The 43,413-nt window shown below is 66.7% G+C and carries 41 protein-coding genes (1 of these 41 cut by a window edge); 27 read left to right on the forward strand and 14 right to left on the reverse strand.

Features of this window, described 5'->3' with window-relative positions; genetic code table 11:
- The 15 genes from IDF66_RS20295 to IDF66_RS24165 all read left to right on the forward strand — a co-directional run.
- Nucleotides 1–438 carry the 3' portion of a riboflavin synthase gene (locus IDF66_RS20295; protein ID WP_190268340.1) on the forward strand. Its footprint begins 252 nt before the window's first position, so only the last 438 of its 690 coding nucleotides appear in the window; the start codon falls outside the window, past its left edge; it ends in the stop codon at nt 436–438.
- Nucleotides 428–1,759 (forward strand): bifunctional 3,4-dihydroxy-2-butanone-4-phosphate synthase/GTP cyclohydrolase II, encoded by a 1,332-nt coding sequence (locus IDF66_RS20300; RefSeq protein WP_223309870.1) that lies wholly within the window; start codon nt 428–430, stop codon nt 1,757–1,759. The genes IDF66_RS20295 and IDF66_RS20300 overlap by 11 nt, the downstream gene beginning before the upstream one ends.
- A complete protein-coding gene (ribH, locus tag IDF66_RS20305; RefSeq protein ID WP_164307924.1) occupies nt 1,756–2,241 on the forward strand; it encodes a 6,7-dimethyl-8-ribityllumazine synthase in 486 nt (161 codons plus the stop codon). Before IDF66_RS20300 ends, ribH begins: the two co-directional genes overlap by 4 nt.
- Nucleotides 2,238–2,699: a PH domain-containing protein gene (locus IDF66_RS20310; protein ID WP_164307922.1), complete on the forward strand. Its 462-nt coding sequence runs from the start codon at nt 2,238–2,240 to the stop codon at nt 2,697–2,699. The genes ribH and IDF66_RS20310 overlap by 4 nt, the downstream gene beginning before the upstream one ends.
- 80 nt (nt 2,700–2,779) lie before the next feature.
- A complete protein-coding gene (gene uvrC / locus IDF66_RS20315; RefSeq protein WP_190268341.1) occupies nt 2,780–4,789 on the forward strand; it encodes an excinuclease ABC subunit UvrC in 2,010 nt (669 codons plus the stop codon).
- Nucleotides 4,782–5,714 (forward strand): RNase adapter RapZ, encoded by a 933-nt coding sequence (gene rapZ, locus IDF66_RS20320; RefSeq protein ID WP_317628788.1) that lies wholly within the window; start codon nt 4,782–4,784, stop codon nt 5,712–5,714. The genes uvrC and rapZ overlap by 8 nt, the downstream gene beginning before the upstream one ends.
- A gap of 29 nt (nt 5,715–5,743) precedes the next feature.
- Complete coding sequence (locus IDF66_RS20325; RefSeq protein WP_190268405.1) at nt 5,744–6,736, forward strand: gluconeogenesis factor YvcK family protein; 993 nt, start codon at nt 5,744–5,746, stop codon at nt 6,734–6,736.
- 27 nt (nt 6,737–6,763) lie between these two features.
- Nucleotides 6,764–6,940 (forward strand): hypothetical protein, encoded by a 177-nt coding sequence (locus tag IDF66_RS20330; protein ID WP_164307919.1) that lies wholly within the window; start codon nt 6,764–6,766, stop codon nt 6,938–6,940.
- A 23-nt stretch (nt 6,941–6,963) separates the two neighbouring features.
- Nucleotides 6,964–7,941, forward strand: coding sequence for a DNA-binding protein WhiA (gene whiA / locus IDF66_RS20335; protein WP_164308008.1), 978 nt, complete (start codon nt 6,964–6,966; stop codon nt 7,939–7,941).
- Between the two features lie 147 nt (nt 7,942–8,088).
- A complete protein-coding gene (gene gap / locus IDF66_RS20340; RefSeq protein WP_164307918.1) occupies nt 8,089–9,105 on the forward strand; it encodes a type I glyceraldehyde-3-phosphate dehydrogenase in 1,017 nt (338 codons plus the stop codon).
- A gap of 35 nt (nt 9,106–9,140) precedes the next feature.
- Entirely contained in the window at nt 9,141–10,352 is a 1,212-nt protein-coding gene (locus IDF66_RS20345; protein ID WP_190268342.1) for a phosphoglycerate kinase, read from the forward strand.
- Nucleotides 10,352–11,143 (forward strand): triose-phosphate isomerase, encoded by a 792-nt coding sequence (gene tpiA, locus IDF66_RS20350; protein ID WP_190268343.1) that lies wholly within the window; start codon nt 10,352–10,354, stop codon nt 11,141–11,143. Before IDF66_RS20345 ends, tpiA begins: the two co-directional genes overlap by 1 nt.
- Before the next feature lie 280 nt (nt 11,144–11,423).
- Entirely contained in the window at nt 11,424–11,657 is a 234-nt protein-coding gene (secG, locus tag IDF66_RS20355; protein ID WP_164307914.1) for a preprotein translocase subunit SecG, read from the forward strand.
- A gap of 165 nt (nt 11,658–11,822) precedes the next feature.
- A complete protein-coding gene (gene ppc, locus IDF66_RS20360; protein ID WP_223309871.1) occupies nt 11,823–14,675 on the forward strand; it encodes a phosphoenolpyruvate carboxylase in 2,853 nt (950 codons plus the stop codon).
- Between the two features lie 653 nt (nt 14,676–15,328).
- Nucleotides 15,329–16,354 (forward strand): pentapeptide repeat-containing protein, encoded by a 1,026-nt coding sequence (locus tag IDF66_RS24165; RefSeq protein WP_223309938.1) that lies wholly within the window; start codon nt 15,329–15,331, stop codon nt 16,352–16,354.
- Here the strand turns inward: IDF66_RS24165 and IDF66_RS20370 are convergent.
- Genes IDF66_RS20370 through tkt form a run of 6 tightly spaced genes read right to left on the reverse strand, consistent with a single transcriptional unit; the run spans nt 16,297 to nt 23,574 of the window.
- Entirely contained in the window at nt 16,297–17,046 is a 750-nt protein-coding gene (locus IDF66_RS20370; RefSeq protein WP_190268346.1) for an NAD(P)H-dependent oxidoreductase, read from the reverse strand. The two genes, IDF66_RS24165 and IDF66_RS20370, sit on opposite strands and share 58 nt — an antisense overlap.
- Nucleotides 17,047–17,105: 59 nt before the next feature.
- Nucleotides 17,106–17,840: a 6-phosphogluconolactonase gene (gene pgl / locus IDF66_RS20375; RefSeq protein ID WP_190268406.1), complete on the reverse strand. Its 735-nt coding sequence runs from the start codon at nt 17,838–17,840 to the stop codon at nt 17,106–17,108.
- Nucleotides 17,840–18,757: a glucose-6-phosphate dehydrogenase assembly protein OpcA gene (locus IDF66_RS20380; protein WP_190268347.1), complete on the reverse strand. Its 918-nt coding sequence runs from the start codon at nt 18,755–18,757 to the stop codon at nt 17,840–17,842. The genes pgl and IDF66_RS20380 overlap by 1 nt, the downstream gene beginning before the upstream one ends.
- A gap of 22 nt (nt 18,758–18,779) precedes the next feature.
- Nucleotides 18,780–20,318 carry a glucose-6-phosphate dehydrogenase gene (gene zwf / locus IDF66_RS20385; protein WP_164307907.1) on the reverse strand — a complete coding sequence of 513 codons (1,539 nt, stop codon included), beginning with the start codon at nt 20,316–20,318 and terminating at the stop codon, nt 18,780–18,782.
- 4 nt (nt 20,319–20,322) lie between these two features.
- Nucleotides 20,323–21,441 carry a transaldolase gene (gene tal, locus IDF66_RS20390; protein WP_164307905.1) on the reverse strand — a complete coding sequence of 373 codons (1,119 nt, stop codon included), beginning with the start codon at nt 21,439–21,441 and terminating at the stop codon, nt 20,323–20,325.
- A gap of 54 nt (nt 21,442–21,495) precedes the next feature.
- Nucleotides 21,496–23,574 carry a transketolase gene (tkt, locus tag IDF66_RS20395; protein WP_190268348.1) on the reverse strand — a complete coding sequence of 693 codons (2,079 nt, stop codon included), beginning with the start codon at nt 23,572–23,574 and terminating at the stop codon, nt 21,496–21,498.
- A gap of 310 nt (nt 23,575–23,884) precedes the next feature.
- On the opposite strand from tkt, the gene IDF66_RS20400 reads away from it, so the two are divergent.
- Complete coding sequence (locus IDF66_RS20400; protein WP_164307902.1) at nt 23,885–24,874, forward strand: heme o synthase; 990 nt, start codon at nt 23,885–23,887, stop codon at nt 24,872–24,874.
- Between the two features lie 78 nt (nt 24,875–24,952).
- On the opposite strand, the gene IDF66_RS20405 is transcribed toward IDF66_RS20400, so the two are convergent.
- Nucleotides 24,953–25,921, reverse strand: coding sequence for a quinone oxidoreductase family protein (locus IDF66_RS20405; RefSeq protein ID WP_164307901.1), 969 nt, complete (start codon nt 25,919–25,921; stop codon nt 24,953–24,955).
- 55 nt (nt 25,922–25,976) lie between these two features.
- On the opposite strand from IDF66_RS20405, the gene IDF66_RS20410 reads away from it, so the two are divergent.
- Nucleotides 25,977–26,354, forward strand: a complete 378-nt coding sequence (locus IDF66_RS20410) for a hypothetical protein (RefSeq protein WP_190268350.1) — start codon at nt 25,977–25,979, stop codon at nt 26,352–26,354.
- Between the two features lie 24 nt (nt 26,355–26,378).
- On the opposite strand, the gene IDF66_RS20415 is transcribed toward IDF66_RS20410, so the two are convergent.
- From IDF66_RS20415 to mptB, 4 genes are all read right to left on the reverse strand, one after another.
- Complete coding sequence (locus IDF66_RS20415; RefSeq protein ID WP_190268351.1) at nt 26,379–27,410, reverse strand: COX15/CtaA family protein; 1,032 nt, start codon at nt 27,408–27,410, stop codon at nt 26,379–26,381.
- On the reverse strand, nt 27,407–28,201 hold the full coding sequence (locus IDF66_RS20420; RefSeq protein ID WP_190268352.1) for an ABC transporter permease: 795 nt from the start codon (nt 28,199–28,201) through the stop codon (nt 27,407–27,409). The genes IDF66_RS20415 and IDF66_RS20420 overlap by 4 nt, the downstream gene beginning before the upstream one ends.
- Nucleotides 28,198–29,136: an ABC transporter ATP-binding protein gene (locus IDF66_RS20425; protein ID WP_190268353.1), complete on the reverse strand. Its 939-nt coding sequence runs from the start codon at nt 29,134–29,136 to the stop codon at nt 28,198–28,200. The genes IDF66_RS20420 and IDF66_RS20425 overlap by 4 nt, the downstream gene beginning before the upstream one ends.
- A gap of 144 nt (nt 29,137–29,280) precedes the next feature.
- A complete protein-coding gene (gene mptB, locus IDF66_RS20430; RefSeq protein WP_387999742.1) occupies nt 29,281–31,110 on the reverse strand; it encodes a polyprenol phosphomannose-dependent alpha 1,6 mannosyltransferase MptB in 1,830 nt (609 codons plus the stop codon).
- 166 nt (nt 31,111–31,276) lie between these two features.
- Between mptB and IDF66_RS20435 the strand changes: the two genes are divergently transcribed.
- The 9 genes from IDF66_RS20435 (at nt 31,277) to IDF66_RS20475 (ending at nt 38,471) form a co-directional block, all read left to right on the forward strand.
- On the forward strand, nt 31,277–32,080 hold the full coding sequence (locus IDF66_RS20435; protein ID WP_190268354.1) for a helix-turn-helix transcriptional regulator: 804 nt from the start codon (nt 31,277–31,279) through the stop codon (nt 32,078–32,080).
- Nucleotides 32,077–33,540: a Fe-S cluster assembly protein SufB gene (gene sufB / locus IDF66_RS20440; RefSeq protein ID WP_190268355.1), complete on the forward strand. Its 1,464-nt coding sequence runs from the start codon at nt 32,077–32,079 to the stop codon at nt 33,538–33,540. Before IDF66_RS20435 ends, sufB begins: the two co-directional genes overlap by 4 nt.
- Nucleotides 33,540–34,745 carry a Fe-S cluster assembly protein SufD gene (gene sufD / locus IDF66_RS20445; protein ID WP_190268356.1) on the forward strand — a complete coding sequence of 402 codons (1,206 nt, stop codon included), beginning with the start codon at nt 33,540–33,542 and terminating at the stop codon, nt 34,743–34,745. Before sufB ends, sufD begins: the two co-directional genes overlap by 1 nt.
- 51 nt (nt 34,746–34,796) lie before the next feature.
- Nucleotides 34,797–35,570, forward strand: coding sequence for a Fe-S cluster assembly ATPase SufC (sufC, locus tag IDF66_RS20450; RefSeq protein ID WP_164307892.1), 774 nt, complete (start codon nt 34,797–34,799; stop codon nt 35,568–35,570).
- Nucleotides 35,571–35,596: 26 nt separating this feature from the next.
- Nucleotides 35,597–36,901: a cysteine desulfurase gene (locus tag IDF66_RS20455; protein ID WP_190268357.1), complete on the forward strand. Its 1,305-nt coding sequence runs from the start codon at nt 35,597–35,599 to the stop codon at nt 36,899–36,901.
- A 2-nt stretch (nt 36,902–36,903) separates the two neighbouring features.
- On the forward strand, nt 36,904–37,374 hold the full coding sequence (gene sufU / locus IDF66_RS20460; protein ID WP_164307890.1) for a Fe-S cluster assembly sulfur transfer protein SufU: 471 nt from the start codon (nt 36,904–36,906) through the stop codon (nt 37,372–37,374).
- Entirely contained in the window at nt 37,371–37,730 is a 360-nt protein-coding gene (locus IDF66_RS20465; RefSeq protein WP_164307889.1) for a metal-sulfur cluster assembly factor, read from the forward strand. The genes sufU and IDF66_RS20465 overlap by 4 nt, the downstream gene beginning before the upstream one ends.
- A 19-nt stretch (nt 37,731–37,749) precedes the next feature.
- Complete coding sequence (locus IDF66_RS20470; RefSeq protein WP_164307888.1) at nt 37,750–38,208, forward strand: DnaJ family domain-containing protein; 459 nt, start codon at nt 37,750–37,752, stop codon at nt 38,206–38,208.
- 86 nt (nt 38,209–38,294) lie between these two features.
- Nucleotides 38,295–38,471, forward strand: a complete 177-nt coding sequence (locus IDF66_RS20475; RefSeq protein WP_164307887.1) for a hypothetical protein — start codon at nt 38,295–38,297, stop codon at nt 38,469–38,471.
- Here the strand turns inward: IDF66_RS20475 and IDF66_RS20480 are convergent.
- Together IDF66_RS20480 and IDF66_RS20485 are read right to left on the reverse strand one after the other, a co-directional pair.
- The gene (locus tag IDF66_RS20480) at nt 38,449–39,573 is read right to left on the reverse strand and encodes a lycopene cyclase family protein (protein WP_190268358.1); all 1,125 of its coding nucleotides are present in this window, start codon (nt 39,571–39,573) and stop codon (nt 38,449–38,451) included. The genes IDF66_RS20475 and IDF66_RS20480 overlap by 23 nt on opposite strands.
- A gap of 39 nt (nt 39,574–39,612) precedes the next feature.
- Nucleotides 39,613–40,380, reverse strand: a complete 768-nt coding sequence (locus IDF66_RS20485; protein ID WP_164308004.1) for an SDR family oxidoreductase — start codon at nt 40,378–40,380, stop codon at nt 39,613–39,615.
- Between the two features lie 110 nt (nt 40,381–40,490).
- Here IDF66_RS20485 and IDF66_RS20490 point away from each other — a divergent pair, with 110 nt between their 5' ends.
- Entirely contained in the window at nt 40,491–42,119 is a 1,629-nt protein-coding gene (locus IDF66_RS20490; RefSeq protein ID WP_164307885.1) for an ABC-F family ATP-binding cassette domain-containing protein, read from the forward strand.
- Nucleotides 42,120–42,133: 14 nt separating this feature from the next.
- Here IDF66_RS20490 and IDF66_RS20495 read toward each other — a convergent pair.
- A partial coding sequence (locus IDF66_RS20495) for an HNH endonuclease signature motif containing protein (protein WP_190268359.1) occupies nt 42,134–43,413 on the reverse strand: 1,280 nt, incomplete at its 5' end.

Below are 43,413 nucleotides of genomic sequence, written 5' to 3' on the forward strand. Positions count from 1 at the left end.
CGAGCGATGGCCGCAGGCGGACGATTCGGCGGTCACATCGTGCAAGGGCACGTCGACGGTGTGGGCGAGGTCATCTCCGTCACCCCGTCGGACCATTGGACGATCGTGCGGATCGCCGTCCCGGACGAGCTGAGCCGCTACATCGTGGAGAAGGGATCGATCACCGTCGACGGGGTCTCGCTGACCGTCGCGGCACTCGGCACGTCCCCCGGGTCGGGGTCGTGGTTCGAGATCTCCCTCATCCCCACCACGCTGAAAGAGACCAACCTCGGGGTCGCCACCACGGGCAACCCGTTGAACCTCGAGGTCGACGTAATCGCCAAGTACGTCGAGCGTCTGCATCCCGCTCTGCGGGACCAGGTCGACTCGCAGGTGCCGGGCGCAGGCGACGATGGCGTGCGTGACGCGTCAGGGAGTGGAGTCAACGATGACGAGTGAAGCAGCAGTGGGCAGCGGCGGCCTTGCCGATCCTCCGGGCCGGGTGGCGCAGGCCGATGTCCGGCTCGACTCGGTGGAGCGGGCGATCGCCGACATCGCGGCCGGAAAGGCCGTCGTGGTGGTCGATGACGAGGACCGCGAGAACGAGGGCGACCTGATCTTCGCCGCGGAGAAGGCGACGCCTGAGCTCGTCGCCTTCATGGTGCGCTATACCTCGGGCTATCTGTGTGTGCCCCTCGCCGGTGAGGACTGCGACCGTCTCGGTCTCCCGCCGATGTACTCGATGAACCAGGACAAGCACGGGACCGCGTATACCGTCACCGTCGACGCGCGCGAGGGCATCGGCACCGGGATCAGCGCGTCCGACCGGGCCACCACCATGCGGCTGCTCGCCGATCCGCAGAGCAGCGCGGTCGACTTCACCCGGCCCGGTCATGTGGTGCCGCTGCGAGCCAAGGAGGGCGGCGTGCTGCGCCGTCCCGGCCACACCGAGGCGGCGGTCGACCTGTCCCGGCTCGCCGGGTTGTCACCCGCCGGGGTGATCTGCGAGATCGTCAGCCAGAAGGACGAGGGCTCGATGGCGCAGACCGATGAGCTCCGGGTGTTCGCCGACGACCACGACCTGGCCCTCATCTCGATCGCCGATCTCATCGCATGGCGCCGTCGTCACGAGAAGCATGTCGTGCGGGTTGCCGAGGCGCGTATCCCCACCCGGCACGGCGATTTCCGCGCGGTCGGGTACTCGAGCATCTACGACGACGTCGAGCACGTCGCGCTGGTCAAGGGCGACATCTCGGGGGCGGATGGACAGGGCCACGACGTCCTGGTGCGAGTGCACTCGGAGTGTCTGACCGGTGATGTCTTCGGGTCGCTGCGCTGCGACTGCGGACCCCAACTCGATGCCGCCATGGAGATGGTGTCGGCGGAGGGACGTGGCGTCGTCCTGTACATGCGGGGTCACGAGGGGCGTGGCATCGGGCTGCTCCACAAACTACAGGCGTATCAGCTGCAGGATTCCGGATCGGACACCGTCGATGCGAATCTCCAGCTCGGTCTGCCCGCCGACTCCCGCGACTACGGGCTCGGTGCGCAGATCCTCGTGGACCTCGGCGTCAGCTCGATGCGCCTGCTCACGAACAATCCGGCCAAGCGGGTGGGCCTCGACGGGTACGGCCTGCAGATCGTCGATCGAGTGCCGATGCCGGTCAGGGCGAACTCGGAGAATCTGCGGTACCTGCGGACCAAACGTGACCGGATGGGCCACGACCTGGTGGGTCTTGAGGAGTGGGTGGACAGCGACGGAGAGGCCGGGCCGGCGTGAGTGGACATGGTGAGCCCACCCTGGACCTGGCAGATGCGAGCGCGGTTCGACTGGCGATCGTCTCCTCCCGATGGCATGCCACGATCTGCACCGCGCTGCTCGACGGTGCCGTGCGCGCGGCCGCCGACCACGGCGTGACAGATCCCACGATCGTGAACGTGGCCGGGGCCATCGAGCTGCCGGTGATCGTGCAGGCGCTGGCCCGCAACCACGATGCGGTGGTGGCACTCGGCGTGGTGATCAAGGGCGAGACACCACATTTCGACTATGTCTGCGACGCGGTGACCGCCGGTCTGACACGGGTGTCGCTGGACGAGTCGACACCGGTCGGGAACGGGGTGCTGACCACGCTGACCGAGGAGCAGGCACTGGCCCGGGCGGGTCTGCCCGACTCCAAGGAGGACAAGGGTGCCCAGGCGACGACGGCGGCCCTCGCCTCTGCGCTGACCCTGCGGGCGCTGGCCCTGGGTGAGCTCAGATGAGTGCCGGTACGACCGTGGAATGGGACCTCGACTATCGGCCGCGCCGGATGCCGCGTGTGGCGATCGTCGCGGCCGCGGTGGTCCTGGCCATCCACATCACCTTTGCCGCGCTGCTGACCATCTCGGACACCGGAGTGCACGTCGGTGGCGCCGACCAGTTCGGGCTCGCCCTGATCGGGCTGGTGGAAGCCGGTCTGATCCTGCTGTTCACACAGCCGAGGCTACGGGTCGGACCGGCAGGCGTGGCGATCCGCAACCTGCTCGGTGAGCGGGTGTTCGAATGGGACCGGGTGCGGGGGATGACCTACCCGGACAAGGGGTTCTCCGCACGCCTGCTGCTCCCCGCCGACGAGCACGTACCCGTCCTCGCGGTGCAGGCCTGGGATTCCGACCGTGCCGTCGACGCGATGACCAGGTTTCGCGAGCTCGAGGATCGCTACCGTCCGTCGTCGGGCTAGGCCGGGGATCCACCCCGCCGACACCCCCGCGACCGGTCGCACTGCGCATCCCGTCGCCGGCCTCGACTAGCCTGGGATCCGTGGCCGACCCGACAACGTACCGTCCCGCCGCGGGCACGATTCCCACCGAACCCGGGGTCTACAAGTTCCGCGACGCACACGGTCGGGTCATCTACGTCGGCAAGGCCAAGAACCTCCGCTCGCGACTCACCTCCTACTTCGCCGACCTCGTATCGCTGCATCCCCGGACCCGCCAGATGGTCACCACGGCGTCGTCGGTGGAGTGGACAGTGGTCGGCACCGAGGTCGAGGCGCTGCAACTCGAGTACAACTGGATCAAGGAATTCGATCCGAGGTTCAACGTCCGGTATCGGGACGACAAGAGTTACCCGGTGCTGGCCGTCACGCTCAACGAGGAGTATCCGCGGCTGTTCGTCTACCGCGGCCCGCGCCGTCGCGGGGTGCGCTACTTCGGCCCGTATTCGCATGCCTGGGCGATCCGCGAGACCGTGGATCTGCTGACGCGGGTATTCCCGGCGCGTACCTGTTCGACGGGGGTCTTCAAGCGCCACAGGCAGATCGACCGTCCCTGCCTGCTCGGCTACATCGACAAGTGTTCCGCGCCGTGCGTCGAACGGGTCACCGCCGAGGAACACCGAGCGATCGTAGACGACTTCTGCGAGTTCCTGGCCGGCCGCACGGATCAGATGATCCGCAAGCTCGAACGTGAAATGAGCTCGGCTGCAGAAGATCTCGATTTCGAGAAGGCTGCGAGGTTGCGCGACGACGTGGCGGCGATGCGACGTGCGATGGAGAAGCAGGCGGTGGTTCTGGGCGACGGGACCGACGCGGACGTCGTCGCGATGGTCGGCGACGATCTGGAGGTCTCCGTCCAGGTGTTCCATGTCCGCGACGGCCGGGTGCGTGGTCAGCGTGGCTGGGTGGTGGAACGGTCGGACGACGACTCGATGGGTGAGCAGGTCGCGCAGTTCGTCACCCAGTTCTACGGCACGCAAGCCGATCTCGACGCCTCGGTCCAGATCGACGACGACCGGCTGCGTGGCGAGTCGATCCCGCGGGAGGTCCTCGTCCCCGAATTGCCCGACGAGCACGAGGATCTGCAGCAATGGCTGTCGGATCTGCGCGGCAGCAGGGTGGCGCTGCGCGTACCGCAACGCGGCGACAAGAAGGCACTCTTCGAGACGGTCGGGCGGAATGCCTCGGAGGCGTTGGCACAGCACAAGTTACGACGCGCAGGCGATCTGACGACGCGTTCGGCGGCGCTCACCGAGCTGCAGGAGGGACTCGGTCTGGACCAGGCGCCCTTGCGCATCGAGTGCATCGACATCTCGCATGTGCAGGGCACCGACGTGGTGGCGTCGCTGGTGGTGTTCGAGGACGGCCTACCGCGCAAATCGGACTATCGTCACTACTCGATCCGGGCGGCCGCAGGCGACGGTCGCTCCGACGACGTCGCGTCGATCGCCGAGGTCACCCGGCGCCGCTTTCTCCGGCACCGTCAGGACCAGGAGACCCCGGCACAGCCCGCCGTGGACCCGGAATCGGGGCGTCCCCGAAAATTCGCCTACCCACCAAACCTTTTCGTGGTGGACGGGGGTGCGCCACAGGTACACGCGGCGGCGGCGGTGCTCGACGAGCTCGGGGTGAACGACGTGGCCGTCGTCGGGCTGGCCAAACGGCTGGAAGAGGTATGGGTGCCGGGTGATGATGAACCGGTGATCCTGCCACGGACCAGTGAGGCCCTGTTCCTGCTGCAGCGGGTCCGGGACGAGGCACACCGATTCGCGATCACCTTCCATCGCAGCAAGCGCAGCAAGCGGATGACCGAGTCGGTGCTCGACGGGGTGCCCGGCCTGGGGCGAACCCGACGCACCGCTCTGGTGACCCATTTCGGATCGGTCGCCCGCCTGCGCGAGGCGACCCTGGAGGACATCTCGGGGGTGCCCGGCATCGGCGTGGCCACCGCTCGTGCGGTCCGGGAGGCACTCGCAGCCGATGTACCCGCAGCCGATGCCCCTGTGGCCGATCCCGCGACAGCCGACCGAGTGGAGGAGAAGACGGGTGACTGACCCAACCGATGCGACCGGCGACGGCACGGCCGTGGACGTGCGGTCCGAGCTGACGGTGTTGTTCGTGGCCGGGATGTCCGGGGCCGGACGATCGACCGCCGCAAACGTACTCGAGGACGACGGCTGGTATGTCGCCGACAACGTCCCCCCGACCCTGATCTCCACGATGATCGGGATGGTCCGGGAAAGCGATCCGGCCATCTCCCGGCTGGCGATGGTGATCCGTGCCTCCGACGATGAGATCGGCGGCCAACTCGACCGACTGCGAAAAACGCTGGAGGCGTCCGGCGCACGCACGAAGGTGCTCTTCCTCGACGCGAGCGACCAGATCCTGGTGCGCCGCTTCGAGCAGGTCCGACGACGTCATCCCCTCCAGGGACGGGAGACGCTGATCGACGGTATCGCCCGCGAGCGGGTCATCCTCGCGCCCATCAAGAGTTCGGCCGACCTGGTGGTGGAGACATCGGCGCTGACCGCCGCGAAACTGCGCGAGGTCGTCGAAGGGGTGTATCCGGACGAGGCCGACAACCTGCTGAGCGTCGCGGTGCAGTCCTTCGGTTTCAAGTACGGGTTGCCGATCGACTCAGACCTCGTCGCAGATGCCCGATTCCTGCCGAATCCGTACTGGGTCCCGGAGCTGCGGGAGCAGAACGGACGTGACGACGCCGTACGCGATTACGTCCTCGGGCAGGACGGCGCCGGGCACTTCGTCGACCTCTACCTGGAGATCCTCGACATCGTGTCGGCCGGCTACCTGCGAGAAGGCAAGCGGTACATGACCATCAGCATCGGATGCACAGGCGGGAAACACCGCAGCGTCGCGATCTCCGAGGAGATCGGCGCCCGTCTCCGGGCGATGACGGATCGGACCGGTGCACCGAGCTATGACGTGCGCGTCATCCATCGCGATCTGGGCCGCGAGTGAGCAGCGGGGGCGGTGCCGAGCCGAGCCGGATGCGGATCGTCGCTCTGGGTGGCGGTCACGGTCTGTACGCGACCCTGACCGCGATGCGATACCTCAGTCCGGACGTGACCGCCGTGGTCACGGTCGCCGACGACGGCGGATCGTCGGGCCGGCTGCGGGCCGAGTTGGGCGTCATCCCGCCGGGTGATCTGCGGATGGCGCTGTCGGCCTTGATGTCTGCGCCTGCCGCCCTGGCCGACCGGGCGAGCCGACCGGGCCGGCTCGATCGGGCCGGGCACGAGTTGTGGACCAACACCTTCCAGCATCGGTTCGGCGGCTACGGAGCTCTCGCCGGTCACCCGATCGGCAATCTGCTGTTGGCCGGTCTGACCGAGGTGACCGGAAGTCCCGTGGCGGCGCTCGACGAGCTGATCGACGTGTTCGACATCGACGGCCGCGTGCTGCCGATGTCGACGGTCCCGCTCGAGATCGAGGCAGACGTCTCGGGTCTGGAGAGCGACCCGCGGATCAGCCGATGCATCCGTGGGCAGGTGGCGGTGGCGACCACACCGGGAAAGGTGCGGCGGGTGCGATTGCTCCCGGCCGAGCCGCCTGCGTGTGCAGAGGCGGTCGAGGCGATCCGAGGTGCCGACGTGGTGGTACTCGGTCCCGGGTCGTGGTTCTCCAGCGTGATCCCGCACGTCCTCGTACCCGACCAACTGAATGCGTTGCGGGAGACCGCTGCCCGCAAGATGTTGTTCGTCAACCTCGCGCCGGAACCAGGGGAGACGACCGGTTTCTCCGTCGAGCGCCATCTGCACGTGCTGCATGCGCACGCCGACGTGTTCCGGGTCGACGACGTGATCGTCGACGCCGCATCGGTTCCGGCCGGCCGTGAGCGGGATCACCTGGTCCGGGCCGCTGCGTCATTCGGCGCACAGCTCCACGTCGGCGACCTCGCCGTTCCCGGTCGGCACGTCCATGACCCCGAGAAAGTTGCCACCCTGGTGAACGAACTGTGCGAAGGTGAATTGGGTCGATAAGCTGTCCGGGCGCAAGAATCTCCAGTCGTGACCACCGATGACGGCGACATGTCGGTGAGACGTCAGGAGTACGAGGTCGATCACTGCGCGACCGGATCCGGGACGAGCGCCCGGCGACCGGCGATCCGCATGCAGTGGCGCGGACGCGACCGGAGCACGGCTCTCGGCGGGACCACGGCGCGACCCGGGACAGGAGGACCGTGACAGGAGGGCAGGGACCGGTGGCGATGACCGCGGCGGTGAAGGATGAGCTTTCGCGACTGACCGTGACCCAGACGAGTGCACGCAAGGCCGAGGTGTCGGCCTTGTTGCGATTCGCGGGAGGCCTGCACATCGTGGCGGGCCGGGTGGTGGTGGAGGCCGAGGTGGATCTCGGGAACGTCGCCCGTCGCCTTCGCCGGGAGATCTTCGACCTCTACGGCTACGGCTCCGACGTCCACGTGCTGCGCAGTGGCGGCATCCGCAAGGGTGCGCGCTACATCGTCCGTGTGACCAAGGACGGCGAAGGACTCGCGCGGCAGACCGGCCTGCTGGATCTGCGCGGACGCCCGGTTCGGGGACTCCCTGCCCAGGTCGTCGGCGGAAGCGTTGCGGATTCGGAAGCCGCCTGGCGCGGTGCGTTTCTCGCCCACGGTTCGCTCACCGAACCCGGACGATCGTCGGCGCTCGAGGTCAGCTGCCCAGGGCCGGAGGCCGCGCTGGCGCTCGTCGGGGCGGCCCGACGGCTCGGGGTGTCGGCCAAGGCACGCGAGGTGCGTGGGGCCGATCGCGTCGTCATCCGCGATGGTGAGGCCATCGGCGCACTGCTGACCAGGATGGGTGCCCACGACACGCGGCTGGTGTGGGAGGAGCGTCGGATGCGACGCGAGGTCCGTGCCACCGCGAACAGATTGGCCAACTTCGACGACGCCAACCTCCGGCGTTCGGCGCGTGCCGCCGTCGCGGCGGCGGCACGGGTGGAACGTGCACTGGACATCCTCGGCGACGAGGTCCCCGACCATCTGATCGCGGCCGGGCAATTGCGCATCACCCACCGTCAGGCCTCACTGGAAGAACTCGGTCAGCTCGCAGATCCGCCGATGACCAAAGACGCGGTGGCCGGACGGATCCGTCGTCTGCTGTCGATGGCGGACAAGAAGGCGCGCACCGACGGGATCCCCGACACCGAATCTGCGGTGACGTCCGACCTCCTCGACGAAGCGTGAGGCGGGCGGGCCAATCAACCCCTTGGGTCACCCATCGTGTGGTGTCCTACTAGGCTGAGGTGTGCCGTGGGTACGTTCACCTTCGCCAACACCGACCGCGACCCCGGCCGCAGGGCTCGATGATGAACACCGCTAAGGAGCACAACAGTGACTGTACGGGTAGGCGTCAACGGATTCGGCCGGATCGGCCGCAACTTCTTCCGCGCCATAGAAGCACAGAAGGCTTTGGGAACCACCGACATCGAGATCGTCGCGGTCAATGACCTGACCGACAACGCGACTCTCGCGCACCTGCTCAAGTTCGACTCGATCCTCGGGCGTTTCCCCGAGGAGGTCAGCGTCGACGGCGACTACATCGTGGTCGGAGACAAGCGCATCAAGGCGCTCGAGGTCAAAGAAGGACCCGCCGCCCTCCCGTGGGGTGACCTGGGCGTCGACGTCGTCGTCGAATCCACGGGTATCTTCACCGCCCGCGCGAAGGCGCAGGGCCACCTGGACGCGGGAGCCAAGAAGGTCATCATCTCGGCGCCGGCCAGCGACGAGGACATCACCATCGTCATGGGCGTCAACGACGACAAGTACGACGGCAGCCAGAACATCATCTCCAACGCCTCGTGCACCACGAACTGCCTCGGGCCGTTCGCGAAGGTGCTCAACGACGAGTTCGGCATCGTCTCCGGTCTGATGACCACCGTGCACGCCTACACCCAGGACCAGAACCTGCAGGACGGTCCGCACAAGGATCTGCGTCGTGCCCGTGCCGCCGCGATCAACGTGGTTCCCACGTCGACCGGCGCGGCCAAGGCGATCTCGTTGGTCATCCCGGAACTGAAGGGCAAGCTCGACGGCTACGCGCTGCGGGTGCCGATCCCCACCGGCTCGGTCACCGACCTCACCGCGGTCCTCGAGAAGTCTCCGAGTGCCGACGAGGTCAATGCGGCCATGAAGGCTGCCGCCGAGGGGCCGCTCAAGGGCATCCTCAAGTACTACGACGCACCGATCGTGTCGAGCGACATCGTCACCGACCCGCACTCGTCGCTGTTCGACGCCGGACTCACCAAGGTCATCGGCAACCAGGTCAAGGCCGTCTCCTGGTACGACAACGAGTGGGGCTACTCGAACCGTCTCGTCGACCTGACCGGCCTGGTCGGCAAGTCGCTCTAGTACCTGACCCTCGACAACTCTGGAGCAACGCTGCCATGGGCGTACCCACGCTGAAAGACCTTTTGGAAGAAGGCGTTTCGGGTCGGGGAGTGCTGGTCCGGTCGGATTTCAACGTCCCGCTCGACGGGACGACGATCACCGATCCGGGCCGCATCCTGGCCTCACTGCCGACCCTGTCGGCACTGGTCGACGCAGGCGCCAAGGTGATCATCACCGCGCACCTGGGCCGGCCGAAGGGCGAACCCGACCCGAAGTACTCGCTCGGGCCGGTGGCCGAGCGACTCGGAGCCGAACTCGGACGCAACGTCCAGCTCGCCGGTGATGTGGTCGGCACCGATGCGTTGGCCCGCGCCGAAGGGCTGACCGACGGTGACGTCCTGTTGCTGGAGAACGTCCGGTTCGACCCGCGCGAGACCTCCAAGGACGATGCGGAACGGGAATCGCTGGCGAAGGCCCTCGTGGAGCTGGTCGGCGACGACGGTGCGTTCGTCTCGGACGGCTTCGGGGTCGTGCACCGCGAGCAGGCCTCGGTGTACGACGTCGCCAAGCTGCTCCCGCACTATGCCGGGAAGCTCGTCGAGGCCGAGGTCGAGGTATTGTCGAAACTCACCCACGAGGTCGCCCGGCCGTACGCCGTCGTCCTCGGTGGATCGAAGGTCTCGGACAAGCTGGGCGTGATCGAGGCGCTGGCGCCCAAGGTCGACACCCTGGTGATCGGCGGCGGAATGGCATTCACTTTCCTTGCCGCGCAGGGGCATCCGGTGGGTACGTCGTTGCTCCAAGAGGATCAGATCGGTGTCTGCAAGGATCTGCTGGACCGGTTCGGTGACGTGATCCGGCTGCCGGTCGACGTGGTGGTGGCCGACAAGTTCGCCGCCGACGCCGAGTCGAAGACGGTGCCGGTCGAGGAGATCCCCGACGGGTGGATGGGTCTGGACATCGGTTCGGAGTCCGTCAAGCGGTTCGCCGCGGTGCTCTCCGGTGCCGAGACGGTGTTCTGGAACGGGCCGTCGGGCGTCTTCGAGTTCGAGGAGTTCGCGGCAGGTACGCGGGGCGTCGCGGAGGCCATCGCCGCCACCACCAAGGGCGGGGCATTCACCGTCGTCGGCGGTGGCGACTCGGCCGCCGCGGTGCGGACCCTCGGTCTGCCGGACAGCGACTTCTCGCACATCTCGACCGGCGGCGGAGCGTCGTTGGAATACCTGGAGGGCAAGGAACTGCCCGGCCTGAAGGTCTTGGAGAATTGATGGCGGCCAAACGCAAACCGTTGATCGCGGGCAACTGGAAGATGAACCTCAATCATCTCGAGGCGATCGCGCTGGTCCAGAAGATCGCCTTCGCCCTGCCGGCGAAGTACTTCGACAAGGTCGACGTGACGGTCATCCCGCCGTTCACTGACATCCGCAGCGTGCAGACCGTGGTGGACGGCGACAAACTGCTGATCACCTACGGGGCACAGGATCTGTCGGAACACGATTCGGGTGCCTACACCGGCGAGATCAGCGGAACCTTCCTGGCCAAGCTCGGCTGCACGTTCGTGGTCGTCGGGCATTCCGAGCGCCGCACCCTGCACGCCGAGACCGACGAGGTGGTGCTCGCGAAGACCAAGGCGGCGCTGCGACACGGCCTCACGCCGATCGTCTGCATCGGCGAGGGGCTCGAGGTCCGGGAGTCGGGTGAGCACGTCGCGTACAACGTGACCCAGCTGAAGGGCTCGCTCGCCGGTCTCGGCGCCGAGGAGATCGCCAAGGTCGTCATCGCCTACGAGCCGGTGTGGGCCATCGGAACGGGTCGCGTGGCCAGTGCCGCCGATGCGCAGGAGGTGTGCGGGGCGATCCGCGGTGCGCTCCGCGAGATCGCCGACGACGCCACCGCCGATTCGGTCCGCGTGCTCTACGGCGGATCGGTGAATGCGAAGAACGTCGGCGACATCGTCGGTCAGCAGGATGTCGACGGTGCGCTCGTGGGCGGCGCCTCGTTGAAGTCGGACGAGTTCGCGAGCCTGTCGGCCATCGCCGCAGGCGGACCGTTGCCCTGACCCAACCCACCGAACCGCACCTCCCCATCCACGACCCCACCCCACCCACCACCCCACCCCGCAGCCGCGACCCTTTCCGTCATCCGCGACGGCACATCGGGGTCGCGGATGACGGGAACCGTCGCGGCCGCGGTGCCGGGTGTGACGGGGGGTGCGGGGTAGGTGAGGCGTGACGCGTAGACTGTGGCAGGTTGTGCCCATCCATCGGGCGTGACCTGCCATAGTTGCCTTGAGTCGACCGCAAAGGTCGAAGTACCCGACCGAACAGGACTGACTACACGTGAAGCTCGCACTCGACATCGGATTGGTCATCACCAGCGTGCTGATGGTGGTGCTGGTGTTGCTGCACCGCGGCAAGGGCGGCGGTCTGTCATCGCTGTTCGGTGGCGGTGTGCAGTCCAGCCTGTCGGGGTCGAGCGTCGTCGAGCGCAACCTCGACCGCCTGACCGTGTTCGTCGGGCTCATCTGGTTCATCTTCATCATCGGCATCGGCGTCGACATCAAGCTCTCCTGAGCGATCCGCCGATCCCGCCTCGATCAGTCCGGCCCCACGGGCCGGACTGATCGTGTCTGAGGGGTTTCCGCAACTCGGCGAAAGTGCCTGCCGTGACGCCCGTCTCTTCGGAGCGGATCCCGGCCCGAGATGCCCCCGCCCTCGAATGACGGGATACTGGACGTCATGAGCGAAGCGATCTCGTCTGCCTCGAACACATCCCGCGGTGCGGCTGCCTGGCGGCCGTCGATCTCCATTGTCGACCACATCTCGGTCGACGACGAGGGTCGAGCGCTCACCGAGCCGTTACGTGAGGACATCCGCCTGCTCGGCGGGATCCTCGGCGACATGGTTCGCGAGCATTCCGGTACGGAAGTCTTCGATCTCGTCGAGAACGCGCGGGTCGCGGCCTTCCGGATTCGTCGCTCGGAGATCGACCGGGATGTGCTGGCCGACATGTTCACCGATCTGGACATCGGTGTGGCACTGCCGGTGATCCGAGCGTTCACCAACTTCGCGTTGCTGGCGAATCTCGCCGAGGACATCCACCGGGAGCGGCGTCGGACGATTCATGTGCGTGCCGGGGATCCTCCTCAGGACAGCAGCCTCGCCGCCACCTATGCCAAGCTCGCCGCCGCCGGATTGACCGACGAGCAGGTGGGTCGTGCGCTCGCCGATGCCACCGTGGTCCCCGTCATCACCGCCCACCCGACCGAGACGCGCCGCCGAACGATCTTCGAGGCCCAGAACCGCATCACCGAACTGATGCGGTTCCGCGGACGCACCGAGCTGACCGCGGACGAGGACGCGGAGGTCACCGAAGGCATTCGGCGGCAGATCCTCACCTTGTGGCAGACCGCGCTGATCCGCCTCGAACGCCTGACCATCCAGGACGAGATCCGTTCCGGCCTCCGCTACTACGATGCCTCGTTCTTCGACGTCGTGCCGAAGATCAACACCAAGGTGCGCGCGGCGTTGCGATCGGCCTACCCCGACGCGGGTCTCGCCGACGACCCGATGATCCGGATGGGTTCGTGGATCGGCGGTGACCGCGACGGCAATCCGTACGTCACCGACGAGATCGTGACGATGGCGACGACGCGCGCGGCGGAGACCGCGGTGGCACATCATCTGGCCGAACTCGAGCGGCTCGCGGAGGAACTGAGCATGTCCGCGCGGCTGATCAGCTCCACCGATGCGCTCCTCGAACTGGCCGACGTATCCGCCGACGACCCGGCTGCCGACGAGCCGTTTCGTGCTGCACTACGCCACATCCGGTCCCGCCTGGCGGCGACCGCGAACACCATGTTCGACACCGAGTTCCTGTCGTCGAGTGACCTGTTCCTGGTCGACGGCCGCAGTCCCTACGGCTGCGCCGACGACCTGCTGGGCGATCTCGACATCATCGACGTCGCACTGCGGGACAACCACGACGACACCATCGCCGACGACCGCCTGTCGCGGCTGCGGGAGAGCGTCCGGACCTTCGGTTTCAACCTCTCCGGCCTGGACATGCGGCAGAACTCGGACATGCACGAGGAGGTCATCGCCGAACTGCTGGCGTGGGCAGGCGTGCACGCCGACTACCTGTCGCTTGGCGAGGCCGACCGAGTCGAGATCCTGACGAAGGAACTGGCGGCACGACGCCCGTTGACGAGGCCCGACGCCGCGCTGAGTGATCTCGCCACCAAGGAATTGAACATCGTCCGTGCGGCGGCGGGGGCGGTCGAGAAATTCGGCCCGCAGGCCGTGCCGAACTACGTCATCAGCATGTGCACCTCGGTCAGCGACATGCTCGAACCGATGATCCTGCTCAAGGAGGCGGGACTGATCGACATCGACCCGGAGAGCGGGAAACTGATGTCGACGGTGCGGGTGGTCCCGTTGTTCGAGACCATCGAGGACCTCCAGCAGGGTGCGGAGACGCTGTTGGCGGCGTTGGACATCCCGCTCTATCGCGATCTCGTCGACGGACAGTCGGGCATGCAGGAGGTCATGCTCGGCTACTCCGACTCGAACAAGGACGGCGGCTACATGGCCGCGAACTGGGCACTGTACCGGGGCGAACTCGACCTGGTGGAGGCGGCCAAGAAGGCCGGCATCAGGTTGCGTCTGTTCCACGGTCGTGGCGGCACCGTCGGGCGTGGCGGTGGGCCGAGCTACGACGCCATCCTGGCGCAACCGCCCGGTGCGGTGCAGGGCTCGCTGCGGATCACCGAGCAGGGCGAGATCATCGCCGCAAAGTATGCGGAACCGGTTCTGGCCCAACGTAATCTGGAGACCTTGTTGGCCGCGACGATCGAGTCCTCACTGCTCGACGTCGAGGGACTCGGCGACGACTCCGAATGTGCCTACCGCGACATGGACGAGATCGCCGCGCTGGCGCGCTCTGCCTACAGTGGACTCGTCCACGAGACACCGGGCTTCGTCGAGTACTTCACGACCTCGACCCCCCTGTCGGAGATCGGCGCACTCAACATCGGCAGCCGTCCGGCGTCGCGTAAACAGACCGAGAAGATCTCGGACCTGCGCGCCATCCCGTGGGTGCTGTCATGGACCCAGTCGCGGGTGATGTTGCCCGGCTGGTATGGCACGGGTTCGGCCTTCCAGCAGTGGGTCGGCGAGGACGAGCAGCGACTGGAGACGCTGAGCCGTTACTACGCGGATTGGCCGTTCTTCCGGACCGTGATGTCCAACATGGCGCAGGTACTCGCGAAGTCGGACATGGGCCTGGCCCACCGCTACGCGCAGCTGGTTCCCGATGAGACCTTGCGGGACAAGGTGTTCGGCATGATCGTCGACGAACACGAACGCACCATCGAGATGTACGCGAAGATCACCGGCACCGACGACCTGCTCACCGACAACGCCGCCCTGAAGCGTTCGGTCTACAACCGGTTCCCGTACCTCGAGCCGCTCAACATGCTCCAGGTGGAACTCCTGCGTCGGTTCCGCGCCGGCGAGGACTCACCGGCGGTGCGCCGCGGCATCCAGCTCACCATGAACGGGCTCGCGACGGCGTTGCGCAACAGCGGCTGATTCTTCTTGGCGGATTGAGGTCAATGATGCTCCGACGTCACATACGTATACCGATCAAGAGGACCTGATTGTCGGGAGACACTGTCGTCCCAAACCGTGCGACATCGGCTTCGCGGGCGCCTCATTCACAACTCCGTCTGGCGAGTCAACGAGCTCGCATGTCATTCGACCAGACGATTGGTTGCTAAGGCTTAGCTAGCCTGTTCTTGCGGTGCAACAATCGATTCGTGACGGAGCCACCCGCGGGGTATTCGTTATCCCAGTTGAAAAGAGCGCGCAAGGTTCATGCTCGTTCGCGGTATCGGCAGACTCCGTTTGGTCCAGAATGGATAACGATGCCGCGCCAGTGGCGGGGGCGTTATCTCTTCTACGAGTCATCCCTCTCAAGACAGCCGAAGTGGTGGGTTGCTGAAATCTTTGTGGCACTCCTTGTAGCAATACTGGTGACGATGGCATCGATCGCCATTCAGTACAGGCTTGACAATCTACGCTCCGAGCGTGACGAAGCGCGGGCAGATGGCCAGAGAGTTCAGGCAGACAGACTAGAAGGCCAACGAGCGGAACAGGCTGAGCGGCTCGAGAACTTGCGTTTCGTTCGCGAACGTGCTGGTGGATTCGGAGCCAAACCATTCTCGTACATGGACCTGCAACAAATGAATCTATCTGGACTTCAATTGCCCGCTGCTGATCTGACGGGTGCAAATCTCTCCAATGCCCAGATGAATAATGCCAACATTACCGGCGGCGACTTGGTTAAGATCGTTGCTAAGAACGCAAGCATGGACTCTGTGATCTTGGCCGGCGCCAAACTTGATGGCGGTGCGCTCAATTCGGCGACACTCCGATGGGCGAACCTTTCCTGCCCGACATCTCTGCCTGGTGACGCGTTTGTCGAGATGAAATGCAACGGCACTGATGCACGCGGACCTACCTCGTTGGACGCAGCCGATCTAACCAGAGTAGTTGCGACTGACGCAGAATTCGAGGGTGTGCGCTTTTGGGGCGCGAAAATGTCGCAAATAGATTTACGAGGCGCATTATTGAAGTTTTCGAATCTAGCGAGTGCAGATCTCAGCGGCGCTCTTATAGGGTGCATTGATGACCCAACCGAAAAAAACCCAAGAGTGCGTACTGTTCCGCGCTGTGCGAATCTAACTGGGGCTCGGTTGACGGGAGTTGACTTGCGGGGGGCGGACCTGAGAAGAGCTGTGCTCACTGGGACGGTAATGGATGGGGACACAGATCTGCGGGAGGCGAACCTCCATCAAACAGTCTTGTCCAACATTTGCTACGAGTCGGCAACCAAGTGGCCCTCTCGTTTCGTGCCACCTCCGGCCCGCGTCCTCCGTTGTTACACGGACGCTTCGCTTGCGGCGGCCGTTGGCGTCGTCGCGGACGCCGTGAGGTCGGGGAATGCACCCGAGGAGTTTGTAGCACCCGACTGTTTGTCACTGCTCGGTGATCCGGTCCAAAGGGGGCAGATCGTGGCGGCGCTAAGAGAGCCCCCAACAGTGCATTTATTGAGTACCCGTACGAATGTAGGGACCGACAGTCGCGGTGTTCGTAGACTAGGTGGTCTCGTGCTACGACATGGCACCGTCTCTACCGCTCCATTAGACGATCACGAACGCTGGCTGTGGTCACAGACTGAGTATCGCTGGCTATACGACAATTGTTGATGGAGATGCGCGCCGTTCCCCGTGACGCCCGGCGCGACATCGGGCAACAGCCGGATCGAGTGGTCATAGAACCGTTCGTCGAGTGGCAGATAGGGGATCGGTGGTTCGTCACCGATCCCGATCAGCCGTGACCGCAGATCCGCCTCGACGCCGGCGATGGTCGACTCGTCGACATCACGTGCCCGCGTGACGAGATGCGGCGCCAGCGCCTCCATGCCGGTGTACCAGAAGGTGCCGTGCAGGGTGGTCCACAAGACGTCCTCGATACTGCCGCTGATGCCGCGCTGCTCGAGACTGCCCGGGCGGTCACCGGCGGTGACCACCGCAAGGGCGCGCCGCCCGACGAGGCCACCGTCGCCGTACTTGCGTGCGCGCCCGGTCTCCGGATCGATCACGTCGTAGGCGAACCCGCGCTCGAAGACCCGATCCACCCACCCCTTCATGATCGCGGGCATGCCGTACCACCAGAGCGGGAACTGCATCACCAGGAGGTCGGCCGCACAGAGCTTGTCCTGTTCGGCCTCGACGTCGGCACCACCCTCGTCCTGGAGAACCGGATCCCACTTCATCGCGTACAGATCGGATTCGCTGACCTCCCAACCGTTATCACGCAAGGTCTGCACGCCGACGTGTCGCAGCCGGCTGTTGAGCGAATCGGGGTCGGGATGAGCCAATGTCCACAGCGCCCTCATGCCACCCACAACGCCGTCGGTGGTGCGGGTGATTCCCGGGTCGTGACGGGAGGCGTGCGCTAGGAGATCCGCGACGCGGCGGGGCGGTCCAGAAACCAGACCGTCTCGTCGGTACCGTGGGCGCCGGCGCAGGGCCAGTCGGCGGCGCTCGCCCCGGTGTGGGCTGCCGCCACCGCATCGGCCTTGTCGGCGCCCGCAACCAGGAACCAGACTGCCTTGCTGCGGTTGACCACCGGCAGCGTGAGGGTGATCCGTCGCGGTGGAGGCTTCGGTGATTCCTCCACGGCGACGACGGTCTTCTCGGTCTCCGCCGTGGCCGCCGTGTGTGGGAAGAGGGAGTTGATGTGGCCTTCTCCGCCCATGCCCAGCAGGTGGAGGTCGAAATGCGGTACCTGGCCGGTGCCGACGTGCCCGAGCACTCTCGCATAGGCGGAGGCCGCCGCCGTGATGTCGTCGCCGAACTCACCGTCGGATGCGGCCATGGGATGGATCCGATCCGGGTCGACCGGAACGTGGTCGAGCAGGGCGTCGCGCGCCTGCCCGTAATTGCGTTCCGGATCGTCGGCGGGAACGAAACGGTCGTCGCCCCAGAACAATTCCACCCGTGACCAGTCGATGTCGCCACTGTCGGCCGCCAGCGCACGCAGGATCGCGATCCCGTTGCTGCCGCCGGTCAGTACCACGGACGCGACTCCGCGTTCGGTCTGCGCGCGAGTCACCAGGTCGACGAACCGGTTCGCAGCCGTCGCGACGAGGTCGTTCTTGTCGTCGAACACCAGGGTTTCCGGGATCATCACGCCACCACCTCGCTGAAATCGACAGCGGCCACGCCGCGCAATGCCTCCTCGTACACCTCGTCGACGTCGAGACGACGGAGTTCCTCGACGAGGAGTTGGGGGAGATCGCGCCTCGTCATCGCGACGCGCCCGTCCGGCTTACCCGGCTGGGACAGCACGGCGTTGCGGTTCTCGTCGATCGCGAGCACGGTCGGTCCGTCGTCGCGCACCAGCCGCACCTCGAAGCTGCCCGTCCGGCGCCGCGTCGGCACGTGCAAAGCCGACTGCAGCCAGCCCGCGAGCAGGTCGACACCGGGGGAGTCCGACGGGCCGGTGACCTCTGCGGAGGTGACCGGCGTGTGCGGCGGCCGGCCGAGTGCCGAGGCGAGCAGGCCACGCCAGTGGGTGATCTGCGTCCAGGCGAGGTCGGAGTCGCCCGGCGCGTAGGTGGCGAGGCGGCGGGCCAGAACCGATTCCGGGTGGTCGGACCTGGATGCGTCCAGAATGCGCCTGCGGCCCAGAGTTCCCATCGGGTCTGCCATGGGATCCTCCGGCGCAGTGCCCGGCCACCACGTGACGACCGGCGTGTCCGGGAGCAGGAAGGGAGTGACGACCGAACGCGGGTGGTTCGCCAGATCCCCTTCGAGGGTGAGGACGACGACTTCCGAGGCGCCCGCATCGCCACCGACGCGGATCTCGGCGTCGAGCCGGGACTCGGTGTCGCGGTCGCCACGCGAGACCACGATCACCCGGCTGGGATGCTCACGGCTGGCCCCGATGGCCGCCTCGATCGCACCCTCGGTCGGTTCGTTGTGCTCGGCACACACGACCAGCGTGAGGACGCGCCCGAGACTGATCGCCCCGCCGGATTCACGCAGGGCCACGATCTTCTTGGCCACCTCGTTGGTGGAGGTGTTCGGTAGCTCGACAATCATCGTGCGCCATCCAATCCGATGATCAGGGGCGTCGCCATGCTCGCCCGACCCTGGACATCATGTCGTCCGCCGACGCCGGACCCCAGGTGCCCGACTCGTAGGTGTCGGGCTTACCGCTCGACACCCAGGCCTCGATCACCGGATCGAGGATCTTCCATGACAGTTCGACCTCTTCGTTCACCGGGAAGAGTGACGGTTCGCCCAGCAGTACGTCGAGGATCAGACGCTCATAGGCCTCCGGCGACGCCTCGGTGAATGCGGTGCCGTAACTGAAGTCCATGTTGACGTCGCGGACCTCCATGCTGGAGCCGGGGACCTTGGACCCGAACCGCAAGGTGATGCCTTCGTCCGGCTGGACCCGGATGACCAGCACGTTCTGGCTGAGCTCCTCGGTCATCGTCTTGTCGAACGGGAGGTGTGGGGCACGCCGGAAGACCAGCGCGATCTCGGTCACCCTGCGGCCCAACCGCTTTCCGGTCCGCAGGTAGAACGGAACACCTGCCCATCGGCGGGAGTCGACCTCGAGTGCGATCGCCGCATAGGTCTCGGTGATCGAGTTCTTGGAGAATCCCTCCTCCTCGAGCAGCCCGGGCACCTTCTGGCTGCCCTGCCAACCCGGTCCGTACTGACCGCGCGCGGTGTTCTCCTCGTGCGGGAGGATGTTGCGTGTGGCGGCGAGCACCTTGATCTTCTCCGCCTGGAGTTGCTTGGGCTCGAAGGAGATCGGTTCCTCCATCGCGATGAGTGCCATCAGCTGCAGGAGATGATTCTGGATGACGTCTCGCGCGGCGCCGATCCCGTCGTAGTATCCGGCCCGCCCGCCGAGGCCGATGTCCTCGGCCATGGTGATCTGGACGTGATCGACGTAGTGGGAGCTCCACAGCGGATCGAACAGCTGGTTGGCAAAGCGCAGGGCCAGGATGTTCTGGACCGTCTCCTTGCCCAGATAGTGGTCGATGCGGAACACCGACGACTCCGGGAACACGCTGTTGACGATTCCGTTGAGTTCCTTGGCCGACTCCAGGTCATGGCCGAACGGCTTCTCGATGACGACTCGTCGCCAGCTGTCGCCCTCCTCGGTGGCGAGGCCGCTGCGCTGCAACTGCTCACACACGGTCGGGAACGCCTTGGGCGGGATCGACAGGTAGAACGCATAATTACCGTCGGTGCCACGTTCCTTGTCGAGCCTGTGCAGGGTGTCCTTGAGCCGGGCGAATGCGTCGTCGTCGTCGAAGGAGCCGGACACGAAGCGGAACCCCTCGGCGAGGCGTTCCCACACCTCCTCACGGAAGCCGGTCCGCGCATGGTCGCGGACCGCGTCGTGCACAACTTTCGCGAAATCCTCGTCGTCCCAGTCTCGTCGGGCGAAGCCGACCAGAGCGAACGACGGCGGCAGCAGGCCGCGATTGGCGAGGTCGTAGACCGCGGGCATCAACTTCTTGCGCGCGAGATCACCGGTGACACCGAAGATGATCAGGCTGCTGGGGCCCGCGATCCGGGGGAGTCGCTTGTCCCGGGGTTCACGGAGGGGATTGGTCCAGGCCGAGCCGCTCGCGGGCAACGGGTCAGCCCTTCGCCGCAGCCAGTTGTTCGGCGGTCGCGGTGAGGAGTTCGTTCCACGCGTCCTCGAACTTGCCGACACCCTCGTCTTCGAGCACCGCGAACACGTCGGCGACGTCCACGCCGAGAGCGGCGAGCTTGTCGAAGACCTCCTGCGACTCCTGTGCCAGACCGATGATCGATCCGGTGTTCACCCAGCCGTGGTCGGCGAAGGCGTCCATCGTCTTGCCCGGCATGGTGTTGACCGTGTTGGGGGCGACGAGCTCACTGACGTACAGGGTGTCGGGATAGTCGGGGTTCTTCACTCCGGTCGATGCCCACAGGGCACGCTGGGGTCGGGCGCCCTGGGCGAGAAGGTCAGGGAATCGGGACTCGACCTCGAAGACCTCTTGATACGCCTGATATGCCAGGCGGGCATTGGCCAGCGCGGCCTTGCCCTTCAGCTCGTCGGCCGCGGGGGTCCCGATCGCGTCGAGACGTTTGTCGATCTCGGTGTCGACCCGGGAGACGAAGAACGACGCGACCGAATGGATCGTCGACAGGTCGTGACCGGCCTGTGCGGCGGCGTCGAGCCCGTCGAGGTAGGCGTCCATGACGCCCTGGTAGCGCTCCACCGAGAAGATCAGGGTCACGTTGACGCTGATGCCCTCGGCCAGGGTCCGGGTGATGGCCGGCAGGCCGGCCTTGGTGGCCGGGATCTTGATCAGCAGGTTCGGTCGGTCGACGATCTTCCACAGCTCGATGGCCTGGGCGACGGTGGCGTCGGTGTCGTGGGCCAGTCGCGGATCGACCTCGATGGACACGCGCCCGTCCACTCCGTCCGACTGTTCGTAGACGGGGTGCAGCACGTCACAGGCATTGCGGACGTCGTCGGTGGTGACCGTGCGGATGGTCGCATCCACGTCGGCCCCGCGCGCCGCGAGCTCGGTCACCTGGGCGTCGTAGCTGGTGCCCTTGGACAGGGCGGCCTGGAAGATCGACGGGTTGGTGGTGACACCGACCACCGACTTGGTGGCGGTCAGGCCGGCGAGGTCGCCGGAGCTGATCAGGTCACGGGACAGGTCGTCGAGCCACACCGATACCCCGGCGGCGGACAGTTCGGCGAGCTTTTCGTTCTGGGTCACGATTCTCTCCTCTGACTCATGGCCGGGTCGCGGCCAATTGTGTTGTGCCCTCGGCTAGGTGGTGACGGCCCGCTGTGCGGCTGCGATGACCGCCTCGGTGGTGATGCCGAACTGCTCGTAGAGCACCTTGTAATCGGCGGATGCCCCGAAGTGGTCGAGCGACACGATCTCGCCGCCTGCGCCGACGATCCGGTACCACGGCATCGCGATGCCTGCCTCGACCGAGACGCGCGGGACCGTGGGCGGCAGCACCGCGTCGCGGTAGCCCTGCGGCTGCTCGTCGAACCATTCGACGCATGGCATGGAGACGACACGCGCCGCGATGCCCTTGTCTTTCAATGCCTTCTGGGCCTCGACCGCGAACTGGACCTCGGAGCCGGTCCCGATGATGACCACCTCTGGATCGCCCTCGGGGTCACTGAGTACATATCCGCCCTGCGCGACGCCCGCGGCACTGGTGCCCTCGAGGATCGGCACGTTCTGCCGGGTCAGGGCGAGCCCGACCGGATGGTTGCGCCTGCCCAACAGCGTCTGCCAGGCGTAGGCGGTCTCATTCGCGTCGGCGGGACGGACCACGTCGAGATGCGGGATCGCCCGCAGCGCGGCGAGGTGTTCGACCGGCTGGTGCGTCGGGCCGTCCTCGCCCAGGCCGATGGAGTCGTGGGTCCACACGTAGATCGGGTCGATCTCCATCAGCGACGCCAGGCGCACCGCAGGGCGCATGTAGTCGGCGAACTGGAGGAAGGTGCCGCCGTAGGCACGGGTGGGCCCGTGCAACGCGATGCCCGACAGGATCGAGCCCATCGCATGCTCGCGGATGCCGAAGTGCAGCGTGCGACCGTACGGGTTCGCCGACCACTTCTTGGTGCTGATCGACGTCGGCCCGAACGATGCCGCGCCGTCCATGGTGGTGTTGTTGCTGCCGGCGAGATCTGCCGAGCCGCCCCACAGTTCGGGGAGCACGGGGCCCAACGCGGAGAGCACCTTGCCCGATGCGGCACGGGTGGCGACGTCTTTGTCGCCGGGCGTCCAGGACGGCAGCGCGTCGGTCCAGCCCTCGGGCAGTTCGTGGGCCTGCAGACGGTCGAAGAGGGCCTTGGTCTCAGGGTTGGCCGTCGCCCAGGCGTCGAAGCCCTTCGACCACTCGGCCTTGGCCGCGGTGCCGCGCTCGAGAAGCGCGCGCGTGTGGTTGATCACCTCGTCGGAGACGTCGAAGTTCTTCTCCGGGTCGAAACCGAGGATCTTCTTGGTCTCGGCCACCTCGTCGTCGCCGAGCGCAGATCCGTGGGCGGCGCCGGTGTTCATCTTGGTCGGTGCCGGGTAGCCGATGATCGTGCGCAGACAGATGATCGACGGCTTGTCGGTCACCGCCTTGGCGGCCTCGATCGCAGCCTCGATGGCCACCACGTCCTCGCCGCCCTCGACGGTCTGCACGTGCCAGCCGTAGGCCTCGTAGCGCTTCGCCACATCCTCGGACAGCGCGATGTCGGTGTCGTCCTCGATCGAGATCTGGTTCTGGTCGTAGAACACGATGAGGTTGCCGAGCTGTTGGGTCCCGGCGAGTGACGATGCCTCGGAGGTGACGCCCTCCTCGATGTCGCCGTCGGAGGCGATCGCGTAGATGAAATGGTCGAACGGGCTGGCGCCGGGCGCGGCGTCCGGGTCGAACAGTCCGCGCTCGTAGCGCGATGCCATGCTCATGCCGACCGCGGACGCGAGGCCCTGGCCGAGCGGCCCGGTGGTGATCTCCACACCCTTGGTGTGGCGGAACTCGGGGTGACCCGGGGTCAGTGAGCCCCAGGTTCGCAGTGCCTCGATGTCGGGCAGTTCGAGACCGAACCCACCGAGGTACAGCTGGATGTAGAGGGTGAGGCTGGAATGCCCACAGGAGAGGACGAATCGGTCGCGTCCGACCCATCCGGTGTCCGCGGGATCGTGGCGCATCACGCGCTGGAACAGGGTGTAGGCGAGCGGGGCGAGGCTCATCGCCGTGCCCGGATGGCCGCTGCCGCATTTCTGTACCGCATCTGCGGCCAGCACGCGGGCGGTGTCGACCGCGCGGGTGTCCACCTCGGTCCAGTCGTCGGGGTGGGCCGGCTGGGTCAATGCGCGGATGTCGTCTGTGAGCGCCACGGTCGTGCTGTCTCCTGTGCAGGTCGGTGCGAATACGGTCGCAAGTCCTCGGTTGTACAAGTTCACGGTGTGTGCGTGCGGGCCGCCCGGGAGTTCGGCAGCTACCGCTCCAGACTAATCTGCTGAACCTTCGCGTGCTCCGGCGAGTGACGCGAAAGCCTCGACCGGGGCTTCCCGTCGAGGTCGTCCGGCCCCGCCGGACTCGATTCTTCGATCGTCGATACCACCGTCTACCATGCTCTGTAGTAGCCCTGGTCGTGGAGCAGCACCTCGGGGCAGACGAGGAGAGGCCGTGAGGATTGGGGAGCGCGTGAGCGGAGATCTGTCCACCGCATCCCACGGCAGCCATGGGGCCTCCACCGCGCAGAACCCGTCGTCGGAGAGCTCCGACGCATCGATTCTCTCCCGGGCCAAGGCGGCCGTTCTCGCGTACGTCGCGCTGACCAAACCGCGTGTGATCGAGCTGTTGCTGGTGGCCACGATCCCGGTGATGCTCCAGGCCGATCGCGGCCACGTCGACATCGCGTTGATCGCTTTCACCCTGCTCGGCGGCTGGCTCGGCGCCGGCAGCGCCAACACACTCAACATGGTCGCCGACGCCGACATCGATCAGAAGATGAAGCGCACGGCGCGCAGGCCGCTGGCTCGGCACGCCGTCTCCACGCGTAGCGCGCTGATCTTCGGCATCGCCCTGTGGATCGGCTCGTTTGCGGTCTTGTGGTGGGCCGCCAATCTTCTGAGCGCCCTGCTGGTGACCGCGACGATCGCGTTCTACGTGGGCGTGTACACCTTGATCCTGAAGCGCCGCACCTGGCAGAACGTGGTGTGGGGCGGTGCGGCCGGATGCATGCCGACCCTGGTCGGTTGGGCAGCGGTGACCGGAAGCATCAGCTGGCAGCCGATCGTGCTGTTCCTGGTGATCTTCTTCTGGACGCCGCCGCACACCTGGGCGCTGGCGATGCGATACAAGGAGGACTACCGGGCGGCCGGGGTGCCGATGCTGCCGGTGATCGCCACCGAGGAGCGGGTGACCCGCCAGATGCTCTGGTACACCTGGGCAACCGTGCTCTCGTCGCTGGTGCTCATCCTCGGGACCAGCTGGATCTACGCGGGCGTCGCCGTACTCGCCGGTGCCTGGTTCACCAGCCGCGTGCAGCGCCTGTACCGCGAGACCCGCGCAGGCGCCGAGGTGGCGCCGCTGAAGGTCTTCCTGCAGTCGAACGAATACCTGGCGATCCTGTTCTGTGGCCTGGCCATCGATGCCGTGGTCAACCTGCCGCTGATCACCAGCTACTTCTGACAGTCGCCCACGCGCCGACAGCAGCCGGTTCTCTGCCGAGAGCGGCCGGCTCCACAGCGACTCGGGGCCGACCCGAGATCAGGACGGGATGAGTACGGTCGCCCCGGTCGTCGCGCGGGATTCCAGATCGGTGTGCGCGGCGCCGGCGTCGGCGAGGCGGTAGCGCTGGCCCACCCGGACGTCGACGTCACCGTCGGCGACCGCGCCGAGGAACTCGCCCGCCCGCCAGCGCAGTTCTTCGGGGTCGGCGATGAAGTGCGCAAGGGTCGGCCGCGTCACCGAGAGGGAACCGGCCCCGTTGAGGCGCTGGAGGTCGAAGGGTGGCACCGGACCCGATGCCGCGCCGAACAGGACGACGATGCCGCGCAGGGCTGTGGACGCCAGGGACTGTTCGAAGGTGTCGGCGCCGACGCCGTCGTAGACCACCCGCACGCCGTTTCCGTCCGTGAGCGAGCGCACCTGCTCCGCGAGGCCGTCGCTGTAGCGCAGGACGTGATCGGCGCCGGCGGCGGTCGACAGTGTGGCCTTCTCGTCATCGGACACCGTGGTGATCACCCGGAGTCCGCGGAGCTTGGCGAGTTGCGTGAGGATGAGTCCGACACCCCCGGCACCCGCATGGATCAGTACGGCGTCTCCCGATCGTGGGTGTGCGCTGCCGTCCAGGAGATAGTGGGCGGTGAGCCCCCGCAACATGGCCGAACCCGCGACGTCGTCGGGAACCCGGTCGGGCACGGGGATCGCGCGGACAGCGCGGACGGCGACGAGTTCGGCGTAGCTCGCGGGTGCATCGACCCAACAGACACGCTGTCCGACGGCAACGGAGTCCACGTCGGAACCGACAGCCACCACTTCGCCTGCGCCTTCGGTACCCGGGATGTACGGCGGTACCGACGGATAGAGACCGCGCCGCAGGTAGGTGTCGATGAAGTTGACCCCGGTCGCCGCGGTACGGACCAGGACCTCGTCGGGTGCTGGGGTCGGGTCGTCGACGGTGCCGAACTCGAGAACCTCCGGGCCACCATGGCGAATCACCTGAATTGCGCGCATGGCTCAGTTCTACCGCAGCGAGCGGGCTCATCGTCCCCCGGTATGCTCGGGAACCATGAGCGAGCAGCCTGAATCCGATACCGCTGATGTGACGACCACGCCCGTCGCGGCCCCGCAGAATGTGGTCGCCTCGATCAAGGGATTCATCGGCCGTGAAGGCGGTTCCGCGAAGGCCGTGCTGCAGCCCATAGGTGCTGCGGGCGTCCGGATCACCCTTGTGGGGGAGCAGGGCGGGATTCTCGGTGATCGGGTGGTGAATGATGTCGCGACCGCGGAGGCGGTCGTCGAGGCCCTCGACGGACTCGAGACCGCGGAGTGGGACCGCGACCTGACGTCTGCGGCCACCGTGTCGCCGTCGCACTATCGGAAGATGGCCGGCTGGGTGGCTCGTCAGAGTCGCTTCCCGAAGGCTCGCAACCGCGCGATTCTCTGAGCGCCCGGGCGGTCGCCGGCCTCGTTAGACGCCGGTTGTCGTCGACGTGGCGTTCTCGTCGGTCACCGTGCGCGTGCCGAATTGCAGGATCATCCAGGTCGCCACGATCAGCAGCATGGCGCTGACGGTCATGTGCGCGATCACCAGGGCGATCGGCAGCCCGGTGTTGTATTGGACCACCCCCAGAATGCCCTGTACGGCGATCAGACCGAGGAATGTGTAGGCGCTCCGCTGCTCGGGGAGTCTGAGCGCCCGGGTGAAGACCGCGACCGCGATGGCGAGCCCGATCAGCACGAAGACCGCGTCGGCGTGCAACTGGGTGGCGTGATCGGGGGCGAGGCCGTTGCGTCGCGCCTCGGTGTCGCCGGCATGCGGACCGGAGCCGGTGACGACGGTCCCCAGGTAGACGGTCGCCCAGGTCACCAGATACTGCAGCACGGAGAGGCTTCGACCCAACCGGGTTCCGGGTCCGACCGGCGGGGGCGGCGGAGCGTCAGGGCGCAGTCGGTACACGAGCACGGTTGCGCCCGACACCAGGACCATCGAGAGCACGAAGTGCAGGGAGACGACCCACGGGTTGAGTTTGGTCAGCACGGTGATGCCGCCGATCACGCCCTGGAACGGGATGCCGAGGGCGAGCAGGGTGACCAACCACTTGTCCCGCCGGGCGGAACGGGCGTAGCGCAACACCGCCACCCATGTCGCGATCGCGACGATCGTGAGGACCCAGGTCAGCATCCGGTTGCCGAACTCGATGACGCCGTGCACACCGAGGGCTTCATGCGGGACGAACGAGTCGTCGGTGCACCGAGGCCAGGTCGGGCACCCGAGTCCGGAGCCGGTCAGGCGGACCGCGCCACCGGTGGCGACGATGCCGACGTTGGCGATCAGGAGGGCGATGGCCCACCAGTAGACGAAACGGGCGGTCGGACGGCCGAATCCGGGCAGCCGTGCGAAACGATGTGCGTCGGTCCTCGGCGGCTGCTCATCGGCCGCGCCCGCTGACGTACCGGCTGCCCCGGTCGCCTCGGGATCTGATGTCTTGGGGACTGTCATTGGAACCGGAACCACCTCACCGCGAGCAGGGCGGCACCGACCGCCCATGCCAGCAACACACCTATACCGAAGAAATCCACCGAGCCCCGGGTTGCCTGGTCGAGTGCCTCGGTCAATGCTCCGGACGGAACACAACGGGCTATCCAGTGCGCGACGGCCGGCACCCGGTCGCCCATCACGACGAGACTGCCGATGCCGACCATCGCGAACCAGAGCAGGTTGGCCAGCGCGAGTACCACCTCGGCCTTCAACGTCCCGCCGAGGAGCAGGCCGAGTGCGGAGAACGTCGCAGTGCCGACTGTGATGACCACGGCGCCGAGCACCAGTCCCAGCAGGGATGGGCGCCAGCCGAAGGCCAGACCGATGCCGCCGATGGTCAGGGCCTGCAAGGCCACCACGATCACCACCGCGATCGACTTTCCGGCGATGATGCCCCACCGTGGGATCGGTGTCGCGCCAAGACGTTTCAGTGCGCCATAGCGGCGGTCGAACCCGAGGGCGATGGCCTGTCCGGTGAACGCCGTGGACATCACCGCGACGGTCATGATTGCCGGCACGAACGTGGCGGCACGTTCCGCGGGCGTCGAACCGAGACCGGTGTCGACCGGGAGGAGACACAGACCGATCAGCAGGGTGATCGGGATGAACATGGTGAGCAGGAGCTGTTCGCCGTTGCGCAGCAGCAGCGTCAGCTCCATCCGCGACTGCGCGGTGAGGATCGCGGGCAGCGACGCGGGACGCGGACGCGGGGCGAAGGTCCCGGCGTCGAACCGGTTGGTCGGCGTGGTCATGATCGCAGTGCCCGTCCGGTGAGGTCGAGGAAGACGTCCGACAGGCTGCGCGTCTCGACCCGGAGGTCGGTCGCCAGCACGTCGATCTGCGCGCACCATGCGGTGACGGTGGCGAGTATCTGTGGGGTCACGGGTCCACGCACGAGGTAGGCGCCCGGGGTGGTCTCGCAACAGCGGTACTCCTCGGGCAGCGCGAGCCCGAGCATCGCCATGTCGAGACCGCGGGGAGCGGAGAACCGGAGCTCGTTCTCGGCGCCCCGGCGCGTGAGGTCCTTCGGTGTGCCGGACGCGACGACACGTCCGTTGTCGATGATGACCACCTGGTCGGCGAGTTCTTCGGCCTCGTCCATCAGGTGAGTTGTCAGTAATACCGACACACCGTCGTCGCGGAGTCGATCGATCAACTCCCAGACCATGATCCGCGCGTGCGCGTCGAGTCCTGCAGTGGGCTCGTCGAGGAACACCAGGTCGGGCCTGCCGACGATCGCGCAGGCCAACGAGAGGCGCTGCTGCTGTCCGCCGGACAGTCGGCGGAACGACGTGCGGGCACAGTCGGTCAGCCCCATCGCGTCGAGCAGCCAGGCCGGGTCGATCGGGTCGGCACTGTAGGCCGCGCAGAGCCTGAGCATCTCTTCTGCACGAGCGCCCGGATAGGCACCTCCGCCCTGCAGCATCACGCCGATCCGGCGGCGCAGGGCGTCGTTGTCGGTGACCGGGTCGAGGCCGAGGACCTCGACCCGTCCCGCGTCGGGTGCGAGGAACCCCTCGCACATCTCGACAGTCGTCGTCTTGCCCGCGCCGTTCGGGCCGAGTAGCGCGAGGATCGTGCCGGTTTCGAGTTCGAGATCCAGCCCGTCGACAGCGGTCCGGTCGCCATACCGCTTCACCACGCCCGTGGCACGCAGGGCCGGCGCCCCGGAGCGGTCCGCATTCACCGTGCGGCCATCGTCGCGTCGATGATCAGGTCGTCGATCATCACCCGGGTACCGCTGTCGGATCGTCGTGCCGCACACATGGGCCAGACTATTCGTTCGGCGTCGCCGTCCCAAAAACGCGGATTCGCAACGCTCGGTCCGTCGTCAGCCCGCGTCGGCGTCCTCATGGACCGGTTCATGTCCCCGACGACCTCGCCACCATCGGTGCACCGGCAGGTCCTCGAAGAACAGCGCGGTCATCACCGCGACCATGATCACGCCGGCCAGGAGCCCTTGGGCGAGTACGACTCCGCTGGTGTTGGAGCTCGTCGGCATCACAACGATCGCGATGATCGCGGAGACCGCGATGGTGGTCAGGCGGAACCACGGGCGGGTCGCCCAGGCGGCGAGTGGGATCACCGCCCACAGCAGATACCAGGCCTGGACGAAGGGGAAGAAGACGACGACTGTGGCCATTGACACACCGAGTGCACCGAGTGGATGCAGTCGGCCGCCGAGGCAGGCGAGCATCCAGCGCACGATGAAGACGGCGGCCACGAGCTCACCGAGCGGACGGCCGACCTCGAGGATCGCCTGGGTCTGGTCTCCGAGGCCGAGTGCGAGCCCGAGACGGCCCGTGGTCACCGACAACAACGTCGGCATGGACATCCAGGACCGCACCACGGCACCGGTGGACCCGGTGCCCGTCCATCCGAAGCCGAGCCCGGTACCGACCGAGATCCCGACCATGACGACGGCCAGGATGCTCGCGTAGAACGCCGCCGAGCAACCGAGCGCCGCGATACTCCGGCGTGATCGTTCCCACCATTGGGCGACGGGTGCGTTACGGAGTGCCGGCAGGATGGCACCCCACCGTTGGGCGAGCGCTATCCCGACGAAGCCGAGTGCCAACAGCGAGGTCACCTTGACCATGGCCGACGCCGAGATGACCGCGGCGCCGGCGATCAGCGTCCAGCCTGCGGTACTGGGCCACCACGACGAGGGTCTACGTAGTCGATCCGCGCCGTAGATCGCACGGAAGGACAATTCCAGGCCGACCAGCATCATGCCGAGCATCAGCGCCTCGTTGTGGATGCCGCCCACCAGGTGCAGGATCAGCAGCGGGTTCATCGCGCCGAGCCAGAGCGCGGCCACCGACGACACCCCGCAGCGTCGGGCCAATCGCGGCAGTGCCCACACGATCAGGCCGATGCCGACCAGCGCCACCAGTCGATGCAGGAAGATCGCCGCGGTGATGTTGTCGCCGGTCACGGCAGTGATGCCCTTGCCGATCCACAGGAAAAGCGGGCCGTAGGGGGCGGGTGTGTCGCGCCACAGATTGGGTACCGACCGGGTCAGGACGTGATCGACACCGAGTCCGCGGACCGGACTGACCACATAGGGATCCATCCCCCGATACGCGATCGCGCTCTGCGCGAGATACGAGTAGATGTCCTTGGACAGCAGGGGCGGCGCGACGATGATCGGCGCGATCCAGAGCATGAGGGTGCGGTCGGCCTGCTGACGCGTCATCCGGCGCTCCGGGCTGCGGCCCCGGCGCACCTCGACGCTGAACCGGCCGACCGCAAATCGGCCGATCAGCAACCAGGCGACGACCAGCATGATGGTGCCGCCGATCGAGAGTGTGAGGGCCGTACTCCACATCCGCGACGGAAGTGACAGCACGCGCATCCCGGCCACCGGGTTCTGGAGCACCGGGACGGCACCCGTGCCGAGTGACCCGATGAGCAGGAGGACCGAACCGGTCGCACCGAACAACTTGATCCGCAGGAGGCGCTTGTTCTCCGCTGCGTTGAGCGGGCCGACCTCACGTTCGTCGTCGTGCAGCCGCGCGACGGCCTTGCCATAATCGCCTCGACGGTCGATGGTGTCGTCGACCTGCGCGGTGTCGGTACGGGATCGGTTCCTGCTCAGCCCGAGGTAGTCGGCGCTCCGGCGCAGGGCCTCGTGCGGCGAGCGAGCCCATTGCGGCAGCGCGCGGCCCCGACTCCGCGGCACTGTGGTTTCTGGCACGCCGACGACTCTAGTGCCCCGTCCGCGCTGCGCGGACTCGCCACACGTGCCCGACCGGTCCCGCTCGGTAAGGGCAGCCTTGCTGGCATGCGGGAAGCAATTACGACACACTTGTGTTGTGAAAACCATGAGGAGCGATACAGCGCTGCCCAAGGGCGCGCCTGCCGGCCCCTCGGACGGGGCGGCGAATGCCGGTCATCACGACGGGCAGACGCGTGCTGCCGTGATCTCTCTGCTGGTGGAGGACGGTCCGCTGACCGCGAGTGAGATCGCCGATCGCCTCGGCATCAGCGCCGCGGGTGTCCGACGTCACCTCGATGCACTCGCCGAGGCAGGCGACGTGGAGATCTCGTCCTCGGGGTTCGGGCGCCGTGGTCGCGGTCGTCCCGCCAAATGGTTCCAACTCACGGCGACCGGCCGCGGCAAGTTGCGTCACGCTTACGATGACCTCGCGGGCGCGGCGATGCGCAGACTGAGAACAGTGGGCGGTGAGTCCGCGGTCGAGGCGTTCGCCCGCGACCGGGTCGAGGAGATCACCGCGAACGTCGTGCCCGCCGACGAGTCCGGATCGGTCGCCACCACGGTGAACGACATCGCCGACGCGTTGACCAGCGCGGGTTTCGCGGCCAACACCCGCGAGGTCGGTACCGGGATGCAGATCTGCCAGCATCATTGTCCGGTTGCCCACGTGGCCACGGAGTTCCCGGAGCTCTGCGAGGCGGAGACCGCGGTCTTCACCGAACTGCTCGGTACCCACGTGCAGCGGCTGGCGACGATCGCGAACGGCGATTGTGTCTGTACCACCCATGTTCCGCTCCACCCCCCGCCGGAAGGGGCCACGGTCCCGTCCGACACCACCCAGACGACAGCGAGCGATGCACAGCCCGCATCCGCTCACCCGATGAAGACGAGTCGAAAGGCTTCGCGATGACAGTCACCGAACCAACCGCGACCGACGCCGCCACACCCGCCAAGCCCTCGCCCCTCACCCAGGAGCAGACCATCGCGTCGCTGGGCAAGTATGGGTACGGCTGGGCGGATTCCGACGTCGCCGGTGCGAGCGCACAGCGCGGTCTGTCGGACGCGATCGTCGCCGACATCTCGGCGAAGAAGAGCGAGCCGGAGTGGATGCTCGAGCAGCGTCTCAAGGCTCTGCGCATCTTCGACCGCAAGCCGATGCCGCACTGGGGTGCCGAACTCGACGGCATCGACTTCGACAACATCAAGTACTTCGTCCGCTCCACCGAGAAGCAGGCGGCGACGTGGGACGATCTGCCCGCGGACATCAAGAACACCTACGACAAGCTCGGCATCCCAGAGGCCGAGAAGCAGCGTCTGGTCTCCGGTGTCGCGGCACAGTACGAGTCCGAGGTGGTCTATCACCAGATCCGTGAAGACCTCGAAGAGCAGGGTGTCATCTTCCTCGACACCGACACCGCGCTCAAGGAGCACCCGGAGATCTTCCAGGAATACTTCGGATCGGTGATCCCCGCAGGCGACAACAAGTTCTCCGCCCTCAACACCGCGGTGTGGTCGGGTGGCTCGTTCATCTACGTCCCGCCGGGGGTCCACGTCGACATCCCGCTGCAGGCCTACTTCCGCATCAACACCGAGAACATGGGCCAGTTCGAGCGGACCCTGATCATCGTCGACGAGGGTGCCTACGTGCACTACGTCGAGGGCTGCACCGCGCCGATCTACAAGACCGATTCGCTGCACTCGGCAGTCGTCGAGATCATCGTCAAGAAGGGTGGTCGCTGCCGGTACACGACCATCCAGAACTGGTCGAACAACGTCTACAACCTGGTCACCAAGCGCGCCAAGGCAGAGGCCGGCGCCACCATGGAGTGGATCGACGGCAACATCGGTTCCAAGGTCACGATGAAGTACCCGGCCGTCTGGCTGACCGGTGAGCACGCCAAGGGCGAGGTGCTCTCGGTCGCGTTCGCAGGCGAGGGACAGCATCAGGACACCGGCTCCAAGATGGTGCACCTGGCGCCCAACACCTCGAGCAACATCGTGTCCAAGTCGGTGGCCCGCGGTGGCGGCCGCGCCTCTTATCGCGGCCTGATCAAGATCAACAACGGTGCGCACGGCAGCCGGTCGACGGTGAAATGTGATGCCCTGCTGGTCGATACGATCTCGCGTAGCGACACCTATCCGTATGTCGACATCCGTGAGGACGACGTGACGATGGGCCACGAGGCCACGGTGTCGAAGGTCAGCGACGATCAGCTCTTCTACTTGATGAGTCGCGGTCTGACCGAGGACGAGGCGATGGCCATGGTGGTGCGCGGATTCGTCGAGCCGATCGCCAAGGAACTCCCGATGGAGTACGCGCTCGAACTCAACCGCCTCATCGAACTGCAGATGGAAGGAGCCGTCGGCTGATGGCAGATCCCACATTGCCCGTGTCGTCGACTCCGGTGGCACCCGTCAACCGCGGCGAAGCCGCACCCGTCAACAAGGGGGAGATGTTCACCTCCTTCGACGTGGAGGCGTTCGAGGTGCCGAGTCCCCGCGAAGAGGTGTGGCGGTTCACCCCGTTCCGCCGGCTGCGCGGACTGCACGACGGTTCGGCTCAGCGCACCGCCGATCCGGTGTTCGAGATCTCCGGTACCGGCGAGGGCGTGACGGTGGAGACCGTCGGCCGCGACGACAAGCGTCTCGGCGAGGGCGGCATCCCGTTCGACCGGGTGTCGGCTCAGGCGTTCTCGTCGTTCACCGACGCCACGGTGGTGACCGTCGGCCGTGAGGTCGAGCTGTCCGAGCCGGTCGTCGTCGAGGTGACCGGTCCGGGAGAGGGCGAGGTCGGCTTCGGCCACCTGCAGATCCGCCTCGAGGCCTTCGCCCGCGCGGTGGTCGTGCTCGACCAGAAGGGCGGCGGAACGTACGCCGAGAACATCGAGTTCGTGGTCGGCGACAGTGCGGCCCTGACCGTGGTGAACGTGCACGACTGGGCGGACGACATGGTGCACGTGGCAGCGCATCATGTCCGGGTCGGACGCGATGCGGTGGTGCGGCACTTCGCGATCAGCCTCGGCGGCAATCTCGTTCGGCTCTCTCCGGTGGTCCACTACGACGCACCCGGCGGCGACGTCGAGTTGTGGGGTCTGTACTTCGCCGATGCCGGCCAGCACCTCGAGCAGCGCCTCCTGGTCGATCACAGCCAGCCGAACTGCCGGTCGAACGTTGTCTACAAGGGCGCCCTGCAGGGCGACCTCACTGGTGACCGCACCCGGGAGGCCCACACGGTCTGGATCGGCGACGTACTGATCCGTCCGGCGGCCGAGGGGACCGACACGTTCGAGCTCAACCGCAACCTGGTCCTGACCGACAACGCCCGCGCCGACTCGGTGCCGAACCTGGAGATCGAGACCGGCGAGATCGTCGGTGCCGGACATGCCAGCGCAACCGGTCGATTCGACGACGAACAACTGTTCTACCTGCAGGCCCGAGGCATCCCGGAGGATCAGGCCCGTCGTCTGGTGATCCGTGGCTTCTTCCGCGAGATCATCGCCAAGATCGCCGTGCCCGACATCCGGGAACGGCTCGAGGCCGCCATCGAATACGAGCTCGAGATAGCCGGCGCCTGAGCCGGCCAACGAGCACAGCCACACCCACGAGCATCGAGGAACACAACCACCGTGACCACACTGGAAATCCGTGACCTGCACGTCGACGTCGCGCAGAGCGACGCAGACGCCGAACCGATCCACATCCTCAAGGGTGTGAACCTGGCCGTGTCGTCGGGTGAGACGCACGCCATCATGGGCCCCAACGGCTCTGGCAAATCCACCCTGTCGTACGCGATCGCCGGCCACCCGAAGTATCAGGTGACCCAGGGTTCCATCACCCTCGACGGCGAGGACGTCCTCGAGATGAGTGTGGACGAGCGCGCCCGCGCTGGGCTGTTCCTCGCGATGCAGTACCCGGTCGAGGTGCCGGGGGTGTCGATGTCGAACTTCCTGCGGACCGCCGCCACCTCGGTGCGCGGCGAGGCGCCCAAGCTTCGTCACTGGGTCAAGGAGACCAAGGAGGCGATGACGGCGCTGGAGATCGATCCGTCCTTCGGAGAGCGCAGCGTGAACGAAGGGTTCTCCGGCGGTGAGAAGAAGCGTCACGAGATCCTGCAGCTCGGCCTGCTCAAGCCCCGGATCGCCATCCTCGACGAGACCGACTCGGGCCTCGACGTCGACGCCCTCCGCGTCGTCAGTGAGGGTGTGAACCAGTACAAGGACCGCGAGAACGGTGGCGTCCTGCTGATCACCCACTACACGCGCATCCTGCGCTACATCCAGCCGGACTTCGTCCATGTGTTCGTGAACGGACGCATCGTCGAGTCCGCCGGACCGGAGCTCGCCGACGAACTCGAAGAGAACGGTTACGTCCGCTTCACGTCGGCGGCCGCCGCCGGCTGAACCCATTCGGTGAAGGAGGTACCGTCATGACGCTCTCTCCCGAAACCGTCGCGCCGACATTGGATGTCGGACGACTGCGCGCGGACTTCCCGATCCTGTCGCGCACAGTTCGTGACGACAAGCCGTTGGTCTACCTTGACTCCGGTGCCACGTCCCAGCGCCCGGTGCAGGTGCTCGACGCCGAGCGTGATTTCCTGACGACGCACAACGCGGCTGTGCACCGAGGCGCGCACCAGCTCGCCGAAGAGGCGACCGACGCCTATGAGGGCGCGCGGGCATCCATCGCCGACTTCGTCGGCGCGACGCCCGAGACGATCGTGTTCACCAAGAATGCGACAGAGGCGCTCAACCTGGTGACCTACACGCTCGGCGACGACCGGTCCGCCGCGGTGCTGGGCGGTCGCCCACTCGGTCCCGGGGACACCGTGGTGATCACCGAACTCGAGCACCACGCGAATCTGGTCCCATGGCAGGAACTCTGCCGCCGGACCGGTGCGACGCTGAAGTGGTTCGGCGTCACCGACGATGGCCGGATCGACCTCGATTCGCTGACGCTCGACGAGACCGTGAAGGTCGTCTCCTTCACCCACCAGTCCAACGTCACCGGTGCGGTGGCCGATGTGACCGAAATGGTCCGCCGGGCCCGCGAGGTCGGCGCGGTCGTGGTTCTCGACGCCTGCCAGTCGGTGCCGCACATGGCTGTCGATTTCGCCGCGCTCGGCGTCGATTTCGCCGCGTTCTCGGGGCACAAGATGTTCGGTCCGTCCGGCGTCGGTGTGCTCTACGGCCGGGCGGGTCTGCTGGATGCGTTACCGCCCTTCATCACCGGTGGTTCGATGATCGAGACCGTGTCGATGGAGGTGTCCACGTATGCCCCGTCGCCACAGCGATTCGAGGCAGGCGTGCCGATGACGTCGCAGGTCGTCGGGCTCGGCGCAGCTGTCGACTATCTGACCGCGATAGGTATGGATGCCGTTGCGGCGCACGAGCATCGACTCACCGCGTACGCGCTGGAACGACTTGCGGCAATCGATGGTCTCCGGATCGTCGGCCCGACCACTGCCGAGCAGCGGGGCGGTGCCGTCTCGTTTCTGGTCGATGGTCTGCACGCGCACGATCTCGGCCAGATCCTCGACGACGAGGGCGTCGCGATCCGTGTCGGACACCACTGCGCGTGGCCCCTGCACAAGCGCTTCGGGGTGGCCGCCACCGCGCGCGCCTCGTTTGCCGCGTACAACACCCTGCCCGAGGTCGACGCGCTCGCCGATGCGATCGTCAAGGCGCAGAACTTCTTCGGAGTGGTCGGGGCCAGCGCGAAGGGGGACCGCTGACGATGCGGATGGAACAGATGTACCAGGAGGTGATCCTGGACCACTACAAGCACCCGCATGGCCGTGGACTGCGCGAACCGTTCGGCGCCGAGGTACATCATGTGAACCCGACGTGCGGCGACGAGGTGACCCTTCGAGTCGCGCTCTCCGCGGACGGATCGACCGTCGAGGACATCTCGTATGACGGGCAGGGATGTTCGATCTCGCAGGCGTCGACCTCGGTGCTCCACGATCAGCTCGTCGGGCAGCCGGTCGACGAGGCCCTCACCACCCTGGACTCCTTCAACGCGATGATGACCTCGCGCGGCGCGGACGAGGGTGACGAGGATGTGATCGGTGACGGCGTCGCCTTCTCCGGCGTCAGCAAGTACCCGGCCCGCGTCAAGTGTGCTCTGCTGGGATGGATGGCGTTCAAGGACGCGTTGGCCCAGACAGTCGACAGAGATGAACCTTCAGAAGTGGAGTCGGTATGAGTGACGAAACAACCACAGCACCGGAGGCCCCGACCACGTCGCTGCCTCAGCTCGAGGACGTCGAGGAGGCGATGCGCGACGTCGTCGATCCCGAACTCGGCATCAACGTCGTGGACCTCGGTCTTGTCTACGGCATCGAGGTCACCGAAGAGGCGGTCGCCAAGATCGACATGACCCTCACCTCGGCGGCTTGTCCGCTCACCGACGTCATCGAGGATCAGTCGCGGGCGGCGCTGGTGAACAGCGGGCTGTGCACCGACATGGAGATCAACTGGGTCTGGATCCCGCCGTGGGGACCGGACAAGATCACCGACGACGGGCGCGAACAGTTGCGGGCGCTGGGCTTCACGGTCTAGATCTGGCGTCGCACGTCTGATGCCTGCGACCGACGACGAGCGGTCCTCGACCGAGGGCCGGTTCCGGCGCGTCCGCCGATGGCAGCCGCCCCGGTACGAGTCGCGCGTGGAGAAGATGATCCGCGAGGCCACCGAGCGCGGGGAGTTCGACAACCTGCCCGGCATGGGTCGGCCTCTCGACCTGAGCGACGCCGACGACCCCGATTGGTGGGTCAAGCGGAAGATCCGCGACGAGAACCTGGATTCGTCGGCGCTGCTGCCGATGCCATTGCAGCTTCGTAAGGAAGCCCAGGGCTTCCCCGAGTCGCTGCGCGACATCGCCGACGAGAACGCGGTGCGCGACATCCTCACGGATTTCAATCGGCGGGTGCGCGAGGCCCACCTGGGTTCACGTGCCGGCCTTCCCACGCTGATCACCGCCCACACCGTCGACGTCGACGACCTCGTGCGGCAATGGCGCGTTCTGCGGGCCGGATAGGCCGGGCGCGAGGCAGTTCGACAGCGCCGGAGACGTTGTTAGCCTGGAGATGTACGGACCAACGCCAGTTTCGAAAGAGGTGCGCGATGACCGTCGATGATGCGATCCCGTCGGCCGATGACGGCGATCTGATCGAACAGTCCATCGAGGTCGAACCCGATGGGGCAGAGGACGATTCCGACGAATATCCGGTCACCAGCCGCGACACCGTCGAGGATGAGGCGGACGCGTTCGCACCCGTCAGCCGCGAACAGCGTCGCTGACCGGTCGCCGTCCCGCCATTGCCCGCACGAGTGAGAGTCGTGTTGCGTGGTCGACGTGCGCGAACATCGTCGCCATCGCCGACAGCGTTCCGGTCAGGTCATCGCGACCCGTCAGATAGGCGCGCTGTCGCTCGACGGGCAGACGTGCGAACGTCGCGAAGAAGCGACGCGTCTGCTGCGCATCGAGTCCCAGCACAGCGCGCAGGCCGGCGGATCTGAGACGGTATACCGCGCGGGCCTGCGTGGGCCACAACGCACTCTGCGGATCCCGATCGGCGGCCACGGCATCCGCGACCACGTCGGCGGCCGTCAGCGAGGCGCCGATGCTGTAGCCCGTGGCAGGGTGCAACAGACCGCCACGAGAGCCGAACGGCTGCGGTCGGGTCTGCCACGGGGTCGGTGTGCCGTGCAGGGCGAAGGACACCGATTCCGTGTCCACCGCCGCCGCGACGAGCGGGCGGCCCAGTCGCCGCTCGAGTCGGGAGCGCAGCTGCGCTATCGACAGTGGTGGGTCTCCGGCGAGGCAGGTCTCCTCCAGGAGGAACCGCTCGTCGTCGAGGGGTACTGCATAGAGAAACGACGCGATGTGCAACCCGTCGTCCGGGGTGACCGGGTCCCAGTCCATCAAGACGGCATCGGCCTCGCGAAGGATCGGTCGTGCTTGCTCATGTGACACCACCACCCCCCACGCCGTCTGGCGCGGTCCGCGGCCGGTCGTGCCCCGGGCATCGACGACCCGTGCGGTCCGGATCGTCCCCGACCCGGTGATCACATGATCATCTGCCACCACCTGTGCCGTCTCGGGGACGATCCGCGCACCGTCGACGTCCAGGGCCCGGCGCAGGCCCGGGTTGTCGAAGACGGCGTAACCACGCTGGATGCGGACCGAGTCAGGTGCCCGGATCTCCACCGAATCAGTCTGGGCGGACACGGTATCGCGGGGGATCCATGCGGGGATCTCGTCGGCCCAGCACGCGTAGGTCGGCCGCCACGGCCTGGTCGGGTGTGGATCGACGAGCGTGACCTCGACGCCACGTTGCAGCAGACGGTGAGTCAGCGCGCGACCTGCTGGTCCCGCGCCGACCACCACGACATCGGTCATCGCGTCCGTCACACGAGCGTCTGGGTCACAAGAACCGCGTCACATCGATCCGGTGGACAGCATGCCGCCGTCCACGTTCAGAGTCTCGCCGGTGATCCAGGCCGCCTCGTCGGAGGCCAGGAATGCGGCCGCGCGGGCGATGTCCTCCGGCTCGCCGAGCCGGCCGAGGGGGTAGCCCTTGAGCGCGCGCGCCTCGTTGTCGCCCGCGATCAGATCGCTCGCGAACCGGGTCTTCACGATCGCCGGCGCGATGGCGTTGACCCGGATGTTGTTCGACCCGAGTTCCCAGGCGAGTTCCGAGGTCAGTCGGATCAATGCGGCCTTGGACGCCCCGTATGCGGCGATCACACCAGTCGAACGGATACCCGCGACCGACGAGATGTTCACCACCGCGCCGCCGTTGTCGCGCATCCCGGCCCGAAAAGCCTCCTGGATGAAGCCGAGTGCCGCGACCACGTTGGTGTCGAAGATCTTCCGGAACGCGGCCAGGTCGGCGTCCATCAGGGGGCCGAAGATCGGATTGATCCCGGTGTTGTTGACCAAGATGTCGATGCCGCCCTGTGCGACCGCCGCGGCCACCGCTTCGGCGCGGTGAGTTTCGTCACCGGTGTTGCCGGGCGTCGCGGTGACCTTCGCGCCGGACACCGCGGTGCGGATCTGGCCGGCCGCCTCCTCCAGCGGTTCGGGCTTGCGGCCGGTGATCACCACCGCTGCGCCACGTCGCGCCAGTTCGGTGGCGATGGCGAGGCCGATTCCACGGCTCGCCCCGGTCACCAGTGCGGACTTGCCGGTCAGGTCAGAGGACATGTGTGTCGGTGTGGGTTCGCTCACGATCCTCACCGTAATGGTCGCCTCGGGTGGCGGTGGAGCGGTCGGGCGGAAAAACGCATGGTCCTCCGCAGGTAGACTTGACCGCCGTGATCACCGCAACCGACCTCGAAGTCCGAGCGGGCGCTCGGACCTTGTTGTCGGCGCCCGGTCCCGCACTGCGTATTCAACCCGGCGACCGGATCGGCCTCGTCGGCCGGAACGGCGCGGGCAAGACCACCACACTGCGAATCCTCTCCGGTGAGACCGAACCATATGCCGGCACGGTGGTGCGCAGCGGCGAACTCGGTTACCTGCCGCAGGACCCCAAAGAAGGCGATTTGGACGTCCTCGCCAAGGATCGGGTGCTGTCCGCACGCGGCCTCGACGCGATCCTGCATCAGATGGAGAAGCAGCAGGCACTGATGGCCGAGGCGGCCGACGACCGGGTCCGTGACCGGGCGGTGGCCAAGTACGGGCAACTCGAAGAGCGGTTCTCTGCACTCGGCGGCTATGTGGCCGAATCGGAGGCTGCGCGCATCTGTCACAGCCTCGGGTTGCCCGATCGGGTTCTCGGCCAGGCCCTGCGGACTCTGTCCGGCGGTCAGCGACGTCGAATCGAGCTGGCACGCATCCTCTTTGCGGCCTCCGACGGTGCCGGGAAGTCCGACACAACGCTCCTGCTCGATGAGCCGACGAACCACCTTGACGCCGACTCGATCACCTGGTTGCGCGGATTCCTGCAGAACCATGAGGGCGGTCTCGTGGTGATCAGTCACGACGTGGAATTGCTGGCCGACGTGGTGAACCGGGTGTGGTTCCTCGATGCCGTGCGCGGTGAGGCCGACATCTACAACATGGGTTGGCAGCGCTACCTCGACGCCCGCGCCACCGACGAGCAACGACGCAAGCGCGAACGCGCCAACGCCGAGAAGAAGGCGGGTGCACTGCGGGCGCAGGCAGCCAAACTGGGCGCAAAGGCGACCAAGGCAACCGCCGCGCAGAACATGCTGAAGCGTGCGGACCGGATGATCGACGCTCTTGACGAGGAGCGGGTGGCTGATCGAACCGCACGAATCCGCTTCCCGGAGCCTGCGACCTGCGGCAAGACGCCTCTGATGGCGAGCGGCCTCACCAAGATGTACGGCTCCCTCGAGATCTTCACCGGGGTCGACCTGGCGATCGACAAGGGCAGCCGCGTCGTCGTGCTCGGACTCAACGGCGCCGGCAAGACCACGTTGCTCAAGCTTCTGGCAGGGGTCGAGTCACCAGATCTCGGTTCGCTCGATCCCGGCTACGGCCTGAAGATCGGTTATTTCGCTCAGGAGCACGACACTCTCGACGACATGGCCACGGTGTGGGAGAACATTCGCCACGCCGCTCCTGACGCGGGGGAGCAGGACCTTCGCGGTCTGTTGGGCGCGTTCATGTTCAGCGGAGCTCAACTCGATCAGCCTGCGGGCACGTTGTCGGGCGGCGAGAAGACCCGCCTGACGCTGGCGGGCCTGGTGTCGTCGGCGGCCAATGTCCTGCTGCTCGACGAGCCGACCAATAACCTCGACCCGATCTCGCGCGAGCAGGTCCTCGACGCGCTGCGCAGCTACACAGGCGCCGTGGTCCTCGTGACCCACGACCCCGGCGCCGCCGCCGCCCTCGACCCGCAGCGCGTGATCCTGCTTCCGGACGGCACCGAGGACCACTGGTCCGACGAGTATCAGGAACTCATCGAACTCGCCTGATGGTTCCGGCCCGGCTATCGCGGGTGGGTGACCATCTGCTCTCTGGTGGTCGGGTTGTGCCAGGTGATGGTGCGGTCGGTGTGCATGGTGGGTAGCCATATTCCGAGGTGTTTGCGGTGATGGTCGGGTGTGCACAGCGGCGCCAGATTTTCTGGCACGGTCCAGCCGCCGGCCTGTGGGTCGGCATGGTTGAACTTGACGAGGTGGTCGAGTTCGCAGTCGTGGGATGGTGTGGCGCACAGTGGGTATCGGCACCACAAATCGGTGTGCAGGATCTGGTCGCGTAATCGCCGGGACGGTGTGTAGGTCAGCGCTCCCGGTGGTGGATGCCGGTGCCCGCCGTGGCCGGTGGGATCGACCGGTGGTGCGGGTCCGCGGTCTGCGACGACGATCAGCCCCGATGGTGGGCGTTCGGTGGTGTCGGGAACGGCGATGAGGGTGGAGTTCTCGGTCAACGCCTCGGCCAGTGCGGGGTCGATGGCCCCGTAGCCGCGTAGTCGGGGGACCACGCTGCCCGCAGGGTCGAGGACCAGTGTCCAGGCAGACGACGACGGCGGTGGTTGGCTGTTTGGCTCTGCCTCGGGCACATTGGCGTCCGCCGAAACAGCTTCGGTGCCATGCCCGCTCGGATCGCTCGGCTCGCTCGGATAGACCGGATCGCTCGGGCCGGCGGGATCGCTCGGATCGCTCGGGTCGGTGGGGTTGGGGGTGGGGCGTTGCGGGCAGTCGTGGTGTCCGCAGTGGCAGGTGAGTGTTGTGCCGGGGACGCCGGTGATCTCGGCGAGAGCAGCGACGCGTTGTTGTCCGATGCGGCGCGGGTCGCGGCGACACAGGCGTTCGGCGATCAGGGTGCTGATGCGTTGGGACAGGTGCACGCCATCTTCGGCGGGTACACAGCCGTCGAGGGTCATGTGCCCGGATGAGTCGGCGGTGACGGTCAGGTTCTGCCAGGTGTGGGCGAACTGTTCGCGGGTCTGGGCGGCGCCGTCGGGGTCGAGGCTGATCACCACCTCGGCCAACTGATCCTGCAACACCGTGTCGGTGGTGGGCCGCGCCTGCAACTCCAAGGCGAGGTCTTCGAAATCGAGAGTGCACGCCGCACCGGGTGTCGGGTCGGTGTCGATGACCAGATCGTCGGGCACCAGTTGTGCGGCATAGACCATCCGTGACATGCGGTGGGTGCTGAAATCGCCGGCCAGGTAGGCCAGCCGGATCTTGGGCAGTCGTTGCAGCGCGTCGCCCAGGTGCAACCAGGTGCCGGCCTTGGTGCGGGAGAATCCCAACTGTAGGGAGA

The organism is Gordonia hankookensis, assembly GCF_014673215.1.
GTDB lineage: Bacteria > Actinomycetota > Actinomycetes > Mycobacteriales > Mycobacteriaceae > Gordonia > Gordonia hankookensis.

What these genes read in the sequence shown, in the direction of transcription:
- IDF66_RS20300 (WP_223309870.1), top strand. Translation starts at nt 428, where the DNA reads ATGACGAGTGAAGCAGCAGTGGGCAGCGGCGGCCTTGCCGATCCTCCG.
- IDF66_RS20310 (WP_164307922.1), top strand. Translation starts at nt 2,238, where the DNA reads ATGAGTGCCGGTACGACCGTGGAATGGGACCTCGACTATCGGCCGCGC.
- IDF66_RS20325 (WP_190268405.1), top strand. Translation starts at nt 5,744, where the DNA reads ATGCGGATCGTCGCTCTGGGTGGCGGTCACGGTCTGTACGCGACCCTG.
- whiA (WP_164308008.1), top strand. Translation starts at nt 6,964, where the DNA reads ATGACCGCGGCGGTGAAGGATGAGCTTTCGCGACTGACCGTGACCCAG.
- IDF66_RS20345 (WP_190268342.1), top strand. Translation starts at nt 9,141, where the DNA reads ATGGGCGTACCCACGCTGAAAGACCTTTTGGAAGAAGGCGTTTCGGGT.
- tpiA (WP_190268343.1), top strand. Translation starts at nt 10,352, where the DNA reads ATGGCGGCCAAACGCAAACCGTTGATCGCGGGCAACTGGAAGATGAAC.
- ppc (WP_223309871.1), top strand. Translation starts at nt 11,823, where the DNA reads ATGAGCGAAGCGATCTCGTCTGCCTCGAACACATCCCGCGGTGCGGCT.
- IDF66_RS24165 (WP_223309938.1), top strand. Translation starts at nt 15,329, where the DNA reads ATGAATCTATCTGGACTTCAATTGCCCGCTGCTGATCTGACGGGTGCA.
- IDF66_RS20370 (WP_190268346.1), bottom strand. Translation starts at nt 17,046, where the DNA reads ATGAGGGCGCTGTGGACATTGGCTCATCCCGACCCCGATTCGCTCAAC.
- pgl (WP_190268406.1), bottom strand. Translation starts at nt 17,840, where the DNA reads ATGATCCCGGAAACCCTGGTGTTCGACGACAAGAACGACCTCGTCGCG.
- IDF66_RS20380 (WP_190268347.1), bottom strand. Translation starts at nt 18,757, where the DNA reads ATGATTGTCGAGCTACCGAACACCTCCACCAACGAGGTGGCCAAGAAG.
- IDF66_RS20405 (WP_164307901.1), bottom strand. Translation starts at nt 25,921, where the DNA reads ATGCGCGCAATTCAGGTGATTCGCCATGGTGGCCCGGAGGTTCTCGAG.
- IDF66_RS20410 (WP_190268350.1), top strand. Translation starts at nt 25,977, where the DNA reads ATGAGCGAGCAGCCTGAATCCGATACCGCTGATGTGACGACCACGCCC.
- IDF66_RS20415 (WP_190268351.1), bottom strand. Translation starts at nt 27,410, where the DNA reads ATGACAGTCCCCAAGACATCAGATCCCGAGGCGACCGGGGCAGCCGGT.
- IDF66_RS20420 (WP_190268352.1), bottom strand. Translation starts at nt 28,201, where the DNA reads ATGACCACGCCGACCAACCGGTTCGACGCCGGGACCTTCGCCCCGCGT.
- IDF66_RS20435 (WP_190268354.1), top strand. Translation starts at nt 31,277, where the DNA reads ATGAGGAGCGATACAGCGCTGCCCAAGGGCGCGCCTGCCGGCCCCTCG.
- sufB (WP_190268355.1), top strand. Translation starts at nt 32,077, where the DNA reads ATGACAGTCACCGAACCAACCGCGACCGACGCCGCCACACCCGCCAAG.
- sufD (WP_190268356.1), top strand. Translation starts at nt 33,540, where the DNA reads ATGGCAGATCCCACATTGCCCGTGTCGTCGACTCCGGTGGCACCCGTC.
- IDF66_RS20455 (WP_190268357.1), top strand. Translation starts at nt 35,597, where the DNA reads ATGACGCTCTCTCCCGAAACCGTCGCGCCGACATTGGATGTCGGACGA.
- sufU (WP_164307890.1), top strand. Translation starts at nt 36,904, where the DNA reads ATGCGGATGGAACAGATGTACCAGGAGGTGATCCTGGACCACTACAAG.
- IDF66_RS20465 (WP_164307889.1), top strand. Translation starts at nt 37,371, where the DNA reads ATGAGTGACGAAACAACCACAGCACCGGAGGCCCCGACCACGTCGCTG.
- IDF66_RS20470 (WP_164307888.1), top strand. Translation starts at nt 37,750, where the DNA reads ATGCCTGCGACCGACGACGAGCGGTCCTCGACCGAGGGCCGGTTCCGG.
- IDF66_RS20475 (WP_164307887.1), top strand. Translation starts at nt 38,295, where the DNA reads ATGACCGTCGATGATGCGATCCCGTCGGCCGATGACGGCGATCTGATC.
- IDF66_RS20480 (WP_190268358.1), bottom strand. Translation starts at nt 39,573, where the DNA reads ATGACCGATGTCGTGGTGGTCGGCGCGGGACCAGCAGGTCGCGCGCTG.
- IDF66_RS20485 (WP_164308004.1), bottom strand. Translation starts at nt 40,380, where the DNA reads ATGTCCTCTGACCTGACCGGCAAGTCCGCACTGGTGACCGGGGCGAGC.